This is a genomic window from Streptomyces bungoensis, assembly GCF_001514215.1.
GTDB classification, from domain to species: domain Bacteria; phylum Actinomycetota; class Actinomycetes; order Streptomycetales; family Streptomycetaceae; genus Streptomyces; species Streptomyces bungoensis.
The window spans coordinates 247,755-302,474 of sequence record NZ_KQ948852.1 but is presented as its reverse complement, the minus strand read 5'-3'; the positions used below and the strand labels follow the sequence as shown (position 1 = coordinate 302,474).

Sequence of the window (54,720 nt, the reverse complement as noted above, 5' to 3'; positions counted from 1 at the left end):
AGCCGGCGTGAGCTTGAGGATCGTTGTCACCGTGAAGTACGTGCCCGACGCCACTGGCGACCGGCACTTCGCCGATGACCTGACCGTCGACCGCGACGACGTGGACGGTCTGCTCTCCGAGCTGGACGAGTACGCGGTCGAGCAGGCCCTGCAGATCGCCGAGAACGCGGACGACGCCGAGGTCACCGTGCTGACCATCGGCCCCGAGGACGCCAAGGACGCGCTGCGCAAGGCCCTGTCGATGGGTGCCGACAAGGCCATCCACGTCGAGGACGACGACCTGCACGGCACCGACGCCATCGGCACCTCCCTGGTGCTGGCCAAGGCGATCGAGAAGGCCGGCTACGACCTGGTCGTCTCGGGCATGGCCTCCACCGACGGAACCATGGGCGTCGTTCCGGCGCTGGTCGCCGAGCGCCTGGGCGTCCCGCAGGTCACCCTGCTGTCCGAGGTCTCCGTCGAGGACGGCACGGTGAAGGGCCGCCGCGACGGCGACGCCGCCAGCGAGCAGCTCGAGGCGCAGCTCCCGGCCGTCGTCTCCGTCACCGACCAGTCGGGCGAGGCGCGTTACCCGTCCTTCAAGGGCATCATGGCGGCCAAGAAGAAGCCGGTGGAGTCCTGGGACCTGTCCGACCTGGACATCGAGGCCGAGGAGGTCGGCCTGGACGGCGCCTGGACCAAGGTCGAGGCCGCGAACCAGCGCCCGGCCCGCACGGCCGGCACGATCGTCAAGGACGAGGGCGAGGGCGGCAAGCAGCTCGCTGAGTTCCTCGCGGGCCAGAAGTTCATCTGAGGCCCGACACCCTTACCGCCCCTTAAGCCTTCGCATTCCGCAGGAGAGCAATCCCATGGCTGAAGTTCTCGTCTACGTCGACCACGTGGACGGTGCCGTCCGCAAGCCCACGCTGGAGCTGCTGACCCTGGCCCGCCGCATCGGCGAGCCGGTCGCCGTCGCGCTCGGCAACGGCGCCGCCGACACCGCCGCCACCCTCGCCGAGCACGGCGCGGTGAAGGTCCTCACCCACGAGGCGTCCGAGTACGCCGAGTACCTGGTCGTGCCGAAGGTCGACGCCCTGCAGGCCGCCGTCGAGGCCGTCTCCCCGGCCGCCGTGCTGGTCCCGTCCTCCGCCGAGGGCAAGGAGATCGCCGCCCGCCTGGCGCTGCGCATCGGCTCCGGCATCATCACCGACGCCGTCGACCTCGAGGCCGGCGACGAGGGCCCGGTGGCCACCCAGTCGGTGTTCGCCGCGTCCTTCACCACCAAGTCCCGCGTCAGCAAGGGCACCCCGGTCATCACGGTCAAGCCGAACTCGGCCGCCGTCGAGGCCGCCCCGGCCGCGGGCAGCGTCGAGGCCCTGGACGTGTCCTTCTCCGCCCAGGCCACCGGCACGAAGATCACCGGCCGTACGCCGCGCGAGTCCACCGGCCGCCCGGAGCTGACCGAGGCCGCGATCGTGGTCTCCGGCGGCCGTGGCGTCAACGGCGCGGAGAACTTCTCGATCATCGAGGCGCTCGCCGACTCCCTCGGCGCGGCCGTCGGTGCCTCGCGTGCCGCCGTCGACGCCGGCTGGTACCCGCACACCAACCAGGTCGGCCAGACCGGCAAGTCGGTCTCGCCGCAGCTGTACATCGCCAACGGCATCTCCGGCGCGATCCAGCACCGCGCCGGCATGCAGACCTCGAAGACCATCGTGGCCGTCAACAAGGACGCCGAGGCCCCGATCTTCGACCTGGTCGACTACGGCGTGGTCGGCGACCTCTTCGACGTCGTCCCGCAGCTGACCGAGGAGATCAAGACCCGCAAGGGCTGAGCCTCACCCGGCGCCGTACGAGGCCCCGGCGACCGCAGCGGTCGCCGGGGCCTCGGTGCATCCTGAAGACGGCCCGGCGGTGTCCGCCCGGGGGCGGACGGGTGTTGACCACGGGGAATCACGCCGGATAACTTCATTCTACGGATTGTTGATTCCGTAGAGCGGAAAATGGAGGGTGTGGGATGGGTCAGCAGGAGAAGGTGGCCACGAGCCTCGCGGGTGCGGTCGGCGAGGAGATCAGCGCCTCCCTCGCACCGGTCGACGCGGAGCTGGAGCGCCGCTACCCGGGTGACCCCGGCACCCGCCAGCCCGTCCACACCGTGTACGTCCCCGGTGACGCCTTCGACGCGGACACCGTCCGGTCCTGGGGCGACCGGGCCCTGGCCGCCCTCGACGCCCACGCCCCCGACGCGGCCTCCTTCGCCGCCGTCCTCGGCCTCGGCCCGGAGCTGGCCGAGCCGGTGTACTCCCGCGTCCGCGCCAAGCTGGAGCGCGAGCCCGTGGAGGACCTGCGCGTCGACTTCGAGGACGGGTACGGCCCCCGCCCCGACGCCGAGGAGGACGAGACGGCCGCCCGCGCCGCCCGGCTGATCGCCGAGGCGTACCGCGACGGCACCGCGGCACCGTACATGGGCATCCGCATGAAGTGCATGGAGGCCGCCGTCCGCGACCGGGGCATCCGCACCCTCGACGTCTTCCTCACCGGCCTGATGGAGGCCGGCGGCCTGCCCGAGGGGCTGGTGCTGACCCTGCCGAAGGTGACGTACGCCGAGCAGGTGAGCGCCTTCGCCCGGCTCCTGGAGGCCTTCGAGAAGGCGCACGGCCTGGAGGCGGGCCGGCTCGGCTTCGAGATCCAGATCGAGACCAGCCAGGCCATCCTGGCCACCGACGGCACCGCCACCGTCGCCCGCATGATCCAGGCCGCCGGGGGCCGCGCCACCGGGCTGCACTACGGCACCTTCGACTACAGCGCCTGCCTCGGCGTCTCCGCCGCCCACCAGGCCAGCGACCACCCGGCGGCCGACCACGCCAAGGCGGTCATGCAGGTCGCGGCGGCGGGCACCGGCGTCCGCGTCTCGGACGGCTCCACCAACGTCCTGCCCGTCGGCCCGGCCGAGAAGGTCCACGACGCCTGGCGCCTGCACTACGGCCTCACCCGCCGTGCGCTCGCCCGCGCCTACTACCAGGGCTGGGACATGCACCCCGGCCACCTCCCGACCCGGTACGCCGCCGTGTTCGCCTTCTACCGGGAGGGCTTCGAGCAGGCCGCGGCCCGCCTCGCTCGCTACGTGGGCCGTCTCGGCGGCGACGTGATGGACGAGCCCGCCACCGCCAAGGCCCTCAGCGGCTACCTGCTGCGCGGCCTGGACTGCGGCGCCCTCGACATCGCCGAGGTGGCCCGCCTCACCGGCCTGACCCGGGCCGACCTGCGGTCCCTCGCGGCACCGCGCCGCGGTGACCTGACGGCGTCCGCCAAGTAGCCTTCGCCGGCGGGGGGTTGACCGCCGTCAGCGGCGTACGGCTCGCGCCTGGAGCCGGCCCGGCGGCCGCGGGCCTGTCCGAGGTGCCGGCGACCGGGGCGCGGCGCCGCCGCGCGGTGGCCGGCCGTCCGCTGCCGGGTTTCGCCGGGGGCGGGGCCGGCGGGGCCGGGTCTTCGGCGGCGCGCCCCGCGCCGCGGGATCGCCGGACGGCGGGCGGTGGCCCCGGTGAGCACCGGGCGCCGGATCGGGGAAGGGCGGGACGCGGGACGCCCTCCGGCCCCCGAGGCCGCCGTACCGCCGTCTCAGGCCGCCGGCGGCAGCTCCCCGGAGCCGCGGGTGATCAGGCGGGCCGGCAGTTCGATGCGCTCCGGTGCGACGAGGGTGCCGTCCAGCTGGCGGAAGAGGCGCTCGGCGGCCGTGCGGCCGAGGGCGGCCGCGTCCTGGGCGACGACCGTGATGCCCGGCTGGAGCAGGTCGGCCAGCTCGAAGTCGTCGAAGCCGACGAGCGCGACCGGACGTGCCTGTTCGGCGAGCACGCGGATCACGGTGACCGTCACCCGGTTGTTGCCCGTGAAGACGGCGGTGACGGGGGAGGAGCCCGACAGCATCTCCTCGGCCGCCCGGCGCACCCGCTCCGGATCGGTCGCGCCGAGGGACGTCCACGCGTCCTCCACCGGTATCCCGGCGTCCTCCATGGCCGCCCGGTAACCGCGCAGCCGCTCGGCCGCGGTGTGGATGCCGGGCATGTCGCCGATGAACCCGATCCGGCGGTGGCCGTGCGCGATCAGGTGGGCGACCCCGTCGCGGGCGCCGCCGAAGTTGTCGGAGAGGACCACGTCGGCGTCGATCCGACCGGCCGGACGGTCCACGAACACCGTGGCCACGCCCGCCCTGATCTCCGGTTCCAGGTACCGGTGGTCGTCCCCGGCCGGGATCACCACCAGCCCGTCCACGCGGCGCGCGCACAGCGCCAGCGCCAGTTCCTGCTCACGGTCGGGATCCTCGGCGCTGGAACCGTTGATCAGCAGGGCGCCGTGCGCGCGGGCCACCTCCTCGACCGCGCGGCTGAGGGGGCCGTAGAACGGGTCCGCGAGATCCTCCAGGACCAGCCCGATGCTCGCCGTACGGCCCTTGCGCAGCACCCGCGCGCTGTCGTTGCGGCGGAAGCCGAGCGCGTCGATCGCCTCCTGGACCCGGCGCTCGGTGTCCGGGGTGACCCCCGGCTCGCCGTTGACCACCCGCGACACCGTCTTCAGGCCGACCCCGGCACGCGCCGCCACGTCCTTCATCGTCGGCCGGTTGCCGTACCGAGCCCCCGGGAGGCGGTCAGCGGGGCGATCTGCGCGGCGGGTGGTCTCGGGCACGATGCGGTGTCCTGTCCTGTCGTCCGTGCCGTCCACGGGGGATGCGGCGATCCATCGCTTGTATGAGGATGTGGCGTCGAGCATAGAGCCTGGACAACGTTGTCAGATGCACGAGAGACTGTCCACCGCTGTCCCCGGCACGCGCCCCCACCGCCTGACCGGTCTGCCTCTCTTTGGTTTTCGAGCTTTCGACGGGGAGAACTGACTCTGATGCGCACCGACCTCGTGGCGGCCCTGGACATCGGCGGTACCAAGATCGCCGGAGCACTGGTGGACGGTGACGGACGGATCCAGGCCCGCGCCCAGCGCCCGACGCCCGCCCAGCAGGATGGCGAAACGGTCATGCGGGCCGTCGAGGGGGTGCTCGGCGACCTCGCCGGGTCCCCCCTGTGGGGACGCGCCCGTTCGATCGGCATCGGCAGCGCGGGCCCGGTGGACGCCTCCGCGGGCACCGTCAGCCCCGTGAACGTCCCCGGCTGGCGGGACTTCCCGCTGGTCGAGCGGGTGCGCGCGGCCACCGGGGGCCTGCCGGTCGAACTGATCGGCGACGGCGTGGCGATCACCGCGGCCGAGCACTGGCAGGGCGCCGCCCGCGGCCACGACAACGCGCTGTGCATGGTGGTCTCGACGGGCGTCGGCGGCGGCCTGGTGCTGAACGGGCAGGTGCACCCCGGGCCGACGGGCAACGCCGGCCACATCGGGCACATCAGCGTCGACCTCGACGGCGACCCGTGCCCGTGCGGCTCGCGCGGCTGTGTGGAGCGCCTCGCCAGCGGGCCGAACATCGCCCGCCGCGCCCTGGAGCAGGGCTGGCGGCCGGGGCCCGACGGCGACACCTCCGCCGCGGCGGTGGCCGCCGCCGCCCGGGAGGGCGACCCGGCGGCCCTGGCCTCCTTCGAGCGGGCCGCGCGGGCCCTGGCGGCCGGCATCGCGGCCACCGCGACCCTGGTGGAGATCGACATCGCGGTGATCGGCGGGGGCGTCGGCAAGGCCGGCGACATCCTCTTCACGCCCCTGCGTGAGGCCCTCGCCGACTACGCGACCCTCTCCTTCGTCCGGCGGCTGACGGTCGCGCCCGCCCGGATGGGCACGGACGCGGGCCTCGTCGGCGCCGCGGCGGCCGCGCTGGCCCGCGAGCCGGACGCGACCGTGGCGAAGGTCTGAGCGCGGCGCGGGCCGGCAGTCCACGGAATCGTTCCGGCAGCGAAGACCGCGCGTCCGCCGTCCGGACCGGGTGGGGGCATCGGCGCCGGCGGCCCTGGCGGGCTGCGCCTCGGCCGTTCCGCCCGGCCGGCGCGTGCCTCACCGGAACTCGTGCACGACCTCGATCCGCCCGACGAGGTGCGCGTTGAACTCCGGCAGTTCCTCCGCCGGGACCCACAGCTCCAGGATCGTCTCGCCGCCGGCCTGCCGGACGGGATACCGGCGGGCGAAGTCCGCGTCGACCTCGAACCGCGTCACGAACCCGGCGCCGTCGTGCCTGACGTTCCAGTCCCGGGCGATCCTGATCGCGTAGTCCTCGTTGAGCACCGGATGGAAGATCGGCTGCTCCGGCAGCCGCGGCGGCCACGCCCGCCAGTCCAGCTCGCGCACCAGCTCCAGCTCCCCGGGGCCGGTGGGGCGCCAGAGGGTGGTGGGGCGGGACCTGGTCATCGCGCTCGCTCCTGCTCGTGTTCGACCGGCCGGAGCCCGGACCATAGCCGTCCGGTGATCCCCGCGGCCACGGGTTTCCCGGCCGTCGTGCGTGACTCCCGGGCGTCCGCGCAGTTGAGCAGCGCATGAAGAAGCGCAGCATGCTCGCCCTCGCCAGTCTGGCCACCGGGTTCGTCGTGGCCGCCGTCAGCCCGTCCCACGCCGAGGACCACGCACACCACGACCGCAACGTCTCCGGCGCGCCCGACACCGCCGGACACCACGCCGTCGAGGAGGGTCCGGCCGCCGACGGCCACGCCTCCGGCCAGGAGTAACACTGCCGGAGGCAGGTGCCGGTGTCCCTGGCCGCGGGGGCGCCGGCACTCTGCTGTGCGCCCTCAACTGGACGTGGTTTCCGTGGCAGGGTGAAGCGGGCAAGCCACAGGGGGCCAACAGAAGAGGGGGAGTCCGTGACCGTCGTCTGGATCAACGGCGCGTTCGGTGCGGGGAAGACCACCACCGCACGGGAGCTGATCGAACTGATCCCGAACAGCACGCTCTTCGACCCGGAGGTCATCGGCGCGGCGCTCCCGCACCTGCTGCCGCCCAAGCACCTCGCCGAGGTCGGCGACTTCCAGGACCTGCCCATCTGGCGTCGGCTCGTGATCGACACGGCCGCCGCGATGCTCGCCGAACTGGGCGGGACCCTCGTCGTCCCGATGACCCTGCTGCGCCAGGAGTACCGGGACGAGATATTCGGCGGCCTCGCCGCCCGACGGATAGCCGTCCGGCATCTGCTCCTCGCCCCGGCCGAAACGATCCTGCGCGAGCGGATCGCCGGGCGGGCCGTCTCCCCGGACCTGCCCGACGGCGAGCTGCGCATACGGCAGTGGTCCTACGACCACCTCGAGCCCTACCGGGCCGCCCTGGCCGCTTGGCTCACCGCCGACGCCCACCTCGTCGACACCAGCACCCTCACCCCGTACGAGAGCGCCGTCCGCATCGCCGACGCCGTCGGCAGCGGTGCCGTACCCCCGTGCGACATCGTGCAGACCCCCGAGCCCACCGCCGAGACGCTCGCCGCCGGGGTGCTCCTCTTCGACGAACAGGACCGGGTGCTGCTCGTGGACCCCACCTACAAGCCCGGCTGGGAGTTCCCCGGCGGGGTCGTCGAACGCGGTGAGGCCCCGGCCCGCGCCGGGATGCGCGAGGTCGCCGAGGAGACCGGCATCAGGCTCCGGGAGGTGCCCCGGCTGCTCGTCGTGGACTGGGAGCGGCCCGCGCCCCCCGGTTACGGCGGACTGCGCCTGCTCTTCGACGGGGGCCGGCTGGACTCCGCCGAGGCCTCCCGGGTGCTGCTGCCCGGCCCGGAGCTGCGCGGCTGGCGCTTCGCGACCGAACAGGAGGCCGCCGGCATGCTGCCCCCCGTCCGCTACGAGCGGCTGCGCTGGGCGCTGCGGGCCCGCGAGCGCGGGGCGGCGCTCTACCTGGAGGCCGGGGTGCCGGTCACCGGCCAGGCGGCCTGACGGCCGATGTGCTCTCCGCCGAGGTGACCGGGTGCCGGTCCGCCGCCTCCCGCAGGACTCCCGCGGCCCCGCCGACCACCGGCGCGCCGTGCCCGAAACAGGCCACGTCGGCGTCGAGGGCCGCCAACCGGTGCAGGGAGTCCAGCAGGCGCGGCCGGTCGAGGTTGAACACGCCCGGCATCACGGCCCCGTCGACCGGCGACGCCGCCACCGTGTCGCCGGTGAACAGCACCCCCTCGTCGGGGACGAACAGCGCGATGCTGCCGTCCGTGTGCCCGGGGACGTGGACCACCCGGGCGCCGCCGCCGAAGTCCAGCACCTCACCGTCGGACAGGGGCGTGACGTTCCGCGGCCGCGCCGGCTCCCCGGCGGGCAGGTGCTTCGCCGCCTCCGCGTGGATCGGCAGTTCCCAGTCCTCGAACCGCGGCGGCGGGCCCGGGAGTTCACCGCGGACGAACGGCGCGTCCAGCCGGTGCGCCAGCACCTGCGCGCCGCTCAGCTCGGCGAACTCGCCCGCCCCGCCCGCGTGGTCCTCGTGGAAGTGGGTCAGCACGACCCGTCGTACGTCCCCGGGTGCGCGGCCCAGCGCCCTGACCGCCTCCGCGATCGGCCGGCCCGAGCCGGCCGTCCCCGCGTCGACCAGCGTCAGCTCCTCCCCGTCCCGCCAGAGATAGGCCTGCCCGACGGGGAAGCGCAGCAGGTGCAGGCGGGGGAGCAGCTCGATGACGTCCATGCGCCGACCGTAGGCGGCGCCCCCGCCCGGCGGCGAGGGCGCTCTGCCGAGGGCAGAAGGCCTTGGGGCCTGCCCGCCGGTCCCGCCCGCCGCGCGACGTCCGACAGCCCTAGCCGGCGGCGTAGTTGCGCAGGAAGAGCGCCTCGGCGACCGACAGCCGCTCCAGCTCCTCCGGCGACACGCTCTCGTTGACGGCGTGGATCTGGGCCTCCGGCTCGCTCAGGCCGATCAGCAGGATCTCCGCCTTCGGGTAGAGGCCGGCGAGGGTGTTGCACAGCGGGATGGAGCCGCCCTGGCCGGCGTAGCTCATGGCCTCGCCCGGGTAGGCGACCGCCATCGCGTCGGCCATCGCCCGGTAGGCGGGGCTGGAGGTGTCGGCGCGGAAGGCCTGGCCCTGGCCGATCTGCTCGGTCGTCACCCGGGCCCCCCACGGGGTGTGGGCCTCCACGTGGGCCTGGAGCAGCTTGGTCGCCTCGGCAGCGTCCACGCCCGGCGGCACCCGCAGGCTGATCAGCGCGCGGGCGCTCGACTGCACCGACGGGGTGGCACCGACGACCGGCGGGCAGTCGATGCCGAGCACGGTGACGGCCGGCCGGGCCCAGATTCGGTCGGCGACCGAGCCGGAACCGATCAGCCCGACCCCGTCCAGCACCTTGGCGTCCTTGCGGAACTGCTCCTCGGTGTACTCCAGTCCGTCCCACCCGGCCGTGGCGTCGAGCCCGTCGACGGTGGTCGAGCCGTCCTCGGCGCGCAGCGAGTCCAGCACCCGGATCAGCGCGGCCAGCGCGTCCGGGGCGGCGCCGCCGAACTGGCCGGAGTGCAGGTTGCCGGCGAGGGTGTCCATCCGGACGCGGACCATGGTCATGCCGCGCAGCGTGGTGGTCACCGTCGGCAGGCCCACCCGGAAGTTGCCCGCGTCGCCGATCACGATCGCGTCGGCCGTCAGCAGCTCGGGGTGCTCCTCGGCGTACCGCTCGAGGCCGCCCGTGCCCTGCTCCTCCGAGCCCTCGACGATCACCTTGACCGTCACCGGGACGCCGCCGTTCGCCTTGAGCGCGCGCAGCGCGAGCAGGTGCATCACCACGCCGCCCTTGCAGTCGGCGGCCCCGCGGCCGTACCAGCGCCCGTCCCGCTCGGTCAGCTCGAACGGCGGAGTGGTCCAGCCGGCCTCGTCCAGGGGCGGCTGCACGTCGTAGTGCGCGTACAGCAGAACCGTTTTGGCACCGTCCGGGCCCGGCAGGCAGCCGTACACCGACTGGGTGCCGTCCGGCGTGTCGAGCAACGCCACGTCCACGAAGCCCTCGGCACGCAGCGCGTCGGCGATCCAGTGCGCGGCTCCCTCGCTCTCGCTCTTCGGGAACTGCGCGAAGTCCGCGACCGACTTGAAGGCGACCAGTTCGGTCAGCTCCTCCCTCGCCCGGGGCAGCAGCGAGGCGACGGTCTCGGCGACCGGATTCGACGACATGGGCACGCTCCTCGTGGGTGCGACGTTGAACTGCGTGAGTACACCGATCCTCCCACAGCGGCCTGCGGCGACGGCCGCCGTAGGATGCGGGGGACAGGTGCGGCAGCGGCTTGATCGGAGCACTGGACCAACGTGAGCGGCGAGAACTCTTCGGCGGACGGCGTGCAGCGGGTGTGGGACGTCGTCGTGGTGGGCGCGGGACCCGCGGGGGCGTCGGCCGCCTACGCGGCGGCGGTCGCGGGGCGGCGCGTCCTGCTGCTGGAGAAGGCGGAGCTGCCCCGCTACAAAACGTGCGGCGGCGGCATCATCGGCCCCTCGCGCGACGCGCTGCCGCCCGGCTTCGAACTTCCCTTCCGTGACCGCGTGCACGCGGTCACGTTCTCCCACAACGGCCGCTTCGCCCGCACCCGCCGCTCCAGGCAGATGATGTTCGGGCTGGTCAACCGGCCCGAATTCGACCAGCAACTGGTCGAGCAGGCCCAGAAGGCGGGCGCCGAGTTGCGCACGGGCGTCACGGTGCAGCGCGTCGAGCAGCACGGCTCGTCCGTGCCGGACCGGCGCACCGTCGCCGTGGTTCTGCAGGGCGGCGAGACGGTGCTGGCGCGGGCGGTCGTCGGCGCCGACGGCAGCGCCAGCCGCATAGGGGCCCACGTCGGGGTGAAGCTGGACCAGGTCGACCTGGGCCTGGAGGCGGAGATCCCGGTGCCGGAGACGGTCGCGGAGGACTGGCAGGGCCGGATCCTGATCGACTGGGGGCCGCTGCCGGGCAGCTACGGCTGGGTCTTCCCCAAGGGCGACACGCTGACGGTCGGTGTGATCTCCGCGCGCGGCGAAGGGGCCGCCACCAAGCGGTACTTGGAGGACTTCGTCGCCCGGCTCGGGCTGGCCGGCTTCGAGCCGAGCGTCTCCTCCGGGCACCTGACCCGCTGCCGCGCCGACGACTCGCCGCTCTCCCGCGGCCGGGTGCTGGTCTGCGGTGACGCGGCCGGGCTGCTGGAGCCGTGGACCCGTGAGGGCATCTCCTTCGCGCTGCGCTCGGGCCGGCTGGCCGGCGAGTGGGCGGTCCGCATCGCCGAGGCGCACGACGCGGTCGACGCCCGCCGCCAGGCCCTGAACTACGCGTTCGCGATCAAGGCGGGGCTCGGTGTGGAGATGAGCGTCGGCAAGCGCATGCTGGCCGCGTTCGAGCGCCGTCCGGGCATCTTCCACGCCGTACTCACCGGCTTCCGGCCCGCCTGGCGGGCGTTCAAGGACATCACCCAGGGCTCCACGTCCCTGGGGGAGCTGGTCCGGTCGCACCCGTTCGCCCAGCGGGCCCTGACGGCGCTGGACCGGACGCCGGCCGCCGCCACGGCGCAGGACCCCGCGGAGGATCCGGTCAGTTCGTGACGGTGACGCGGAAGACCGGGTGGTCGGGGGCGATGCGGCGCAGCTCCGCTTCGGGGGAGTCGGGGCCGACTCCGTCGAAGAACACCCCGACCTCGGCCTTCCAGCGCTCGAGGTAGGCACGCAGCAGCGGGACCTTGTCGTCGTCGGTGACCTCGGTCGCGGTGAACACGTCCACCTTCTTGCCGAGGTGCAGTTCGCCGCCGCCGGCCGCCCGCATGTTGTGGGTCCACTGGACGTGGCCGCGCGGCGCGACGAGGTACTGCTGCCCGTCGAAGGTCATGAGGTTCACCGGGGTGGTGCGCCACTGGCCGCTCTTGCGGCCGCGGACCGCGAGGACCCGGGAGCCCCAGACGCTGAGGCCGCGGCGGGTCAGCCACGCCACGGCCCGGTTGACGACGTGGACGGTGACCCAGCCGGGCTTCTTGACGTGGGCGGTCGTGGACATGCTGGGCCTCCTGGACGGAAGTGAGAGCGGTGCTCTCGCTTGCGAACAGTATGGACGCGATCGCTGCTCCAAAGCAAGAGCATTGCTCTCTCTTTGGAGCGTCGATCTCGTGCGGCGCGCCCGCTCACCTCTCGGATCACCGCTCTCCATTGGGTGCAGTGCTCCGGTTTCATGGAACACTGCACCCCATGAGCACCCCACAAGGAGCCCGCGCCCGAGCCCGCGCCGAGATCACGGCCGCCATCAAGGACGAGGCCCGCCGGCAGTTGGCGTCCGAGGGCGCCGCCAAGCTCTCGCTCCGTGCCGTCGCCCGCGCGCTCGGCATGGTGTCCTCCGCGCTCTACCGCTACTTCCCCAGCCGGGACGACCTGCTGACCGCCCTCATCGTCGACGCCTACGACTCCCTGGGTGAGGCGGCCGAGGCCGCCCACGCCCGGGCCGGCGGCATCGTCCCACCCGACCGCTGGGTCGCGGTGTGCGAGGCGGTGCGCGGCTGGGCGCTGTCGCATCCGCACGAGTACGCCCTGATCTACGGCTCCCCGGTCCCCGGCTACTCGGCCCCCCAGACCACCGTTCCGGCCGCCGCCCGGGTCGGCAACCTGCTCATCGCCATCGTCCGTGACGCCTACCAGGGGCGTGGTGTGGCCCGTACCCCCGTACCGGCCGAACTGGAGCCCGAGTCCCGCCGCATAGCGGCCGACCTCGCCCCCGATCTGCCCCCGGAGGTGACCGTCGCGCTCGTCGCCGCGTGGGCCCAGCTGTACGGGCTGGTCGGCTTCGAGGTGTTCGGCCAGTTCAACCGCCTGGTGGAGGACAGGGAGCCGTTCTTCCGGCACGCGGCGGCACGGCTCGCCGAGGGGGTGGGACTGGTCCACGCCTCCTGAGGCCATCGGGGGCGGCGGACGCGGCACCGGCTGCGCGGGCCGTCTCCGTCGTACTCCCCGGGGAGTATCCGCGCCCACCCCGACCGGCTGACGTCGTCCTGATGGACATCCGCATGCCCGCGCTGGACGGCCTCGCCGCGACCCGCCGCATCACCGGGGACGCGGAGCCGGCGGACGTGAAGGTGGTCGTGCTCACCACCTTCGAACCCGACGAGTACGTCTTCGAGGCGATCCGCTCGGGAGCCTCCGGGTTCCTGGTGAAGGACACCGAGCCGGCGGAACCGGTGCGCGCGGTCAGGGCCGTGGTCGGCGGTGACGCCCTGCTGTCCCCGGGCGTCACCGCCGCCTGATCGCCGAGTTCGCGGCCCGCTCCAAGGAGCCCGCGGCCGCCGGCGCGCTCGCCCGGCTCACCGAGCGGGAACGGGAGGTGATGGCGCTGGTCGGCATCGGTCTGTCCCACGACGAGATCGCCCGCCGCCTGGTGGTCAGCCCCCTCACGGCCAAGACCCACGTGAGCCGCACCATGGTGAAGCTGGGCGCCCGCGACCGCGCCCAACACGTCGTCCTCGCCTACGAGTCGGGACTGGTCCCGCCGGGCTGGCCGGGCTGAGCCCGCCGGAAGCGGACCAGCACACTCACCACCCGTACGACGAAGAGCACCGACGCGACGGCGACGCTCCCGCGCAGCAGCGCCGCCTCCAGCGGGTGCGGCAGGGCGAAGAGCCACACCGGCCCGGCCAGGGCCCCGAACACCACGGCCGCCGCGAAGGCGCCACTGGCCAGCGCGTACCCGATCTCCACCGTCGCGGCGTCCCGTTCGGCCGGAGAGCGCCGTCCCCCCTGTACGTCCACCCGCCCAGTCTCACAGACGCGCGCGCCCGGCGGGAGCCGATCGTCCCGCCGGGCGCGCACCGGAGGCGTTCCCCCGGGCCCTGTTCTCACAGGACCTGTTCGCGGACCGCCGGGCGCTCCGCTTCCGCCTCCTTCACGGTGGATCCGGCGACGACGAGCGACGGCCCGCCGCGGTGGCCGCGCAGCCCCGGGAGGGTGATCAGCAGGCCGGCCACGGCGATGCCGGTGACCACCAGGAAGCCCGGTCGGTAGCTGTCGAGGACGGCCTGCGCGGTGGCGTGCGCGGGCGCGGCGGCGGTGACCACGGCCGTCACGACGGCCAGGAAGATCGCGCCGCCGACCTGCACCGAGGTGTTGAGCAGCCCGGAGACCATGCCCTGCTCGTGGTCCTCGACCCCGTTGGTGGCCTGGATGTTGAGCGAGGGGAAGACCAGCGCGCAGGCCGCGCCGATCAGCAGCATCGACGGCAGGACGACGGCCGCGTACACCGGGTCGAGGTCGACGCGCAGGAACAGGGCGTAGCCGAGGACCATGAGCGCGAAGCCGGTGGCGATCAGCCGCGGGGTGCCGAACCGGTCGACGATCGCGCCGACCTTCGTCGAGGAGATCGCCACCAGGGCGCCCGCCGGCAGGAAGGCCAGCGCCGTGTGCAGTGCCGACCAGCCGAGCAGGGACTGCATGTACAGCGTGGTCAGGAACTGGAAGCCGACGTACGACCCGAAGAAGGCCAGCGCGCCGAGCTGGGCGCGGACCTGGCTGCCCGAGCGCAGCACTCCGAGCCGGATCAGCGGGCTCGGCGAGCGCCGCTCGACCAGCACGAAGGAGGTCAGCAGGACGGCCACGGCCAGGAAGGACAGCAGCGTGCGGGCCGAGGACCAGCCGGCGCCGGGCGCCTGGACGACGGTGAAGACGAGCAGCAGCATCGACGCGGTGCCGAGGACGGCGCCGGGGACGTCGTAGCCGTCGTGGTTCTCCTCGCGGGCACCGCGCGGCAGCAGCCTCGTCCCGGCCAGCAGGGCGATCAGCGCGATCGGCGCGGGCAGCAGCATGGTGAGGCGCCAGCTCGCCTCGGTCAGCAGGCCGGAGAGGACCAGCCCCATCGAGAAACCGGTGGCGGCGCAGGTGGTGTAGATGGAGAGCGCGCGGTTGCGCAGCGGGCCCTCCGGGAACGTCGTGGTGATGATCGACAGGCCGGCGGGCGCCGTGAAGGCCGCGCTCAGGCCCTTGACGAAGCGGCTGGCGATCAGCAGCGGACCCGAGTCCACCAGCCCGCCGAGCAGGGAGGCGAGCGCGAAGACGCCGAGCGCGGCCAGGAACACCCGGCGCCGGCCGAGCAGGTCGGCGGTACGGCCGCCGAGCAGGAGCAGCCCGCCGTAGCCCAGGATGTAGCCGCTGACGATCCATTGCAGCGTCGACGTGGACAGGTGCAAATCGGAGCCGATGGACGGCAGCGCTACGCCGACCATCGACACGTCGAGCGCGTCGAGGAACATCGCGGCGCACAGCACCAGGAGGGTGCCCCACAGCCGGGGGGTCCAGCGTCCCTCGGACGCAGGGGTGGTGAGCGGAGAGGTCATGGCGACGAGACTACATGCACATGCATGAGATGCAAGCGCATTTAATTACGGTGCAACAAGACGGCTCCTCTGCTACGGTGCGCTCATGGCGGCGAAGAAGGCCGAGCAGGCGCTCGTGGAGCAGTGGCGGGACATCCTGTGCCTGCACGCCCGCACCCAGTGCGAGCTGGACCGGGCCCTGCACGGACACGGCCTGTGCGCCAGCGACTTCGAGGTCCTCGACGTGCTGGCCGAGGGCTCCGCGGCGGACGGCGGCTGCGTCTACCGCGTGCAGGAGATCTCCGAGCGGGTCCACCTCAGCCAGAGCGCGCTGTCCCGGCTGATCGGCCGGCTGGAGAAGGACGGCCTGGTCGAGCGGGCCATGTGTCCCGAGGACCGGCGCGGGGTCCGCGTGGCCCTGACGGCCAAGGGCCGCGCGCTGCACGACGAGGTACGGCCCGTGCAACGCGCGGTGCTGGCCCGCATGCTGGAGGAGTGAGCACTCCGAGGGTGGCGCGGGTGGCTCAGATCCCCGACCGCTCCCGCCAGAGCGCCGCGAGCGACCGGTCGCCCGTCACGCTCGGCACCGGCCCCCTGTTCCACAGCGCGAGATACAACTCCCCTGCGGGTCCGGCCAGTTCGGCCTCCGCGTCTTCCGGGTCCCCCGATTCGCCCCGCGAGGTGACGGGCGGCTGATCGGACAGCCGTACGGTCCACACGGCGTCCGTCCCCCCGTCCACCGCCCGTATCCGCAGCACCCGCGGCTCCTCCGTGCGCACCCGGCTCCGGGGCCGGGCGTGGAAGCCGCGCAGCAACTCGTCCATACCGTCGACGGCGAAGTCCGGGGCGATCGGCGACACGGTGCCGCCCCGTGCCGCCTCGGCGTCGTGCCGGTGGACGGTCGTCTCGTGCGCCTGCCGCCGCGCCCAGAACACCAGCGGCGAGGGGCAGGGTGCCGGATGGAAGGTCCAGCACCGCGCGTCGGCCGGCGCGTCGGCCAGCGTGTCGACGAGCAGGCGGTGGCTGTCCCGGTACCAGGCCACCAGCTCGGCCCCGTCCAGGTCCGGCCCGTCGCCGACGGGCCGTGCGGCGGTGTGCTGCTCGGCCACGAACGCGGCGGCCCACCGGTGGACCGCCCCCGTGTGCCGCAGCAGGTCCCTCACCCGCCACTCCGGGCAGGCCGGCACCTCGGCGCCCGTCCCCGCCTCCTCGGCGGCCCCGGCCAGCAGCCGGCCCTCCCGGTCCAGCGTCCGCAGATACTCCGTGATCTCCATGGGGCAGAGTGTGCCCGACCCCCGGGGCCGGGAAGGTGCCGTTTTCCGCCGCCCGGGAGCCGGGCGCCGCGCGGTCACCGCATCGCCCCCCGCGTCGCCACCCCGACCAGGGAGGCGATCGCGGCCAGCACGGCCACGCTGGTGAGTGCCGCGGGCAGCGACAGCCGGTCGGCCAGGAAGCCGATCGCCGGCGGCCCGAGGAGCATGCCGCCGTAACCGAACGTCGAGGCCACGGCCACCCCGGACGGACCGGCCAGCGCGCCGGCCCGCTCGACGGCGACCGGGAAGAGGTTGGCGAGTCCGAGCCCGGTGACGGCGAAGCCGAGCAGCGCCGCCCACACGGACGGCGCGAGCGCGCCGAGGAGCATGCCCGCCGCGGCCGTGCCGCCACCGGCGATCACGGTCCGGCCCCGTCCGAGCCGCTGCAGCAGGGTCGTCCCGGTCAGGCGGCCGACGGTCATGGCGAGCGCGAAGCAGGCGTACCCGGCGGCAGCCGTGCCCGACGAGGCCGCCAGGTCCTGCTGGAGGTGCAGGGCGCCCCAGTCGGCCATGGCACCCTCCCCGTAGGCCGTGCACAGGGCGATCAGCCCGAGGACGACGACCAGCCCGCGCCCCCGGCCGTCCGGTCGCCGGTCCCCCTGGTGCGGCTGTCGCCGGCGGTCCGGCGGGGCCGGGGTCCGGTGCCGCAGCAGCGTGCGCCCGGCGACCGCCGTGACCAGCAGCCCGACGAGCGTGAGACCGAGCAGGTGCCGCACGGGGGAGAGGCTGCCCGCCACCACCCCGCCGAGGCCCGCGCCGACCATGCCGCCGAGACTGAAGGCGGCGTGGAAGCCGGGCATGACCGGCTTGCGCAGGGCGGCCACCAGATCGACGGCCGCGCTGTTGTAGGCCACGTTGACCCCGCCGTAGGCCGCTCCGAACAGCAGCAGAACGGCGCCCAGGGCCGCCGCGGAGCGGGTGAGCGGGGGCAGCGCGACACTCAGGGCCAGTACCGCTGTCCACGCGACGCTCACCGGGTGGCTCCCGTAGCGGCGGCACAGCCGGCCCGTCGCCGTCATGGTGAGTACGGCACCCGCGGAGATTCCGAGCAGCGCGAGCCCGAGCGCGCTCGCGGACGACTGCGTCTGCTCCTTGATGTCGGGGATGCGCACGACCCAGCCGGCGAAGACGAAGCCGTCCAGGGCGAAGAAGGCGGTGATGGCGACGCGCAGACGGGTGAGCTCGTTGCCCGGCACGGCGCTGTGCGTTCGGGTTTTGTTTATTTGCGGCACAATTGAGGTTAGAAGTGTTCCGCCGATCCGGACAAGGGGGCTGAGGCCGCCCGGAGGCGGAGGTTCCCGCCCATCAGGCACCTGTTCGACGTGCGCGAACCCGTGCGACCCGCCCAAGCCCCCGCGGATACAGGTCGGTTAATGCTTGCGCACGTGCTGGTTGCGAGCCGGTGAGCGCGTCATGATGAGCCCATGACGTTGGCCTCGCGCGCACTCGCGCAACTGGCGACCTGGCCGGACCTGATACAGGCCGTGCCGAGCTGCGGCCTTGGACAGGCGGTCAGTTCGGCCCACGGGGAGATCGTCCACTTCCACTCGGACCGTGATGTCGACCTGCGGCTGACCGACCGCGCCGTCCGGCGGTTCGCCAAGGACCTGAAGAGCTCGGACGCGATCCGCGTCGTGCCCGGTTCGCCGTGGGTGACCCTCCGGCTCGACGCCGGCAGCGACGTGGACCTGCTGCTGACCCTGGTCAGCGTGGCGCTGCAGGCCCAGCAGACCTGGCGCGACCCGGACGACCGGGCGGCGGCCGGATGCAACGACCAGCGCGGCGCGGGCTTCGTGAAGGCGGACCACAGCGGCACCTGAGGGCGCCGCGGCCGGCCGCCGGCCCGGCCCCGAGCGGCACCCGGGCCCGGCTCACACGGCGAGGACCCGGATCCCCGCCTCCTCGAACCGCCGTACGGTGTCCGGCTCCACCGCGGTGTCCGTGACGAGCGTGTCCACCAGCTCGGCCGAGCAGATCCGGGCGAACGCCCGCCGGCCCAGCTTGCTGGAGTCGGCCGCCACGACCACCCGCGCCGCCCGCTCGCACAGCAGGCGGTTGATCGCGGCCTCCGCCTCGTCGTGCGCCGCCGCCCCGTGCGCGACGTCGAACGCGACCACGCCTAGCACCGCGACGTCCAGCGTGATCTGACCGAGCACGCCGTCCGCCAGCGGCCCGATGAGCTCGTACGACTGCGGGCGCGCGACCCCACCGGTCACCACGATCTTGAACTGCGGGCGTACGGCGAGCTCGTTGGCGATGTTCAGCGCGTTGGTGACGACGGTCAGCGCGGGCGCGCCGGTGCTCAGGTCGCCGCGTACCGCCAGGGCGCGGGCCACCTCCGTGGTGGTCGTGCCGCCGGTCAGGCCGACCGCCTCGCCCGGCGCGACGAGATCCGCCACCGCCTTGGCGATCCGCTGCTTCTCGGAGGCGTGACGGGCCGTCTTGTAGCGCAGGGGCAGCTCGTACGAGACCCCGTGCACCACCGCCCCGCCCCGGGTGCGCACCAGCATCTGCTGCTCGGCGAGCTGGTCGAGGTCGCGGCGGATAGTCGCCGCCGACACCTCCAGCCGGGCCGCCGCCTCCTCGACCTCCAGCCGTCCGCGCTCCACGAGCAGGTCCAGCAGCGCCTTCCAGCGGGCGTCCCGGGACATCCGCGGCCTCCGTTCCTTCGTCTCCCGGCGACCCTAACCCACCCCGATCGGCCGCCGAATGCTTGATTGTGCTCGAAAGAGCGCTATATCTTGCAAGAACAAGCAACAACGGGAGGGCGCGGCATGAGCCATGTCGAGGACGAGCTGACCAGCCAGCCCGAGTGCTGGGCGCGCGCGGCCGAGGAGGCGGGACGGCACCGGGCCGTGCTGCCGGAGCCGGGGGAGCGGGTCGCGATCGTCGGCTGCGGGACGTCGTACTTCATGGCGCAGGCGGCGGCCGTCCTGCGGGAGGGGGCCGGGCAGGGGGAGACGGACGCCTTCGCCGCCTCCGAGTTCCCGCGCGGGCGCACCTACGACCGGATCGTCGCGCTCACCCGCTCCGGCACCACCACCGAAGTCCTCGACCTGCTCGGCGCGTTGAAGGGCTCGACGAGGACGACGGCGGTCACCGCCGACCCCGCCACCCCCGTGGCGGCCGCCGCCGACGACCTGGCCGTGCTCGGCTTCGCCGACGAACGCTCCGTCGTCCAGACCCGGTTCGCCACCACCGCGCTCACCCTCCTGCGCGCCCATCTCGGCCTGCACAGCGACGCCGTCGTCGCCGACGCCCGCACGGCCCTCGCCACCCCGCTGCCCGAAGGGCTCGCCGCCTGCCGCCAGTTCACCTTCCTGGGCCGCGGCTGGACCGTCGGGCTCGCACACGAGGCCGGGCTGAAGATGCGCGAGGCCGCGCTGGCCTGGACTGAGGCCTACCCCGCCATGGAGTACCGGCACGGCCCGATCAGCGTCACCACCGAGGGCACCGCGACCTGGATGCTCGGCGAGGCGCCCGCGGGACTCGCCGAACAGGTCGGCACCACGGGCGGATCGTGGATCCAGGGCACCCTCGACCCGCTCGCCGAACTGGTCCGCGTCCAGCGCCTCGCGGTCGCCGTCGCCGACCGGCACGGCCTCGACCCCGACCGGCCGCGCCACCTCACCCGCTCGGTGATCCTCACCCCCTGACCGCACCCGGAACGGAGACCCGCCGTGCCCCTCGTGACCACCGGCGAGCTGATCACACGCGCCGCCGCGACCCGCTCCGCCGTCGCCGCCTTCAACATCATCACCCTGGAACACGTCGAGGCCGTCGTCGCGGGCGCCGAGACCACCGGCACCCCCGTGGTCCTCCAGGTCAGCGAGAACGCCGTCAGGTTCCGCTACGGACGGCTCCTCCCGCTCGCCCGCGCCGCCGCGGCCGCGGCCGAACGCGCCGCCGTACCCGTCGCGTTGCACCTCGACCACGTGCAGAGCGACGACCTGCTGCGCCAGGCGCCCGACGCCGGGTTCAGCTCGGTGATGTACGACGCCGCCCGGCTGCCGTACGCCGAGAACCTCGCCGCGACCCGGGCCGCGGCCGGCTGGGCCCACGCGCACGGGCTCTGGATCGAGGCCGAGCTGGGGCAGATCGGCGGCAAGGACGGGCGGCCGCCGCTGGACGCCCACGCGCCCGGGGCGCGCACCGACCCGGCCCAGGCGCGGGACTTCGTCGCCGCCACCGGGGTCGACGCCCTCGCCGTGGCCATCGGCAGCGCGCACGCCATGACCACCCGCACCGCCACCCTCGACCACGGCCTGCTGAGGCGGCTGGCCGCCGCGTTGCCCGTCCCGCTGGTCCTGCACGGCTCCTCGGGCGTCCCGGACGAGGGCCTGGTCGCGGCGGTCGCCGGCGGCATCAGCAAGGTCAACGTCGGCACCGCCCTGAACGCGGCGATGACCGGCGCCGTCCGGGAGTTCCTCGAGGCCCATCCCGAGGCCGTCGACACCCGCACCTACCTCGGCGTCGGCCGGGAGGCGATGGCCCGCGAGGTGGCCCGCCTCATCGGCGTCCTCACCCCCGGCGGAACCCGGGCCCCGGCCCCTACCCCCGCTTGACCGCCTTCAGCACCACGAACTTCGGGTCGCTCGCCACCAGCCGGCTGTTGCCGAACAGCCGCTTCAGCAGGACGTGGTAGCCCAGGTGCCGGTTGCCGACCACCCACAGCTCGCCGCCCGGCCGCAGCGCGCGCTTCGCCCCGGTGAACATCCGCCGGGCCGTCGCGTCCGTCGTCGCCTGGTGTGAGTGGAACGGCGGGTTGCTCAGGACGAGGTCCACGCTGCCGGGCGCCACCCCGGCGAGCCCGTCCCCGACCCGGAACTCGGCGTGCCCCGGCACCCCGTTGGCCTTGTACGTGGCCTCCGCCGAGGCCACCGCCTGGAACGACTCGTCCACGAACAGCACTTCGGCCTCCGGGTCGGCCAGCGCCACCGCCGTACCGACGACCCCGTTGCCGCAGCCGAGGTCCACCACGCGCCCCGCGCCCGGTGCGGCCGGCAGGTGCCGCAGGAAGAACCGGGTACCGACGTCCAGCCGGTCGGCGCAGAAGACGCCCGCGTGATTGACGACCGTGCGCCCCGAGACCGCGCCGATGCCGTCGGGAAGCGTGTACTCGTACGGCCACGGGTTCACGGGCCGCTCCGGCGACGGGTCCGGCGTGCAGAAAATCAGCCGGGCCTTCTGCCGCGCCAGTGAGGTGCGGGTCGGACCGAGGATCCGCTCGAACAGCCGGAGCGTGGAGGTGTGGATCTCCTTCACCATCCCCGTGCCGACGACCACCGTGCCGGCGTGCACGGCCGGCGCCAGCCGCAGCAGCTGGTCCTCCAGCAGCGCCAGGCTCTTCGGCACGCGCACCAGCAGCACGTCCACCCGCGCCGGCGGCGGGTCCTGGGTGGTGAGCAGCTGGACGGCACCGGGCGCGACCCCGGCCCGCGCCAGGTTCGCCCGGGTCGCCTCCTGGCTCAGGAAGGAGTCGGTGATCTGCGTCGGCCCGTGCGGGGCCAGCGCCGTGACCAGCGCCCCCCACCGGTCGCCGACCACCACGACCGCGCCGTCGAGCGCGACCCCCTCCTCGGCCAGGTGCCGCAGCAGGTACGCGTCGGAGGCGTCCCAGGCACGCAGCCGGTCGCGGGGATCGTCGGGGAAGCGGGACAGCTCGAGCTCGCCCCACGGAGTCGTCATGCGGTCGTTCATCGTGCCCTCAGGCTAACCGAGCCGCAGCTCACCACCGGTCGGGCAGGATGGGGGCATGGATGCCGAGCTGTTCCCCAGGGGGCGGACGCGGGTCGCGCCGGGCGCCGTGCACGTCCCACGATGGCTCCCCGCCGAGCGGCAGCGCGCGCTGCTCGCCGCCTGCCGCGACTGGGCGCGGCCCCCCGCCGGGCTGCGCACGGTGCGCACCCCGGGCGGCGGCACGATGTCCGCCCGGCAGGTCTGCCTGGGCCGGCACTGGTACCCGTACGGCTACGCCCGCACGGTCGTCGACGGCGACGGCGCCCCCGTGAAGCCCTTCCCGGCCTGGCTGGACGAGCTGGCCCGCGCCGCGGTGGCCGACGCGCTCGGCCCGGCGGCGGTCCCCGCCGAGCCGTACGACATCGCGCTGATCAACTTCTACGACGGGGACGCCCGCATGGGCATGCACCGCGACAGCGACGAACGCTCGGACGCGCCGGTGGTGTCGCTGAGCCTGGGCGACCGCTGCGTCTTCCGCTTCGGCAACACCGAGACCCGGGCGAAGCCGTACACGGACGTGGAGCTGTGCAGCGGTGACCTGTTCGTCTTCGGCGGCCCCTCCCGGCTCGCCCACCACGGCGTGCCGCGGGTGCGGCCCGGGACCGCCCCGCCGGAGCTGGGGCTCGCCGGGCGGCTGAACATCACCCTGCGGGTCGGCGGACTGGACGCGCCCGGCGGCTGAGCCGGTCACGGGCCCGGGCCACGACGGTTGCGGATCATGGGAGACTCCCCCTCATGAGCGGCAAGGAGGACCCCCGGAAGGCGGGGGAAGAGACCACCTCGAGAGCGCGCCTGGACCGGGGCCGCGGCGCCCTCGGGCCCGCGCTGGAGCTCGTGCACACCGGGCGGGCGCCGACCCGGGCGGTGCTCACCGCCGAACTCGGGGTCACCCGGGCGACGGCCGGGGCGGTCGCCGCCGAGCTGGAGGCGCTGGGCCTGATCCGGGTGGACGCCAGGCCGGGCGCGGCGTCCGGTTCCCAGGGACGCCCCTCGCACCGGCTGCGGCTCGCCGAGGACGGCCCGGTGGCGCTCGCCGCTCAGGTGCACGCCGACGGGTTCCGGGCCGCTCTGGTCGGCCTCGGCGGGCGGATCGTGGCGACCGCGCCGGGCTGCGAGAGCGTCGACGCCGACCCGGCGAAGGTGCTGGGCACGGTCGTCGAGGCGGGCGCGGAACTGCTCCGCGCGACCGGGCGGCGCTGCGTGGGCGCGGGCCTCGCCGTGCCCTCCGCCGTCGCCGAACCCGACGGCCTGGCCCTCAACCCGCTCCACCTGGCCTGGCCGGTCGGGGCCCCCGTCCGCCGGATCTTCGCCGAGTGCGTCCGCGCCGCCGGGATCACCGGCCCCGCCTTCGCGGGCAACGACGTGAACCTCGCCGCCCTCGCCGAGCACCGGCACGGCGCCGGCCGGGGCGCTCGCGACCTGCTGTGCGTGGCCACCGGGCACCGGGGCGTCGGCGGCGCCCTGGTCATCGACGGCCGTCTGCACACCGGCAGTTCGGGGCTGGCCCTGGAGGTCGGCCACCTCACCGTCAACCCCGTGGGCCGGCCCTGCCACTGCGGCAGCCGCGGCTGCCTGGACGTCGAGGCGGACCCGCTGGCCCTGCTCGTCGAGGCCGGCCGCGAACCGGGCCCCGAGGTGTCCCTGCTCCAGCAGGCCGACGACCTGCTGCGCACCCGGTACGCCGACCCGGCCGTGCGCACCGCCGCCGAAGCGCTCATCGACCGCCTGGGTCTCGGTCTCGCCGGCCTGGTCAACCTCCTCAACCCCGACCGCATCATCCTCGGCGGACTGCACCGCACCCTCCTGGACGCCGACCCCGGCCGGCTGCGCGCGGTGGTCGCCGATCGCAGCCTGTGGGGCCAGAGCGGCGGCGTCCCCATCCTGCCCTGCACCCTCGACCACAACAGCCTGGTCGGCGCCGCGGAGCTGGCCTGGCAGCCGGTGCTGGACGACCCGCTGACGGCCCTGCGGTGACGAGCCCGCGAGAAACCGGGGAAAAAATCTTGGACGGTGATGTCGAGAACCCCGGACCGGCTCCGTCCCCGGGACGAACGCGACCACACCGGATCGCACAGCACTGAGGAGAGACCCATGGCGAAGTACCTGCTGCTGAAGCACTACCGCGGCGCTCCGGCCGCGGTCAACGACGTGCCCATGGACCGGTGGACGCCGCAGGAGATCTCGGCGCACATCCAGTACATGAACGACTTCGCGGCCCGGCTGGAGAAGAGCGGCGAGTTCGTCGACGGCCAGGCGCTCGCCCCCGACGGGATGTGGGTCCGCTACGACGGCGAGGGCCGCCCGCCGGTCACCGACGGCCCGTTCGCCGAGACCAAGGACCTCATCGCCGGCTGGATGGTGATCGACGTCGACAGCCAGGAGCGCGCCGTCGAACTGGCCGGGGAACTGTCCGCCGCCCCCGGCGCCGGTGGGAAGCCGATCCACGAGTGGCTCGAGGTGCGCCCGTTCCTGGCCGCGCATCCCACCGTCACGGAGTGACCCGTCCATGAACGAGGCCCTGCTGCGCAGCCTCACACCGAGCGTGATCACCGTCCTCGTCCGCCGCGGAGCCGACTTCGCGGCGGCCGAGGACGCCGTGCAGGACGCGCTCGTCGAGGCGGTCCGGGTCTGGCCCGCCGACCCGCCGCGCGACCCCAAGGGCTGGCTGGTCACGGTGGCCTGGCGCCGGTTCCTCGACGCGACCCGGTCCGACGCGGCCCGCCGCCGGCGTGAGGACCTCGTCGACCAGGAGCCGGAGCCCGGTGCCACGCCCGCGGTGGACGACACCCTCCAGCTCTACTTCCTGTGCGCGCACCCGTCACTGACGCCGTCGTCCGCGGTCGCGCTCACCCTGCGCGCCGTCGGCGGACTCACCACCCGGCAGATCGCCCAGGCCTACCTGGTGCCCGAGGCGACCATGGCGCAGCGCATCAGCCGGGCCAAGCGGACCGTCTCCGGCGTGCGGTTCGACCGGCCCGGCGACGTCGCCACCGTGCTGCGCGTCCTCTACCTGGTCTTCAACGAGGGCTACTCCGGTGACGTCGACCTCGCCGCCGAGGCCATCCGGATCACCCGGCAGCTCGCGGCCCGGATCGACCACCCCGAGGTGGCGGGCCTGCTCGCCCTCATGCTCCTGCACCACGCCCGGCGCGCCGCCCGGACCGCGCCCGACGGCAGCCTCGTCCCGCTCGCCGAGCAGGACCGCGCCCGGTGGGACACCGGGCTGATCGCCGAAGGCGTCGGCATCCTGCAGGCGGCCCTCGCCCGCGACCGGCTGGGCGAGTTCCAGGCCCAGGCCGCCGTCGCCGCCCTCCACGCCGACGCGCCCGCCGCCGAGGAGACCGACTGGGTGCAGATCGTCGAGTGGTACGACGAACTCGTGCGCCTGACCGACAGCCCCGTCGTCCGGCTCAACCGCGCCGTGGCCGTCGGCGAGGCCGACGGCCCCCGCGCCGGCCTGGCCGCCCTCGCGGCGCTGGACCCCGCCCTGCCCCGGCACACCGCGGTGGCGGCCCACCTCCACGAGCGCGACGGCGACCTGACGACGGCGGCCCGGCTGTACGCAGAGGCGGCCCACAGGGCACCCGACCTCGCCGAACGCGATCACCTGACCCGCCAGGCCGCCCGGCTCAACGCCCGCCGGAGCCGCTGACGGGCCACGTCCGGCAGGAACCCGGGAAGGCTGCTCCGGGAGCCCGCCGGCGTACTCCCGGGGAGGTACCCGCAGGGCCGCCCGCCGCACGACGACCCCGGCCCCTCGGGCAGGCGGTCTCGTGGCATCACCGCAGACCCGATCCCCCGACGGAGAGGGACCGAGACGCAGACGCCGGCGAACCACTACGGCGGACCCGGACCGTGGATCCTCCTCTTCCCGCTGATCCGGGCGGCCGTCGTGGTCGGCGCCGTCACCCTGCCGCACGGCGGGGCGGGGCGCGGCGGCCCCTGGCGGGCCCTGGACGGCGGCCGCCCGGCGGGCGACCCGCCGCTCGCGGTCCTCGGCCGCCGCTTCGCCTCCGGCGAGATCGACGAGGACGAGTACGGGCGCCGGCTCTCCGTCCTGGAGGAGCAGTTCGGCCGCAAGGCCGGTGCGGCCTGAGCACCGCGCCGACGCCACCGGGCACCGCCGCCCACGTGCGAAGGACGGCACGGCAGGCACACGGCACAGGCGGGACGTCACCACGACGTCCCGCTCCTGTGCGGTGAGGTGGCGTCCACCGCGCTTCAGCCGTGCACCACCTGCCGTGCCCCGGCCGCAGCCGGGGCACGGCCCCCAACGGCTGCCGCGGCGACGGCCGATGCGTGGACCACCGCCGGCGCGGGGGCGGCCACCGGAGCGGGTGCCGGCTGGACCCCGGTGAGCCGGGGCGCGGGCTGCCGCTCGGCGCTCCGGCGGGGCGTCCGGGCCTGGGAGCGGTGGTTCGTCCCCGGCGCCGGCAGCGTGAACCACACGACCTTGCCGTCGTCGCCGTCCGGGCGGGCGCCCCAGCTCTCGCTCATCGCGGCCACCATCGCCAGCCCCCGCCCGCAGGTGGCCAGCGGGGTGGCGTGGGCCGGCTGCGCCGCGTCGGCGACCACCGGAAGGCGCGGATCGTGGTCGCGCACCGAGACCGTGAGCCGGTCGAGCAGCAACTCCAGCTCCACGGTGCACGACTTGTCGGGCCGGGCGTGCCGGTGGACATTGCTGAGCAGCTCGGTCACCCCGAGCGCGGCGCGGTCTATCAACGGGTCGAGATGCCAGTAGCGCAACTGCGCAGATACGATTCTGCGGACCTGGCCGATCCGCGACGGCAGGGCCTGGAGCTCCACCGTGCAGTGCCTGCTCGGATGACTGATCACTGCTGCGACTCCCCGATGTAGAGGTCCCGAGGACCGGAAGAACACGGAGAACAACGGATCCAGCAGGGTGCTTGCGTCCAAACCTGCGCCTGCTGTCGTGGCCGGCGGGCTGGTTCGCAGCGTTATCGCCGGTAAACCCAGAGTGACGTGTGACCAGCGTGACGCAGCGGCAGCGCGTGCGCAACTCGCCGCGACGACGGCCGGTCAGCCGCCGCGCCCGGCGGCCCGGCGCACGGCCTCGATGAACCGCCGCGCCGCGGGCGGCCCCGGCCGGCCCGGAGCGGGGTCGTGCTCGCCCAGGGTCAGCAGGTACCGGTTGCCGTTCAGGTCCGCCAGTGCCCGGTCCTCCGGGGCGAACCAGGGTTTGGAGGCGCGGACCGCCTGCACCGGCGCGCTGTCGATCTCACTGCCGTAGCTGGTGAGCAACTCCAGCCTGCCGTCGCTGATCCGGACCTGCCCGGCCCGGGTGAGGGAACGCAGCCGCCTGCCGATCCGCACGCCCGTGGCCGTGAACTCCGGCTCCGCCATTCTTCGCCGCCCCTTTGCGCGTCGCCGCCGGAGCCCGGCCCGCCCGGGACCGGATCCGGCCCGTGTCCGGCCGTACCGCCCGTGGCCGCACGACCGCCTGGTGGTCGTTTCCTCGGTGGTCGCGGTGATCCAGTGCGTGCGCCCCTGCGGACCACCGTCCCGTCGGTGCAGTCTGCCCCCATGCGGCCGCGAGCACCAGTGCGCACGGGCGCATGCCGAGGGCACCCGGAGCACGCGTGCCGGCGCGCGCCCCCGCACTTCTCGCACGCACGTGCCCCAGTCGCTCCTTGGAGTGGCTCAAAGATGCGTTTATGCAGGTGGGAAGCGATGTCGCAGGTGCCTATGATCGAGGTGCCGGGCGCGCCCGCCGCCGTCGGCGCCCAGCGTAAGGAGCACCGCCGTGAGCACCACCCCACAGACCCGGCCCGGCGCCACCCTCGACGTCGACCGCAGTGACGCCGCCTACCGCGACTGGCTGAAAGAAGCCGTCCGCAAGGTCCAGGCCGACGCCAACCGCTCGGCGGACACCCACCTGCTGCGCTTCCCGCTGCCCGAGCGGTGGGGCATCGACCTGTACCTGAAGGACGAGTCGACGCACCCGACGGGGAGCCTCAAGCACCGCCTGGCCCGCTCCCTGTTCCTCTACGGCCTCTGCAACGGCTGGATCCGGCCGGGCGCCCCGGTGATCGAGGCCTCCAGCGGCTCGACGGCCGTCTCGGAGGCGTACTTCGCCAAGCTGATCGGCGTGCCCTTCATCGCCGTCATGCCCCGCACGACCAGCGCCGAGAAGATCCGCCTGATCGAGTTCCACGGCGGACGGTGCCACTTCGTGGACGACTCCCGGAAGATGTACGAGGAGTCCGCCCGCCTGGCGGTGGAGACCGGCGGGCACTACATGGACCAGTTCACCTACGCCGAACGGGCCACGGACTGGCGCGGCAACAACAACATCGCCGAGTCGATCTTCCGCCAGCTGGAGCTGGAGCGCTTCCCCGAGCCCGCCTGGATCGTCGCCACCGCGGGCACCGGCGGCACCTCGGCCACCCTCGCGCGCTACATCCACTACATGCAGTACGACACCCGCGTCTGTGTCGCAGACCCCGAGAACTCCTGCTTCTTCGACGGCTGGACCACCGGCGACCCGGACGTCACCTGCGACTGCGGCTCCCGTATCGAGGGCATCGGCCGGCCGCGCATGGAACCGAGCTTCGTGCCCGGGGCGATCGACCGGATGATGAAGGTCCCGGACGCGGCGAGCGTGGCCGCCGTGCGCGCTCTGGAGCGGGCCATCGGCCGCAGGGCGGGCGGCTCGACCGGCACCGGTCTGTGGAGCGCGCTGAAGATCGTCTCCGAGATGGTGGCCGCGGGCCGCACGGGCAGCGTGGTCACCCTGCTGTGCGACCCGGGGGACCGCTACCTCGACAAGTACTACTCGGACAGCTGGCTCGAGGAGCAGGGCCTGGACATCGCGCCCTGCGCGGCGGCGATCGAGTCCCTGCTGGCGACGGGGGTGTGGCAGGACTGAGCCCGGCCGCCCGGCCGGCCGCTCAGCCGCCGGTCCGGGGCCGCGACCGCCTGCCGGAGAGCCCGGCCGGCAGCGCGGCGGCGCCTTGGCTGACGTCGCGTCAGACGTCGTCCTCGTCGTCCGTCTCGCCCGCCACCAGCAGCCGGCGCAGGTGCTCGGAGATCTCCGCGCGCGCCTGTGCGGGCAGGCCCGCGTCCGTGACCAGGGTGTCCACCTGCTCCAGCGCGGCGAACGAACTCAGGCCCACCGTGCCCCACTTGGTGTGGTCGGCCACCACCACGACGCGGCGCGCCGACTGCACCAGACGCCGGTTGGTCTCGGCCTCCGCGAGGTTCGGCGTCGACAGGCCCGCCTCGGCCGATATGCCGTGCACGCCGAGGAAGAGCAGGTCGAAGTGGAGGGCGGCGATCGCCTGGTCGGCCACCGGACCCACCAGTGAGTCGGACGGGGTGCGCACACCGCCGGTCAGCACCACCGTCGCCGCGCCCTGCCGCTGCCCCGAGGTGCGCTGCGCCGCGTGGAAGACGTCGGCGACCCGCACCGAGTTCGTCACCACGGTCAGGTCCGGCACCTCCAGCAGGTGCTGCGCGAGCGCGTACGTCGTCGTGCCACCGGACAGGGCGATCGCCGTGCCCGGCTTCACCAGCCGGGCCGCGGCCCGGGCGATGTCCTCCTTGGCGGTCAGCTCCAGGCCCGACTTCGCCTCGAACCCCGGCTCGTGCGTGCTCGCCTCCACGACGGGGACCGCCCCGCCGTGCACCTTCTCCAGCACGCCCTGACGGGCCAGCGCGTCGAGATCGCGGCGCACGGTCATGTCCGACACGCCGAGCTTGCGCGTCAGTTCGTTGACCCGGACCCCACCCCGGCGCCGGACCTCGTCGAGGATCAGGGCGCGGCGCTGCTCCGCGAGGAGGTTCTGATTCTCGCTCACGTACGCTCCGGTCCTTTCGCCGCGAATCCGTCCTCCGCCAGGCCCGCCCCGTCCGCTCCGACCTGGAGGTTCCAGCCGTCCGCCGGGCGCGGGCGCCCCATCTTTTCACGGCGGGGGACCGGTTGCGCCACCACCCGTCACGAGCACACCTGCCCGTCGGGCACCGGCGGGCATCCTCTCCGCCGCCGGTCATCCCTCGAATCGGGGAGATTCCATGACGAGAGGTGTACACCGCCCGGGGAACGGAGATCCAGCACGCGCACGGACACAGGCCTTCACCGGCACGTGACGGGGGGTGCGGGAGCGGTGGAACGGGCACAGCGGCGCGGCACCGGACGGGAGACGCGAGGAAGCACCGACCGGAGCACGGCGCCGGAGACCGAGCTGGAACTGCCGGTCCACGGGGTCGGCGGTACCACCCCGGAGAAGATGCTCGGCGACCCGCGGACGGTCCGCGTCACCGGCGACGACACCGCCGCCGTCTTCCGCGGCGCCGGTCGTACGGGCGACACCGCCACCGAGGACACGGGCGGCGGGAACGCCGGTCGCGACGGGCCGGTGCGGGAGGCCTACGTCTGGTGCAACCTCACCAGCGGCGACGGCACCCGCGCGCTGTGGCTGCTGCTCCTGCCCTTCATGGTGGTCAACCTCGCCCACTGGATGCGCCCCGTCGCCCCCGGCCGCGGCCGCACCGTCCGGCTCTACGGTCTCCTGGTGCGGCTGACCGCCCTCACTCTCACGGTGCTGCTGGTCGCCGCCGCCTGCGAGGTCGCCCTCGACCTGGTGGCCTGGCAGTGCGCCGGCGTCGCCGCCTGCGCCCACCGCCACTCCTGGCTGGGCTTCCTCGCCCCGGCCGCGTCCGGGCACGACTGGTGGACCCGGCCCGGCCGCCGGCTCGCCCTCGCCGCGCTGGTCCCGACCGCACTCACCGTGCTGCTCTGGTACCTCTCGCACCGCACCTGGCGGGCCTACGAGTCGCACCGGCCGATGGCCCGCGACCCCGAGCCGGAGACCGACGGCAGCGCGCTGGCCCGGCCCGGCTTCTGGTACGGGCGCCGCCTGGTCGCCCGGCTGCGCGCCGCCCACACCGCGGCGGGCCTGCTCACCGCCGCCGCCGCCGTCGCCACCCCCGCCGCCCGCTTGGACCACCGCCCCGGCGGCCCCGCCGTCCTCGACGCCGTCGGCCGGCTCCTCGCCGCCGCGCTGCTCGGCTGGGCGGCCGCCGCGGTGGGCGTGGTCTGCCGCCGGGGGCGCACCGAGAACCGTCTCGACCAGACGGTCGACCGCCACCTGGTGCGCCGCCTGCCGCTCGGCGCCCTCGGCCTGCTGCTGCTCACCCTGCTCTACGCCGGCTGGTCGCGGCCGGGCTGGCGGTCGGCCGGGCCGCTGCCCGGCGACGCGGCCTTCGGCGCCCTCATGGCGGCCCAGGGCCTGCTCGTCGTCGCCCTCGCCGTCGTCGCGCACGACCTGTACCGCCGGCACCCGGACCGGCGTACGGCGATGCGGGGACTCGGCGGGCCGGCCGTCGCGCTGCTCGCCTGCGCGCTCGGCGGAGTGATGTCATGCGATCCTCAGGGCAGCTCCGGCAGGTCCTCCGCGTACAGCAGGGTCAGGTCGTCGGTGCTGGGTTCCTCGACCTGGGCGACCCGGCCGGCGTGCCGCTCCACCATCGCCTCGAAGGTCTGCCGGGCCGTCCGGCCGTTGCCGAACGCGGGGCCCTTCGGGAGCACCGTGAAGTACTTCAGCAGCGCCTCCGGCGCGCCCGGACCCAGCCGGTACTCGTGCTCGTCGGCCTGCTGCTCCACGATTCTGAGCAACTCCTCGGGACCGTAGTCGCCGAAGGTGATCGTCCGTGAGAAGCGGGAGGCGACACCGGGGTTGACGGACAGGAAGCGCTCCATCTCCGCCGTGTAGCCGGCGACGATGACCACCACCGCGTCCCGGTGGTCCTCCATCAGCTTCACCAGCGTGTCGATGGCCTCCTTGCCGAAGTCCCGTCCGCCGTCCTCCGGGGAGAGCGCGTACGCCTCGTCGATGAACAGCACACCGCCGCGCGCCCGTTCGAAGGCCTCCTGGGTGCGGATCGCGGTGGAGCCGATGTGCTCGCCGACGAGGTCGACCCGGGACACCTCCACGAGATGGCCCTTCTCCAGCACCCCGAGTGAGGCGAGGATCTCGCCGTACAGCCGGGCCACCGTCGTCTTGCCCGTGCCCGGGGAACCGGTGAAGACCAGGTGCCGTTTGACCGAGGCCGCCTTCAGGCCCGCCTGCTGCCGGCGGCGGCCCACCTCGATCATGTCCGTCAGCGCCCGCACCTCGCGCTTGACGCTCTCCAGGCCCACCAGCGCGTCCAGTTCACCGAGCACCGCCTGCGACGGCCGGGCCGGCTCCGCCGGCGCGGCCGCGGCGACCAGCGGCTCCTGCTCGGTGGTGCGCTGCCCGGGAATCGATCCGAGCAGTCCGGCCGAGGGGGACACCGTCTGGACGACCGTCTCGCGCGCCGCCGGCGGCTGAAGGCTGCCGCTCTCGTCGCTGGAGCAGTCCTCCACCACCGGGCCCGTCCCCGCTCCCGCGTCCGGCCCGGCGTCCGCGAACTCGTAACCGCCGCGCGCGCAGCGCTCCGTACGGCACTTCCTCAAGGTCGTGCGGCAGCCGTCGATCACGTGGAAGCCGTAGCCGCCGCTGTTGCTGACCCGGCAGTTCAGGAAGCTGCCCCGGCCGCCCGCCGACACGTAGAACCCGGCCTCGGCGGGGGAGTCGACCGTGCAGCGCTCGATGGTCGGGTCGGCGCCCTTGGTGACGATCACACCGGTCTGGGTGCCGTCCACGGTGCAGTTGTTCAGCGTGCCGCCGCTGCCGTGGTCGCGGAACCAGGCACCGGTGGCGGCCTCCCGGATCCGGCAGTCGTCCAGTTGCGCGGTCGCCCCGTCGCTCACCGACACCGCCGTGTTGCGCACCTGGGTCAGGTCGCTGTCCACCACGTCCGCGCGGGAGCCGCGGTCCAGGACGAACAGCGCGTCCGGCACGTCGTGCACCCGGCAGGAGTCGAGCACCGCGGTGGCGCCGTCGCTCACCCACACCGCCGGATAGTCGCCGGTGCTGTCGAAGATCTCGCACTGGTTGGCGTCCACCCGGGTGCCCGGGTCCCACACCGACAGGCCGTTGCGGCCGAACCGGCGGACCGTCGTCCGGGTCAGCGTGAGCACCGAGCGGGAGCGCAGGTCGACCGCGTTCTCGGGGATGTCGTGGATCCGGCAGTCGGCGAGCGTGAGCACCGCGTCCGTGTCGAGCGTGACACCGTCGGCGGTGGTGCGGTGCACATCGCAGTCGGTGAGGTGCGCCGTGGCCCGCTGGGTGACCTGCACCCCCGAGCCGCGGACCTCGTACACCTCGCAACCGAGCGCTTCCAGCGCGGAGTTCTCCCCGGTCACGGACAGTCCGGTGCCGGAGGCGTGGTGCACCCGGCAGCGCTCCAGGCGCGGATGGGCACCGCCGCTGACCGCGACTGCGGCCTGCCCGGCCGCGACGACCTCGCACTCCTCGAACACCCCACCGCCGCCGTCGAGTACGGCGATGCCGATGCCGGCCGGGTTGTCGACCGTGCAGCGCCGCACGGTCGGGCGGGCACCGCCGCGCACCTCGATGCCGGTGGCGGACCGCGTGACGATCCGCACGTCCCGCACCTCGGGCGTGCCCTCCTCCACCAGCAGCGCCGGTGCGGCCGCGTCCTGGCCCTCCACGTGCAGGTCGTGCACCACCGCGGAGGCCCGCACCGTCAGCGGCACCCCGTCCACCGGCGCGATCCGCACCGACCCCGGCGAACCCTCGGGGCCGCGCAGCGTCACCGCCCGCTGGAGCACGAGGTTCTCCCGGTAGGTGCCCGGGGCGATGGTGAGGACGTCACCGTCGGCGGCTGCCTCCAGGGCGGCGGCGAGCGAAGCGTACTCACCCGTGCGGCGCCGCCACCGCGAGGTGCCGGTGTGCGTCACCTGGACCGTGCCCTGTGCCATGGCGTTGTTGTGCCCCCACCTCGTTGCCCGCGGGTCGATGCCGAACTCGGCTCGGCCGCTCCACCGTAGCGTGCGCGCGGGGGGACGGTTGACCAGAGCCGGAAGGCCGTCAACTGCCCGTGCCCGCCTTGCCCCAGTCCGGGCCCGCCCGGTCCCAGGCCTGGTCCCACCGCGCGTATCTGCGGCGGACCATGCGCCAGACGATCAGCCTCCGGCCGCTGTCGACCAGGCCCGCCGACAGCAGGGCCGCGCCGACTCCGGCGAGCACGGCGTGCGTCGTCGCGGTGGGGGAGTCCAGTGGGCGGGTCGATATGCGGCCGTGCGTGTCCGTCCACAGCCCGAAGTGGTCGCCGTGGTGCGGGGACTTGAGGTCCACCAGGGTGGCGCCGTGCCGCCGGGTGCCGTCGGGCGCCGTCCAGTCGGCGAGGACGCGGCTGTGGACGTCGCGCGCGGAGCTGGTGTCCGGGTCGTTCTCCATCGGGGCGCCGCCGAGCCTGCGCAGCACGGTCGCCGTCACGAGATGGCGGGAGTGCTGCTGCTCCCGCACGGCCCGCTGCAGGGAGTCCTCCGCAGCGGCGCCGGTCAGGGCGCCGACCACGGGCGCGGCCGCGGCGATCAGCACCAGCGTCGCCAGGGCCACCCAGGCCTCGGCCAGATCGGTCGCGCGGCGCAGCGGATTGCCCCGCCAGCGCCACAGGCCGCTGATCGCTCGCACCTGTCCCACCCCCCTTTTTTCCGCTCCGCAAGAGCCCCCGGCGGAGTCGCTCGCCCCCCGGCCCTGGTCAACGGAGAGTGGAATCACTCCCGGCCGGAACGCCACACCTTTTCCCACGTCGTCATCCCAACGACCGGGACCGTCCGCCCGGTTCCCCGCCCGGCCGATCCCGCCGAGTGGAAGGACGGAGGGCGCTTCACGGTACCGGTCCCGGCCGCCTCGGTCAGGGGATGCCCCGGCCCGTCACAGCCCGCGGGGGCAGCCTCGCGGCCGCCCCCGTCGTCGCCTCCGACCCCTGTCAGAGGGACCCGGGCCTGCCGCTGTCCTCCGGCCTGATGCGTCCGCGCCAGCCTCTGGACTCGCCTCCGTGCTGCTCGATGTACTGCTTGAAGCGCTTCATGTCGCCCTTGACCCGCCGGTCGAGCACACCCAGCATGTCCGCGGTCTTCTCCGCGGCTCCACTGGGCTCCACCTCCATGACGAGTTCCACCTTGGTGCGCGTGTCGTCCAGGCGCTCGAAGCGGACGCTGCCCTTCTGGTCCGTGTCGCCGCTGGTGGTGCGCCACGTGATGCGCTCGTCGGGATACTGGTCGACGATCTCGGTGTCGAACTCCCGCCGCACACCGGCGATCTTGGTGATCCAGTGGTTGTGGCTCTCGTCCAGCTGCCTGACCTCCTCGACGCCCTCCATGAACTCCGGGAAGCTCTCGAACTGCGTCCACTGGTCGTAGGCGGCGTGGACCGGCACGTCGACTTCCACTGCTTCCTTGACCGTGCTCATGGGCTTGCCTCCGTTGCGTCGGTCTCGTGCCGGAGCCGAGTACCCGAGCACCGTCGGGCTATCACCCACCGCGCTCGCGTGTCACCGCAGCACGCGCACCGGGTCCCCGACCCGTATCGTCCCGGTCGTCACGGGCACCAGGTTCTGCCCGAAGAGCAGCCTCCCGTCCGCCTTCCGGTGCTGTGCCAGGGTCCGCAGCGGTTCACGGCCGCGTTCGCCGGTGTCCTGGTCGGTGGTCGTCACCACACAGCGCACGCAGGGCTTGGTGATCCGCAGGACGACCTCGCCGATGCGGATCCGCGACCAGTGGTCCTCGGCCCAGGCCTCGGTGCCGGCGACGACCACGCTCGGCCGGAAGCGGTTCATCGGCAGCGGGCCCTCGGCCGCGTGGTCGCCCCGTGCCATCAGCGAGTTCAGGGCGTCCAGGGAGGCCGTGGTGGTGAGCAGCAGGGGGTAGCCGTCGGCGAAACTCACCGTCTCGCCGGGCAGCGCGTACGCGGGGTCGACGGGGCGGCGGGCGGCCGGATCGTCCATGTGGACCAGGCGCACGGCGGCGCCCAGGTAGGAGGAGCACCAGTCGTGAGCGGTGCCGGACGCCGGGACCGCGTCGACCTTCGTGCCGAAGATGTCCACCGGCACCGTCGTCACCGGCTCGGGGACGGCGACCGTGAGCGGCTCGTGTCCGGGCGCGGACAGACGAACGCCGCCGCCGGGCATCGGCTCGGCGGCGGCGAGCGCGAGACGTGGCCGCTCGCGCTGTGTGACGACCTTTCCCCCGTCGTCGATCAGCGTCCAGCGCCGGTCCCCGGACAGCCCCCAGGGCTCCACCGCGGCCTCCCGTGGCGTGACGCCACGGAACGCCTTGACCGGATGGACGTGGATCGACCGCAGTTCCGCGTTCCCCATGGGGCCATCGTGTCAGGTGGCACCGGCAGCCGGGGAGGGCGGTCAGTAACCGCGGTACTGCTGGCTGTTGTACGGATCCTGGTACGGCGCCGCCGGAGCGGGCCGCGGGGCGGCGGGACGCATGGCCTCGTAGCCCGCGCCGGCGGTCATCGGCCGGGGCTGCTGCGGGGCCTGCGGGCCGGGGTAGCCGCGCGGGGCGCTCGCCTGCTGCGGGATGTAGGCCGTGGGTGCCTGCTGCAGCGGGTAGGGCTGCGGGGCCTGCGGGTAGCCGTAGCCGGGTACCTGCGCGGACGGGGCCGCGGGGAGGGCGGGCAGCGCCGACGGCAGGGCGGGGAGGTTGCTGCCGGAGTCGTAGGCGGCGGGGACCCGGATCGGGGCGATCTGCGGGGTGCCCCGCTCGGCCACGAGCGAGTCGTAGATCGGGGTGTCCGGGAAGGAGGCGGAGTAGTAGCCGCCGCCATAAGTGGAGCGGGGGGAGGTCATGGCACATAAGTTAAGCCCACGATGTGCTGGTTGGGGAGACCGATAAGAGGGTTGTTTTCCGTGTCGGGCGTGACGCGGGATCCCCAATACGAGCGAACTCGGCAAAAATGGACGCCGTACAACGTTTGGATCGTGTAAATGCCGAGTTCCTGCCGGGTTACCGGCGGTTGACCGGCGATGTTCCTGTGTGACACCGACACCTGATGGGGGCGGGACATGTCAATGCCGAAGGGATCGAACGTGCCGGTGCCGGCCACGGCCCTGCGGGTCGAACTGGGCTGGCGCTCCGGCCCCGGCGTGCCCGACGCGGACGCCTCGGCCCTGCTCCTCGCCGCCGGAAAAGTCCGCTCCGACGGGGACTTCGTCTTCTACAACCAGCCCGCGCACTCCTCGGGCGCGGTCCGCCACGAGGGCAAGCGGACCGCCGCCGGGAGCGTCACCGACACCCTGTCCGTGGACCTCGCGCGCGTGGAGAGCGGGATCGAGCGGATCGTCCTCGCGGCCTCCGCGGACGGCGGCACCTTCGGGCAGGTCCCCGGCCTGTACGTCGAGGTGACCGATGCGGCGAGCGGTCAGGTGGTCGCCCGCTTCGACAGCCCCGGCGCCACCGTGGAGACGGCCTTCCTGCTCGGCGAGTTCTACCGCCGCCAGGGAGTGTGGAAGTTCCGCGCCGTCGGCCAGGGCTACGGCAGCGGACTCGAGGGCCTGGCCACGGACTTCGGCATCACCGTCGACGAACCGCAGCGCCCCGCACCACCCGTCACCGCGCGCCCCGTGTCCGCCGCACCGCCCGTGACCATGCCGCCGCCGGCCGCGCCCACGGTGAACTCGCCGCCGCCGGCCACCGCTCCGGCTCTCCCGCCCGCGCCGCCGGCGGCCCCTCCCGCCGCACCCGTCCGCCTCTCCAAGGTCACCCTCACCAAGGCGGCCCCCTCCGTCTCGCTCGCCAAGCAGGGCGGCACCTCCGGATCGCTGCGGGTCAACCTCAACTGGCAGGTGCGCAAGCAGTTCCCGGGCTGGGGCGGCCGCCGGGGCGCCGGCCAGGGCGACCTCGACCTCGACCTGTGCGCCCTGTACGAACTCACCGACGGCCGCAAGGGCGTCGTACAGGCACTCGGCAACGCCTTCGGCTCCCTGCGCCGTCCGCCCTACATCCACCTCGACGGCGACGACCGCACGGGCGCGGTGGCGAGCGGCGAGAACCTCACCGTCAACCTCGACCACAAGCGGGACTTCCGGCGCATCCTGGTCTTCGTCACCATCTACGAGGGCGCCGCCTCCTTCGCCGACCTGCACGCCACGGTCACCCTCCAGCCCCAGCACGGCGCCCCGATCGACTTCTCCCTGGACGAGTGCACGGTCCCCTCCACGGTCTGCGCCCTGGCCCTCATCACCCACACCGGCGGCGACCTCGTCGTCCAGCGGGAGGCGCGCTACCTGGTGCCGGAGCGCGGAGTGAGCCCGCAGCGGACCGTGGACCGCGCCTACGGGTGGGGCATGAACTGGACGCCGGGACGCAAGTGACCGGCGTCAGCCCTCGTCGGGCAGGGCGCCCGGACGCGCGTACGTACGCCCCTTCCAGGCCGCCCCGCGCCCCCGGTAGTGCTGCACGGCGGAGTCGACCGTCATGAGGAGGTAGAGGAACGCGGTGAACGGCAGCAGGGGAGCGAGCCACAGCGGCTGCCGGTAGTGGCGCAGCATCGGCACGTAGGTCCCGGCCATCACCGCCCACGCCGCCGCGCCGACGGCCGCCGTCGCCGCGTCACCCGCGACCGCACCCGCCACCACGGCGGCCGGCGGCACCAGGTACACCAGCGCCAGCCCCACGACGGTGCCCGACAGCAGCAGCGGGTTGTGCCGCAGCTGGGCGTAGGCACTGCGCGAGACCATCCGCCACAGGTCGTGCAGCCGCGGATAGGGGCGCACGCTGTGCACCCGGTCCGCCAGGCCCAGCCAGACGTGACCGCCGGCGCCCTTCACCGCGCGCGCGAGGGCGACGTCGTCGATGACGGCGTGCCGGATGGCGTCCGGGATCCGCGCCCGGCCGGCCATGTCGGCGCTCAGCAGGACGCAGCCGCCCGCCGCTGCCGCCGTCCGCGAGCCCTTCCGGCCGATCCGGCGGAACGGATAGAGCTGGGCGAAGAAGTAGACGAACGCCGGGACCACGAGCCGCTCCCACAGGCTCGCCACCCTCAGCCGCGCCATCTGCGACACCACGTCGAAGCCCCCGCCGCGTGCCGCCGCCACCAGCGCGCGCAGGCTGTCCGGCTCGTGCGCGATGTCCGCGTCCGTCAGCAGCAGGTACTCGGGGTCGCGCGCGCGTGCGAGGCCGATGCCGTGCCGCACCGCCCACAACTTGCCGGTCCAGCCCGCGGGCGGCTCGCCGGGGGAGTCCACCGTCAGCGGCAGCCCCCCGTGCCGCCGGGCCAGCTCGCGGGCCAGCTCACCGGTGCCGTCCGTGCTCCCGTCGTCCACCAGGACGATCTCCGCGCGCCCCGGGTAGTCCTGCGCGAGCAGCGACGGCAGGCTCGCCGGCAGCACGGCGGCCTCGTCACGGGCCGGGACCACGACCCAGACCGGCGGCCACTCGGCGGGCTCACGGAGCGGGGGCAGCCGGACGTCCGTGCGCCAGAAGAAGCCCTGGCACAGCAGCAGCCAGCACCAGGCGGCGAGGGATACGACGGCTGTCCACACGAGCGCGCTCACGGCCGCAGTCTGCCCCACGGGAGCGGCCCGCAACGGCCCATCGTCTATCGTGGCCGGGTGAAGATCGCGCTCATGGACTCCGGAATCGGCCTCCTTCCCGCCGCTGCCGCGGTACGCCGGCTGCGGCCCGACGCGGATCTCGTGCTCTCCTGGGACCCGGACGGGATGCCCTGGGGGCCGCGCACCCCGGAGGACATCACGCAGCGGGCCGTCGCCGTGGCGGAGGCCGCCGCAGCGCACCGGCCCGACGTCCTGATCGTCGCCTGCAACACCGCGTCCGTGCACTCCCTGCCGCAGCTCAGGGCGCGCCTGGAACCCGAGCTGCCGGTCATCGGCACGGTCCCGGCGATCAAGCCGGCCGCGGCGGGCGGCGGACCCGTCGCGATCTGGGCCACGCCCGCCACCACCGGCAGCGCCTACCAGCGCGGGCTGATCGAGCGGTTCGCCGACGGCGTGACCGTCACCGAGGTGCCCTGCCCGGGCCTGGCGGACGCCGTCCACCACGCGGACGAGGCGGCCGTCACCGCCGCCGTCGCGGCCGCGGCCGCGCGTACCCCCGCCGACGTGACGACCGTCGTCCTGGGCTGCACCAACTACGAACTGGTCGCCGACCGGATCCGCGCCGCCGTGCAGCGGCCCGGCCGGCCGCCGCTCATCCTGCACGGTTCGGCGGGAGCGGTCGCCGCCCAGGCGCTGCGCCGGATCGGCGCCGAGCCCGCCCCCGAGGCCGGGGGCGAGACCCGTCTCACCGTGCTGCTGAGCGGACGCGAGGCGGAACTGCCCGACACCGCCCTGTCCTACCCGGAGGGCCGTCTGCTGACGGCCGTCAGCACCGCCCGCTGACCTGCGCCCGCACGGGTTCTCCCGCGGCGGTCACGCTCCGCGCGCGGGTACCCGCGCGGCGAAACCTGGGTAACCTCGTACGCATGAGGGACCACCGTCACGCCGAGGACGCCTCCCACTCCGACGTCTGGACCGGGCGCGCCACCAACCGGGTGCAGTGGCTGCTCGCCCTGGCGGGCGCGGCCTGCATGGCGCTCGGCATCAAGCTCGCCGTGGACTCGGCGTGGACCTCCGGTGGCGCCCCGCTGCTGATGTCCGTGGTGGGCTGCATCGCGGCCGGCCTGCTGGTCCTCTTCGGCACGCTCGCCTTCGTGCACGTCGACCTCAAGCTCGACAGGGAGTGCCTGGAGGTCCGCTGCGGCCACATCGGCCTGCCCCGCCGCCGGATCCCGCTCACCGACGTCGCCGGCGCCGACTTCACCGCGCACGTCACCCCGCGCCACTGGGGCGGCTGGGGCTACCGCTGGCGCCCCGAGAAGGGCACCGCGGTCGTCGTCCGCCGGGGCGAGGGCATCGTGCTGAGCCTGTGGGACGGCCACACCTTCACCATCACCGTGGACAACGCGGAGTCGGCGGTCCGCGCGATCAGGTCCCGGCTGCGGAGCGTCAGGCCGGGTCCGGCGCACTGAGGCCGGCCCGCCGCCGCTGTCCGCGGTGGCGCGATGACCGCCGTCGCCGCCTCCGGCCCGCTGTGCCACGGCGTGGCCGTCGAGCAGCCGGGAGGACCGACCGCCAGGGCCCGCGGATTCCCGCCGAACCCGCGGCCCCGCATGACGGCACACTCCACCTCGTGTCGTCCGCAGCGGCCGCGCTCGTCACTGCGGCGGCGACCCGCCGGTCGAGCCGGCGGTGAGCACCGGGGCAGAGGCCGCCGACACTCCCTACACCTCCGTACCGTCGCCCGCCCAGGGCCGTGCCGTCGCCCAGCCCGCCAGCAGGCCGGCGCCCGCCGTCACCGGGGTGAAGCTCAGCGCGTTGCCCGCCGAGGCGATCGCGGCCAGCGCGGTCAGGGCCGCTCCCGCGGTCAGTACCAGCGGGGTGGCGCGCGGACCGCGCCACAGGGCGTGCAGCGCCCAGCCGTACGCGGCGGCCAGCAGGAGCACGCCGACGACGCCCTCTTCGGCCGCCTGCTGCAGTGGCGCCGAGTGTGCGGTGCCGTCGGGCGGCACCGCTTTTGCCGCCGTTCCGCTCAGCTCGCCGAACCGGCCGGGACCGGCACCGAGTCCGCCGTCCCGGCCGGACAGCCGCAGGGCCTCCCGCCACAGCTCGACCCGGTGCGGGCCCAACCGGCCCGCGAGCGCCTCACCCAGGCCGTGGGGCAGGGCGTCCGCGGCGAGCGCCCAGACCGTCCCCGCGACCACGGCCGCCGCCAGGGCCAGGCCCGCGATCCCGAGGCCCCGGTGGGGCATCGCGCCGGCGGCGAGGGAGCACAGCAGCACGACGGTGCCGGCCGCGCAGCCCGTGACCGAGCCCAGGGCGGCTCCGGTCAGCGCGATCCCGGCGGCGAGCAGCCGCAGAGCGAGCCGGGCCGCCGGCCCGCGCGCGGCCCAGGCGGCGCAGCACGCCGCGCCCGTGGCCAGCGCCAGCAGCGCGGCGGTGGCACCGGCGTGCCCGGCCGGACCGGCCGCCAGGGGACCGGGGGACAGGCCGGGCGAGAACACGGCCAGCCCGACCGCGCCGACGGCCCCCGCGCACGGCGCGGCGACGGGGAACAGCGCCCCGGAGACGCGGCCCGCGGCCCAGCCGGCGGCCACGGCGAGCACCGCCAGCAGCACGCCCTCCGGCCGCCCGTCATGGGCCGCCGCCGTGATCAGCGACCAGGCGGCGCACCCGCCGAGCAGGATCATGCCCGCCCCGTCAGAAACGTTTCGCCGCTCGCCGCCCCTGCCCGTTCCCGCCGCGCCGCCCGCACCATGGGCGCCGTCCGTACCGGCCACGGATCCTGTCCCGATCGTCCCCATCCACCGCCCCCGCACCCCGGTCCCCCGACCTTGTGACAGGCCCCGCCGCGCGCACCGGCACCGGCCGCACCGCCGAGGCTGGGGCACACCGTAACGGCTGATGCCCGTTTTGGGTACGAGTTGCGCGCAAACGTGGTGGTTGCGGCGGCCCGGTGGCCTGTCCGGACCGTTCCGGTCCGCGCTGTCAGCGGCGAGGCCGGCCGCCGTACACTCCCCGGGTGACCGTCACCGCAACTTCCGTGGACCAGTCCGGCCAGCTCCAGCCCGCGCCGACGGCGCGTGGCAACCGGCTGCTGCGCCTGGTCCCGGCCGCCGCCTCCGCGCTCTGCGGCCTGCTGCTCTACGTCAGCTTCCCGCCGCGCACCCTGTGGTGGCTGGCCCTGCCCGCCTTCGCCGGCTTCGCCTGGGTGCTGCGCGGCCGCGGCTGGAAGGCGGCCCTCGGCCTCGGCTATCTCTTCGGGCTCGGCTTCCTGCTCCCGCTGCTGGTGTGGACCGGTGTGGAGGTGGGGCCGGGCCCCTGGCTCGCGCTGGTCGCCATCGAGGCCGTCTTCGTCGCCCTGGTCGGCGTCGGCACAGCCGCCGTCTCCAGACTGCCGGCCTGGCCGCTGTGGGCGGCCGCCGTCTGGATCGCCGGAGAAGCCGTACGCGCGCGCGTGCCCTTCCGCGGCTTCCCCTGGGGCAAGATCGCCTTCGGCCAGGCGGACGGCGTCTTCCTGCCGCTCGCCGCGGTGGGCGGCACCCCGGTGCTCGGCTTCGCGGTGGTGCTGTGCGGCTTCGGCCTGTACGAGGCGGGACGGCTGATCGCCGAGCGGCGCCGCGGGCGCACCGTCCGGCGCGCGGCCGCGGCCGCCGCACTGCTGAGCGTCGCCGTCCCCGTGGCCGGAGCGGTCGCCGCCCGGCCCCTGGTCAGCGACAAGGCCGAGGCCGGCACCCGTACCGTCGCGGTCATCCAGGGCAACGTGCCCCGCTCGGGGCTGGAGTTCAGCGCCCAGCGGCGGGCCGTGCTCGACCACCACGTCCGCGAGACCCTCAAGCTCGCCGCCGACATCAAGGCGGGCAAGGCGCCCAGGCCGGACTACGTGCTGTGGCCCGAGAACTCCTCCGACATCGACCCCTTCACCAACCCCGACGCCGCCGCCGTCATCAACGGCGCCGCCAAGGCGGTCGGGGTGCCCATCTCGGTCGGCGGGGTCGTCGAGAAGGGCGGCAGGCTGCTCAACGAGCAGATCCTGTGGGACCCGGCCAAGGGCCCCACGCAGACCTACGACAAGCGGCAGGTCCAGCCGTTCGGCGAGTACCTCCCGCTGCGCGGGCTCGTGGGCGCCGTCAACAAGAACTGGACCAGCATGGTCCGCCAGGACTTCAGCCGGGGCACCGAACCGGGCGTCTTCGACATCGACGGCGCCAAGGTCGGCCTCGCCACCTGCTACGAGGCCGCCTTCGACTGGGCCGTGCGCGACACCGTCACCCACGGCGCGCAGATGATCTCCGTACCGAGCAACAACGCCACCTTCGACCGCAGCGAGATGACCTACCAGCAGCTCGCCATGTCCCGCGTGCGCGCCGTCGAGCACAGCCGGACCGTGACCGTGCCGGTCACCAGCGGCGTCAGCGCGGTGATCATGCCGGACGGCAGGATCACCCGGAAGACCGGTATGTTCGTGCCCGCCTACCTCGTCCAGAAGATCCCGCTGCGCAGCTCCGAGACGCCCGCCACCCGGATGGGCATCCTGCCGGAGGCGGCCCTGCTCGTGGTCGCCGCGGCCGGACTCGGCTGGGCGATCGGGGCGGGAGTGCGCGGCCGGCGGGCCGGCGTCGCGTAGCCGTACGCCCGGCGTGCGCCCCTCGAACGCGTACGCGGGCCCCGGACCGGCCCGTTAGGGTCGGTCCATGGCCACTCCCGACTTCATCCGCACGCTCCGCGCCTCCGCCGGCCGGCAGCTGCTCTGGCTCCCCGGGGTCACCGCGATCGTCTTCGACGACGAGGGCCGAGTGCTCCTCGGCCGGCGCTCCGACACCCGCAGGTGGTCCGTGATCGGCGGCATCCCGGAGCCGGGCGAGCAGCCCGCGGCGTGCGCGGTGCGGGAGGTCTTCGAGGAGACGGCGGTGCACTGCGTCGCCGAGCGGGTCGTCCTCGTCCAGGCCCTGGACCCGATCACCTACGCCAACGGGGACGTCTGCCAGTACATGGACATCACCTTCCGCTGCCGGGCCGTGGGCGGCGAGGCCCGGGTCAACGACGACGAGTCGCTGGAGGTGGGCTGGTTCACGGTCGACGCCCTGCCCGACCTGAACGACTTCGGGCTGTTCCGGATCAAGCAGGCCATGTCCGAGGCACCCACATGGTTCGACCCTACGAGTGTTGGCTGAAGTGTGGGTGATCACCACATGTAGTGGTGGGTGGGATCTGCTTAGGCTCGGCCCATGACCTCGTCCACCCCCCTGCCCGGGTCCCACGCCCTCGCCCAGCCGTCCTCCCTCGACCTCGGCGGCCGCACCGCCCTCGTCACCGGTGCCGCGAGCGGCATCGGCCGCGCCTGCGCCCTGCGGCTCGCCGCCGCCGGGGCCGAGGTGAGAGCCGTCGACCGGGACGCGGCGGGCCTGGCCGAACTCGCGGAGGAGGCCCGGCGGGCCGGCGGCCTCGCGGGCGCAGTCGTCCCCCAGGTCCTGGACCTCACCGACCTGGACGCCGCCGAGCGCGCCGCCGCCGGCACCGACGTCCTGGTCAACAACGCCGGACTGCAGCTGGTACGGCCCCTCGAGGAGTTCCCGCCCGACGTCTTCCACACCGTGCTGACCGTGATGCTGGAGGCGCCGTTCCGGCTGATCCGCGGCGCCCTCCCGCACATGTACGCACAGGGCTGGGGCCGCATCGTCAACGTGTCCTCCGTCCACGGGCTGCGCGCCTCGGCCTACAAGGCTGCCTACGTGGCCGCCAAACACGGCCTCGAAGGCCTCTCCAAGACGGCCGCACTGGAGGGCGCCGCCCACGGAGTGACCTCCAACTGCGTGAACCCCGCCTATGTGCGCACCCCACTGGTCGAGAAGCAGATCGCCGACCAGGCCCAGGCCCACGGCATCCCCGAGGAGCGCGTCCTGTCCGAGATCCTGCTCAAGGACAGCGCCCTGAAGCGGCTCATCGAACCGGAGGAGGTCGCGGAGGCCGTGGCCTACCTGTGCAGCCCCCAGGCGTCCTTCGTGACCGGCACCTCGCTGGTGCTCGACGGCGGATGGACGGCGCACTGACCGGGCCCGGCGGCCCACCGGGCGGGCCCGCGCCGGGCCCCGGAGTTGTCCACAGGCCTGCCGGGCCGGGCGGCCGATACGGAATCCTGTGACCATGTCTCGCGATCACCTCCAGCCGGCCGAGCGCCCCGCCGGCGGGGGCGCCCCCGGCGCGCCCGACGCCGGTGCGGGGGCCCCGTTCCTCGAACTGCTGGCCCGCGACGCCTCCGCCGAGGCGTACGAGCAGCCGGTGCTGCGGGCCCGCGCCGAGGGGCAGCCCGCCGAGCGGATCGCCGCTCTGGAGAACGCCAAGCTCCTCGCCCTGCGCGTGCGTGCGGAACTGGAAGGGCGCCGGCGGCGCGAGGCGGAACTGTCGGCACTCTTCGAGACCGCCCACGACCTGGCGGGCCTGAGGGACGTGGACGCCGTCCTCCAGGCCATCGTCCAGCGCGCCCGCTCACTGCTCGGCACGGACATCGCCTACCTCAGCCTCAACGACCCCGAACGCGGCGACACCCACATGCGGGTAACCGAGGGCTCCGTCTCGGCCCGCTTCCAGCAGCTGCGCCTCGGCATGGGGGAGGGGCTCGGCGGACTGGTCGCCCAGACCGCGCGGCCGTACGTCACCGACGACTACTTCAAGGACGCCCGCTTCCAGCACACCCACGCCATCGACGCCGGAGTCCGCGACGAGGGCCTGGTCGCCATCCTCGGCGTACCGCTGATGCTCGGCCCGCACGTGATCGGCGTCCTCTTCGCCGCGGACCGGCGCGCCCGCGTCTTCGAACGCGAGCAGATCGCCCTGCTCGGCTCCTTCGCCGCCCTCGCCGCCACGGCGATCGACACCGCCAACCTGCTGGCCGAGACCCGCTCGGCGCTGGCCGGGCTGGAGCGGGCCAACGAGATCATCCGGGACCGCAGCGCCGTCATCGAGCGCGCCTCCGAGGTGCACGACCGGCTCGCCGAACTCGTGCTGCGCGGCGGAGGGGTGCACGACGTGGCCGCGGCCGTCTCCGAGGTGCTGGACGGCACGGTCGAGTTCACCGAGGCCGGTGCGGCCCCGGCCGAGGCGCTGGAGGCGTCCCGCGCCGAAGGGCACGCCGTACGGCACGGGGACGACTGGATCGCAGCGGTGGCCGCGGGCGGTGAACTCCTCGGCGCGCTGGTGCTGCGCGGTCACCCCCGCTTCGACCCGGTCGACCAGCGCACCCTGGAGCGCGCGGCGATGGTCACCTCGCTGCTCCTGCTGGCCCGCCGCTCGGCGGCCGAGGCCGAACAGCGGGTGCGCGGCGAACTGCTGGACGACCTGCTGGACGCGCGGGACCGGGACCCGCGCCTGCTGCGCGAGCGCGCCGCCCGCCTGCACGCCGACCTGGACGCCACCCACGTCGTCCTCGCCGCCCGCCTGCACGGCCCGGCGGCCGACGCCGACGAGGAGGCCGCCGCCCGCCGGCGCCTGTGGTCCGCCGCCTCCCACCTGGCCGCCACCCGGCAGGGCCTGGCCGCGGCCCGCGACGGCGGCACCGTGCTGCTGCTGCCGCTCACCGCCGGCGACACGGCCACGGACGTGGCTCGCCGCACCGCCCGCCACCTCGGCACGGCCGTCCACCAGCCCGTCACCGTCGGCGCCTCCGCGCCCGTCACCGATCTAGCCGCCTGCCCCGACGGAGTGGCCGCCGGCTACCGCGAGGGCCGCCGCTGCCTGGAGGCACTGCACCTGCTGGGTCGTGACGGGGACGGCGCGGCGGCCGAGGACTTCGGCTTCCTCGGCCTGCTCCTCGCCGGGGAACGGGACGTCGGCGGATTCGTCGAGCGCACCATCGGCCCCGTCGTGACCTACGACCGGCGCCGCGGCACGGAGCTGCTGCAGACGCTGGACGCCTACTTCGACTCGGGGATGAGCCCCGCCCGCACCAAGGACGCGCTCCACGTGCACGTGAACACGGTCGCCCAGCGGCTGGAACGGGTGGGCCGCCTCCTCGGCGAGGACTGGCAGACCCCGGCCCGCGCCCTGGAGATCCAGCTCGCCCTGCGCCTGCATCGGCTGGCGGCCCCGGAGCGGTGCTGACCGGCGCCGCACGGGCGCCGGCCAGGTGCCGTCTTGGCGTGCCGCGGATCAGGCGGTCCGGGCCTCGGCGGCCGGGCTCGCCGCGTCCCGCGCGCCGTCCCCGGCCGTCACGTCCGCCAGGTCCCGGTGCCGTGTCTCCCGGGCGACCGCCACGGCGATCAGCGTCAGGACGGCGGCCGCGATCACGTACAGGGCGATCGGCGTGGAGTCGCCGTACGCGTCGAGCAGCGCGGTGGCGATGAGCGGCGCGGGCGCGCCGGCCGCCACCGACGCGAACTGGGCGCCGATGGACGCGCCCGAGTACCGCATCCGGGTGGCGAACATCTCCGCGAAGAAGGCCGCCTGGGGCGCGTACATGGCGCCGTGCAGCACGAGCCCGACGGTCACGGCCGTCACCAGGTACCCGAACGAGGCCTTGTCGACGAGCGAGAAGAAGGGGAACATCCACAGCCCGATCCCGGCGGCCCCGAACAGGTACACCGGCCGCCGCCCGATCCGGTCGGACAGCGCGCCCCAGGCCGGGATCACCGCGAAGTGCACGGCGGAGCCGATGAGGACGGCGTTGAGCGCGGTCTGCTTCGACACCCCGGCCGACGCGACGGCGTAGACGAGGATGAAGGCCGTGATGACGTAGTAACTGATGTTCTCGGCCATGCGGGCGCCCATCGCGACGAGCACGTCCCGCCAGTGGTGCCGCAGCACGGCGACGATCGGCAGCTTCTCCGGTTCGTCGGCCTGCCGGGCCTCCGCCCGCTCCAGCGCCTCCTTGAAGACGGGCGATTCGTCGACGGAGAGACGAATCCACAGTCCGATGACCACCAGGACGCCGGAGAGCAGGAACGGGATGCGCCAGCCCCAGGAGCCGAAGGCGTCGTCCGAGAGCAGCGCGGTGAGCAGCGACAGCACACCGGTCGCCAGCAACTGCCCGGCCGGCGCCCCCGTCTGCGGCCACGCGGCCCAGAACCCCCGGCGCCGGGCGTCCCCGTGCTCGGACACCAGCAGGACGGCACCGCCCCACTCGCCACCGAGCGCGAACCCCTGGATCAGGCGCAGCGTGGTCAGCAGCACCGGCGCCGCGGCCCCGACGCTCGCGTGCGTGGGCAGCAGGCCGATGGCGAAGGTCGCCCCGCCCATCATCAGCAGACTCAGCACCAGCAGCTTCTTGCGCCCCAGCCGGTCACCGTAGTGCCCGAACACCAGCGCACCGAGCGGTCGCGCCGCGAACCCGACGGCGTAGGTCAGGAACGACAGCAGCGTCCCGACGAGGGGGTCGGAGTCCGGGAAGAACAGCTTGTTGAACACCAGGGCGGCGGCGGAGCCGTACAGGAAGAAGTCGTACCACTCGATGGTGGTGCCGATGAGGCTGGCGGCGACGATGCGGGGGAGGCTGGCGGGGGTCGGTGGAGCCGATGCTGCGGAGGCCATGTGCGCCACTTCCTCGTGTGCGGTGGGGACGGGTACGTGTCGGCACACGGTAGGAAGACGCAGGTCAGGCGCACATGTGGCGGGGCACCATAGTTCGAGGCGTGCCTATGCGTGCGGCCACTATGCCAGCTCGCGGAAGGGCGGTTCAGGGGCTCGGAGTCGGTCGGAACGAGTGCCGACCGGGACGCCGCGTCATACGGAAAGCCCCCACGGCGAGCGCGGCGGCCGTAGCGTGACGATCTCCCGGTAGGTGCTGACGACATGGGTTCCGTCCGGCTGTCGTGCCACCGGTGTCTTGCCCAGTGCCTCGTAGAAGGGATACGGGTTGGCGCGGTTCGCGTAGCGGAGGGCCTGCTGCCAGGGGGTTTCCTCGACCACGAGGCTCCCCTCCTTCTTCTCGTCGATGCTGTCCGCCCGCACGCTCGACCCGGCGGGCGCGTTCACTCGACCCGGCGGGCGCGTTCAGTGGCGCCGGGGCCGGAACTCAGCCGTCCGCTCGCTCGGGTCGTGGCCGGTCAGGACGACGTCGGGGATCGCCGTCGGGACGCCGGGTTGCGGGAACTCGGCCGGCCTCGGCGTCATGTCGGGCGGCTGGTCCCAGCCCGGCGGCGGAGGCGGGAACGGACCGGAGTTCTCGATCAACTTCCCGTAGTACTCCAGCCACTTACCGTGATCGAAGGCGACAGCCGCGACAATGCGGCCCCGCCGGCCGTAGGCGGCGGCGAACCGGCGCTCGGTGACGGATCCCTGGGTGAAGGCGATCTCGTCACCGAAGGGCGGCGCACCGACGGACTTGAGGCCACCACCACATCGGCGTCGACGGTGGTTCCGTCCGACAGATGGACACGCCGCACGTGTCCGCCGGAGTCACCCTCCAATGACGACACGCCGAGACCGCAGCGCAGGTCCACACCGTGATCGCGCTGCATCCGCGCGGCGATCTCCCCGATCACCCCGCCGAGCGCCGACCAGCGGTGCCGAACCCCGCTCGACGACGGTCACCGGGAGGCCGAGTTCGCGGCAGACAGAGGCCACTTCCGAGCCGATGAACCCGGCGCCGATGACCAGGACCCGCGACGGCGGCTCGGCCAGCGCGTTCTGCAACTGAGCGGCATCGTCACGCGAGCGGATCGTGTGGACCCCCTGCAGGGCGGCCTCGGTAGGGTTCGGCCACTGCCGTGCGCGGGTGCCCGTGGCGATCAGCAACCGGTCGTACGGGACTTGCTCACCGTCGGCCAGACGCACCCGCTTGGTGATCCGGTCCAGCCCGGTGGCCGCCACCCCGAGCCGCCAGTGCGCATCCACGTCCCGCATGCGGGGGAGCTTGAGGTGGTCGGCCGGCACCCAGCCTTTGAGGGATTTCCATACGCCGTATGGAAGCATGCTGCCAGGAATACCATACGACGTATGGAAATGTCGAGGCGGCGAAGGCGGGAGTCATCGGCCTGCAGGCGGGCACCGTCCTCGCCCTCTGCGCGGCCGGGCTCACTGAGCGACGCAGGGACGGCGTCGACGAGGGGCCGCGACGGCCGACCGATGCGCTCGCCGCGTCGCGCGGCCCGGGCCGCGCATGCACGAGGCCGATCGTGCGCTCCTCGCCGGTCCGGGGGCGAAGCCGCGCGCGACGATGCGCGCCCCGTCGGGGCTTCGCCGACGCGGCACACCTCAGCCGCGCCTTCCAGCGCGGCTACGGGTCATCTCCGACACGTGGGCGCACAGCCCGCACGCCGCCCGCCGTCAGGGACCGGACAAGCGAGGGGGATGAGGACGGCTTGCGACATCGGCCCGTCGGGACGACACCTGCCGCAACTTCAGCGGTGCTCGCCGGCCGGTCGATCCAGCCGCCCTGCGCGCCCGGGTGTACCGGTGCGGTCCTCCAGCCCGGCCTGCCGGAGGCGCTGCTGGGAACGCGTGGTCAGGTGTGGTGCTCCGAGGCTTTCGCGACCTTCTTGAGTGCCGATGCGGTGACAGGGTCACCGACCTTGGCGGGTTGCTCGTGCGTGTGGTGTTCGGGATGGTCGTGGTGCAGAGGGAACGGCGCCAGCCGGTCGCCGGGACCGTAGTGCTGCGTGTCGGTGCCTGCCGAGGGAGCGGGGCCGCGGTCGGCCACAGCGGCCCGCGCCCCGGTTACCGCCGCGTCGCCCTGCGGGCTTCGGACCCCGTCGTTCTGGGCCGTCTCGTCGCGTGCGTCTTGTCGGGGACGGGGCTGGGTCAGCCAGGCGACGGCCGCGCCGGTGAGAGCCAGGGGCCATTCCACCACCCCGGCGAGACCGAGAACCCCGGCTCCGGCGTAGACCGCCATCCGGCGGCCGCGCGGAGAGACGGTTCCGATCCAGTCCAGTGCGCTGTCGGTGGCCTTGCCCATCTGCTCGGCTCCGGGCAAGCGGCTGAGAGCGGAGCCGAGGGTCTGCAACGGCTGACGAAGATCCGGTGAACCCGCCTTGACCTGGCTCATATCGAGCTCCCTCCGCGCGTCTGGCAGGGTTGCCAGTCTCCGGAGTTCCCCGATGTCACGCCGCATATGCTGGGTGCTTCTGTTCGGCTCACGCGGCGCCGCGCTTGATCAGTCTCCGCACCGAGATCCAGGCCGACGTCGAGGGTGGGCTCGTGGTGCAGCCCATCCTCAAGCGCCGCTCGCCACACGCGTGCCGACCGGCGGCCGTACCGACCGCGGTGGCCACCACCTGGTCGCTGGTCCTCGGTTCGGGATCGCGGAGCCCGGCGCGTGTCCGGCCAGGGTGAGGCCGAGGCGGGTGGGGCAGTGGCACCTCGGGCACGGGACGCCTGTGTCCGGCGATCTCCCGTACCCGGCTAGCGGCACGGGGGGCGGCCTCGCCGGTGCCGAGAGGGGCGCCGACCGGACCGGTGCCTGACACCGGCCAGGTCAGTCGCTGTGATGGCCAGGGGCTGTTCGTCCGACAGCGGAGGCCAGCCGCCGGACGGCGGCCCAGCCCCGAGTGACGGCGCCGCCAGTCCGATGGCGGGGCACCCGTACGCGGAGCGCGCCCGCACTGATCCGGCACCGCACGGGAGTGGGAAGGGTGACGGCCTCGCCGTCCAGCCCGACGGGTACGGCCGGTACCTCGGCGTGGACGATTACGTCGTCCGGCGTGGCGAGATGGGTCAGGCCGTGCGGCCGGCCGCTGCGCGATCCGGCTGCCGTCTCGGCGGGCGTCTCCGCCCTGGCGGCCAGGAGTCCCAGGAGCCCCGAGTCGAGCCGGGCACGCCTGCCGAGCCCGGCCGGGTCATCGACCTGGTAGGGGTTGTTGCTCACCAGCACCGCATCCGGCCGGTCCACGGTGAGCAGCCCCGCGCGTACCAGCAGCTCCGGTCCCTCGTGGCGGGCCAGGAACTCCGGAAGGATCCGCACCATCGTGCCGATCTTGTCCTCCCGGTAGGCCGGATCCTGTACCAGAGCGGCGTACGCGCCGAACGACACGTTGTTGACGAAGGCCCGCTCGCCGGCGTACCCGAGATCCACGCGCAGCTCGACGCAGTCGGTGAGGGCCTCCAGCGCGGCCGACGGGTCCTCACGGTCCAGGCCGAGGTCCATCGCGAAGTGGTTGCGGGTACCGGCCGGAACGACCACGAAAGGCAGGCCGCTCTCCGCGGCCACCGCGGCGACGAGTGCCTGAGTGCCATCTCCGCCGGCCACGCCGAGCAGATCCGCACCGTCCTCCACCGCGCGCCGGGCGACGGCCGCGAGGTCCTCGTGCCGGGCAGGATCGACCAGGAACACCTGGGACCCCAACGCACGGGCTCCTTCCGCGATCCGGAACCGGGTCGCCTTCCCTCCACCCGAGCGCGGATTCACTATCAGATACGGTCGCCGCGCAGCGGCCACCGGTCGGGGCGCGTTCTCGCTCATGACGAGAGCCGACGGGTCGCATGCATCAGCCCGACACTTCCTCCGGCTACCACCGCTCCTACCGCTCCTACCGCTCCTACCGCACCAGCTTGCGGCCCGGCCCGGACTCGCGCACCCGGGGCCCTGAGCCGTCGGATCGCCGCTGCTGACGCCTCCCCTGAACGACGAGCGTCTCCGGTGCGCGACCACGGGGCTGCAATCGGGCCGCGGCGTGGCGGATCGGGTCGGGTCGGATCGTGGAGAATCCGGGGGTGCGCTGATCCCCGCGGGCCGGATCACGGGTGCGGGGCCACGCCCTCGTCGACGGGCAGCGCGACGGGCTCCTCCACCGGCTGTGCGACCGCCTGGGCGGAGGCCGCCTCGGTGCCGTGTGCTCCACGCGCCCCACCCGCGGCCGGCGCCGGACCCACGCGGCGCAGAGCGAGATGAAGCACCGGCATCAGCACGCAGGTGACCGCGGCGGACTGCCACAGAAGCGCGTCGAGCCGGCCCGCCGCCAGATACGCGCCCGCGGCCACCGCCGCCACCGCGCACACACCGCGGTCCACGATGCTCTCCACCGACAGCAGCGTGGCACGCGGCGCCCCCTTCGGGATGGCGTCGTTGATGAGCCGGCGCTGCACCGGATAGCCGAACCCGGTGATCGCGGCGAACGCGCACAGCAGCCCGGCCACGGCCCAGGGGCCGCCGACCGTGGTGGCGGCCAGTGCGGCGGCGAGGGCGGCGCTCAGCAGGGACACCCAGGCCGCGGGCGACAGCCGCCGGCTCAGCCACTGGGGCCGCGCGGAGGCCACTGCCTCGGCGACCGTCATCGCCGCGAGGACACCGCCGTGACTGCTTTCGGCGATGCCGTGCTCCAGCAGAACCGGCTGGAACAGATTGACCTGGCAGATCCGCGACAACGTGAAGACCGCCACGCCCTGCACCATGAGCAGCGCCAGCCACGGTGACGACCGAAGGACGCGCAGGGCGGCGCCCGTGTCCCGCAGCAGAGTTCCCCGCTGACGCCCACCGGTGCCGGACCCCGAGCCCGGGTCGGCGGTGGCGATCCGGGGCAGGGCCAGGGCGCAGCCGAGAGAGCCCGCGGCGCACACCGCGCTGAGCACGTACGGCGACTGATGGGCCAGGGACATCAGCGGTCCGACGAGCGGCCAGCAGACGACCTTGGCGGCGAGCCCGAGGGCACGCGCCGTGCCCTCCGCCCTGAGGTAGTGGGCGTCCGCTCCCTCCGCGCGCAGGCCCTCGTACAGGCAGGCGCTCGCCGCGCCCGAGGTCAGGGAGCGCCCCGCGGCGATCGCGAGGAAGTGCGCGAGGAAGCCCGGGTACGAGGGCGCCAGCACCGGCACCAGGTTCGCCACCGTCATGACCACCGCGCCCGCGCGCAGGCAGTTGCGGGCGCCGACGCGGTCGGCGACGACTCCCGTGGGTATCTCGAACAGGCAGAAGGCGACGTAGTAGATGCTCTGGATGCCGAAGATCTGGCCGTCCGACAGGCCCGCGGCGCGCTGGTAGGCGTAGAACACCGGCATCCACCACAACAGGTTGAACAGCAGCTGGAACCCGTTGTTGAGGCGGACGATGCGGCGGGCGGCCGGGGTCAGGGCCGGGTCCGCGGAGCGGCGCCACACGGCGGTCACGGAGCGCATCACCGGGCGTACGGGCGGACCTGGACCAGGTGGAACGCCCCCTCCTCGGTCATGAGCCACTCGACGTCCAGGG

Annotated in this window: 54 protein-coding genes and 2 pseudogenes (1 of these 56 cut by a window edge); 27 read left to right on the top strand and 29 right to left on the bottom strand. The window is 74.1% G+C overall.

The genetic code is table 11. From position 1 onward, the window contains the following. Positions 1 to 7 precede the first annotated feature (7 nt). From AQJ66_RS05645 to AQJ66_RS05635, 3 genes are all read left to right on the top strand, one after another. Complete coding sequence (locus tag AQJ66_RS05645; RefSeq protein WP_061917456.1) at positions 8 to 793, top strand: electron transfer flavoprotein subunit beta/FixA family protein; 786 nt, start codon at positions 8 to 10, stop codon at positions 791 to 793. Positions 794 to 848: 55 nt separating this feature from the next. Beyond that, on the top strand, positions 849 to 1,811 hold the full coding sequence (locus AQJ66_RS05640; RefSeq protein ID WP_061917453.1) for an electron transfer flavoprotein subunit alpha/FixB family protein: 963 nt from the start codon (positions 849 to 851) through the stop codon (positions 1,809 to 1,811). A gap of 182 nt (positions 1,812 to 1,993) precedes the next feature. After that, positions 1,994 to 3,292: a DUF6986 family protein gene (locus AQJ66_RS05635; RefSeq protein WP_061917449.1), complete on the top strand. Its 1,299-nt coding sequence runs from the start codon at positions 1,994 to 1,996 to the stop codon at positions 3,290 to 3,292. A 302-nt stretch (positions 3,293 to 3,594) separates the two neighbouring features. On the opposite strand, the gene AQJ66_RS05630 is transcribed toward AQJ66_RS05635, so the two are convergent. Further along, the gene (locus tag AQJ66_RS05630; RefSeq protein ID WP_061918299.1) at positions 3,595 to 4,656 is read right to left on the bottom strand and encodes a LacI family DNA-binding transcriptional regulator; all 1,062 of its coding nucleotides are present in this window, start codon (positions 4,654 to 4,656) and stop codon (positions 3,595 to 3,597) included. A gap of 210 nt (positions 4,657 to 4,866) precedes the next feature. Between AQJ66_RS05630 and AQJ66_RS05625 the strand changes: the two genes are divergently transcribed. After that, entirely contained in the window at positions 4,867 to 5,820 is a 954-nt protein-coding gene (locus tag AQJ66_RS05625; RefSeq protein WP_061917446.1) for an ROK family protein, read from the top strand. A 138-nt stretch (positions 5,821 to 5,958) separates the two neighbouring features. On the opposite strand, the gene AQJ66_RS05620 is transcribed toward AQJ66_RS05625, so the two are convergent. Next, entirely contained in the window at positions 5,959 to 6,309 is a 351-nt protein-coding gene (locus tag AQJ66_RS05620; RefSeq protein WP_061917444.1) for a hypothetical protein, read from the bottom strand. Positions 6,310 to 6,434: 125 nt separating this feature from the next. On the opposite strand from AQJ66_RS05620, the gene AQJ66_RS05615 reads away from it, so the two are divergent. Next, positions 6,435 to 6,623, top strand: a complete 189-nt coding sequence (locus tag AQJ66_RS05615; protein ID WP_061917441.1) for a hypothetical protein — start codon at positions 6,435 to 6,437, stop codon at positions 6,621 to 6,623. Between the two features lie 135 nt (positions 6,624 to 6,758). After that, positions 6,759 to 7,814 carry an NUDIX hydrolase gene (locus tag AQJ66_RS05610; RefSeq protein ID WP_061917438.1) on the top strand — a complete coding sequence of 352 codons (1,056 nt, stop codon included), beginning with the start codon at positions 6,759 to 6,761 and terminating at the stop codon, positions 7,812 to 7,814. Here AQJ66_RS05610 and AQJ66_RS05605 read toward each other — a convergent pair. Continuing rightward, positions 7,795 to 8,547, bottom strand: a complete 753-nt coding sequence (locus AQJ66_RS05605; RefSeq protein WP_061917436.1) for an MBL fold metallo-hydrolase — start codon at positions 8,545 to 8,547, stop codon at positions 7,795 to 7,797. The genes AQJ66_RS05610 and AQJ66_RS05605 overlap by 20 nt on opposite strands. A gap of 109 nt (positions 8,548 to 8,656) precedes the next feature. After that, positions 8,657 to 10,012, bottom strand: coding sequence for a dipeptidase (locus tag AQJ66_RS05600; RefSeq protein ID WP_061917432.1), 1,356 nt, complete (start codon positions 10,010 to 10,012; stop codon positions 8,657 to 8,659). A gap of 132 nt (positions 10,013 to 10,144) precedes the next feature. Between AQJ66_RS05600 and AQJ66_RS05595 the strand changes: the two genes are divergently transcribed. Then, positions 10,145 to 11,401 carry a geranylgeranyl reductase family protein gene (locus AQJ66_RS05595; RefSeq protein ID WP_061917429.1) on the top strand — a complete coding sequence of 419 codons (1,257 nt, stop codon included), beginning with the start codon at positions 10,145 to 10,147 and terminating at the stop codon, positions 11,399 to 11,401. Here AQJ66_RS05595 and AQJ66_RS05590 read toward each other — a convergent pair. After that, positions 11,391 to 11,846, bottom strand: a complete 456-nt coding sequence (locus AQJ66_RS05590) for a nitroreductase family deazaflavin-dependent oxidoreductase (RefSeq protein ID WP_061917426.1) — start codon at positions 11,844 to 11,846, stop codon at positions 11,391 to 11,393. The genes AQJ66_RS05595 and AQJ66_RS05590 overlap by 11 nt on opposite strands. Before the next feature lie 188 nt (positions 11,847 to 12,034). Here AQJ66_RS05590 and AQJ66_RS05585 point away from each other — a divergent pair, with 188 nt between their 5' ends. Together AQJ66_RS05585 and AQJ66_RS05580 are read left to right on the top strand one after the other, a co-directional pair. Further along, positions 12,035 to 12,730 carry a TetR/AcrR family transcriptional regulator gene (locus tag AQJ66_RS05585; RefSeq protein WP_061917423.1) on the top strand — a complete coding sequence of 232 codons (696 nt, stop codon included), beginning with the start codon at positions 12,035 to 12,037 and terminating at the stop codon, positions 12,728 to 12,730. A gap of 11 nt (positions 12,731 to 12,741) precedes the next feature. Then, positions 12,742 to 13,340 (top strand): annotated as a pseudogene (locus AQJ66_RS05580) (response regulator); the annotation flags it as partial. Here the strand turns inward: AQJ66_RS05580 and AQJ66_RS05575 are convergent. Both AQJ66_RS05575 and AQJ66_RS05570 read right to left on the bottom strand, forming a co-directional pair. Beyond that, positions 13,301 to 13,582, bottom strand: coding sequence for a DUF6332 family protein (locus AQJ66_RS05575; protein WP_061917421.1), 282 nt, complete (start codon positions 13,580 to 13,582; stop codon positions 13,301 to 13,303). The pseudogene AQJ66_RS05580 and the gene AQJ66_RS05575 overlap by 40 nt on opposite strands. Positions 13,583 to 13,668: 86 nt before the next feature. Beyond that, positions 13,669 to 15,159 (bottom strand): MFS transporter, encoded by a 1,491-nt coding sequence (locus AQJ66_RS05570; protein ID WP_061917418.1) that lies wholly within the window; start codon positions 15,157 to 15,159, stop codon positions 13,669 to 13,671. An 85-nt stretch (positions 15,160 to 15,244) separates the two neighbouring features. Here AQJ66_RS05570 and AQJ66_RS05565 point away from each other — a divergent pair, with 85 nt between their 5' ends. Then, complete coding sequence (locus AQJ66_RS05565; RefSeq protein ID WP_061917415.1) at positions 15,245 to 15,637, top strand: MarR family winged helix-turn-helix transcriptional regulator; 393 nt, start codon at positions 15,245 to 15,247, stop codon at positions 15,635 to 15,637. Between the two features lie 25 nt (positions 15,638 to 15,662). Here the strand turns inward: AQJ66_RS05565 and AQJ66_RS05560 are convergent, their stop codons facing one another. Both AQJ66_RS05560 and AQJ66_RS05555 read right to left on the bottom strand, forming a co-directional pair. Beyond that, positions 15,663 to 16,412 carry a maleylpyruvate isomerase family mycothiol-dependent enzyme gene (locus AQJ66_RS05560; RefSeq protein ID WP_061917411.1) on the bottom strand — a complete coding sequence of 250 codons (750 nt, stop codon included), beginning with the start codon at positions 16,410 to 16,412 and terminating at the stop codon, positions 15,663 to 15,665. Between the two features lie 74 nt (positions 16,413 to 16,486). Further along, the gene (locus AQJ66_RS05555) at positions 16,487 to 17,647 is read right to left on the bottom strand and encodes an MFS transporter (protein ID WP_061917409.1); all 1,161 of its coding nucleotides are present in this window, start codon (positions 17,645 to 17,647) and stop codon (positions 16,487 to 16,489) included. A 228-nt stretch (positions 17,648 to 17,875) separates the two neighbouring features. Here AQJ66_RS05555 and AQJ66_RS05550 point away from each other — a divergent pair, with 228 nt between their 5' ends. Next, a complete protein-coding gene (locus tag AQJ66_RS05550) occupies positions 17,876 to 18,271 on the top strand; it encodes a luciferase domain-containing protein (protein ID WP_159052532.1) in 396 nt (131 codons plus the stop codon). Positions 18,272 to 18,322: 51 nt separating this feature from the next. Here the strand turns inward: AQJ66_RS05550 and AQJ66_RS05545 are convergent, their stop codons facing one another. Further along, entirely contained in the window at positions 18,323 to 19,102 is a 780-nt protein-coding gene (locus AQJ66_RS05545) for a DeoR/GlpR family DNA-binding transcription regulator (protein ID WP_061917406.1), read from the bottom strand. Positions 19,103 to 19,225: 123 nt separating this feature from the next. Here AQJ66_RS05545 and AQJ66_RS05540 point away from each other — a divergent pair, with 123 nt between their 5' ends. Both AQJ66_RS05540 and AQJ66_RS05535 read left to right on the top strand, forming a co-directional pair. Next, positions 19,226 to 20,107: an SIS domain-containing protein gene (locus AQJ66_RS05540; RefSeq protein ID WP_061917403.1), complete on the top strand. Its 882-nt coding sequence runs from the start codon at positions 19,226 to 19,228 to the stop codon at positions 20,105 to 20,107. 24 nt (positions 20,108 to 20,131) lie between these two features. Beyond that, a complete protein-coding gene (locus AQJ66_RS05535) occupies positions 20,132 to 21,016 on the top strand; it encodes a class II fructose-bisphosphate aldolase (RefSeq protein ID WP_061917400.1) in 885 nt (294 codons plus the stop codon). Here the strand turns inward: AQJ66_RS05535 and AQJ66_RS05530 are convergent. After that, positions 21,003 to 22,139, bottom strand: coding sequence for a methyltransferase (locus AQJ66_RS05530; RefSeq protein ID WP_061918295.1), 1,137 nt, complete (start codon positions 22,137 to 22,139; stop codon positions 21,003 to 21,005). The two genes, AQJ66_RS05535 and AQJ66_RS05530, sit on opposite strands and share 14 nt — an antisense overlap. A gap of 67 nt (positions 22,140 to 22,206) precedes the next feature. Between AQJ66_RS05530 and AQJ66_RS05525 the strand changes: the two genes are divergently transcribed. The 5 genes from AQJ66_RS05525 to AQJ66_RS05505 all read left to right on the top strand — a co-directional run bounded on the left by AQJ66_RS05525 (position 22,207) and on the right by AQJ66_RS05505 (position 26,286). After that, the gene (locus AQJ66_RS05525) at positions 22,207 to 22,872 is read left to right on the top strand and encodes an alpha-ketoglutarate-dependent dioxygenase AlkB family protein (protein ID WP_061917397.1); all 666 of its coding nucleotides are present in this window, start codon (positions 22,207 to 22,209) and stop codon (positions 22,870 to 22,872) included. 53 nt (positions 22,873 to 22,925) lie between these two features. After that, positions 22,926 to 24,164, top strand: a complete 1,239-nt coding sequence (locus AQJ66_RS05520) for an ROK family protein (protein WP_061917394.1) — start codon at positions 22,926 to 22,928, stop codon at positions 24,162 to 24,164. Between the two features lie 117 nt (positions 24,165 to 24,281). Continuing rightward, the gene (locus AQJ66_RS05515) at positions 24,282 to 24,689 is read left to right on the top strand and encodes a YciI family protein (RefSeq protein ID WP_061917390.1); all 408 of its coding nucleotides are present in this window, start codon (positions 24,282 to 24,284) and stop codon (positions 24,687 to 24,689) included. A gap of 7 nt (positions 24,690 to 24,696) precedes the next feature. Further along, a complete protein-coding gene (locus AQJ66_RS05510; protein WP_061917387.1) occupies positions 24,697 to 25,842 on the top strand; it encodes an RNA polymerase sigma factor in 1,146 nt (381 codons plus the stop codon). Positions 25,843 to 25,983: 141 nt separating this feature from the next. Then, positions 25,984 to 26,286: an SHOCT domain-containing protein gene (locus tag AQJ66_RS05505; RefSeq protein ID WP_061917384.1), complete on the top strand. Its 303-nt coding sequence runs from the start codon at positions 25,984 to 25,986 to the stop codon at positions 26,284 to 26,286. A 125-nt stretch (positions 26,287 to 26,411) separates the two neighbouring features. Here the strand turns inward: AQJ66_RS05505 and AQJ66_RS05500 are convergent, their stop codons facing one another. Both AQJ66_RS05500 and AQJ66_RS05495 read right to left on the bottom strand, forming a co-directional pair. Beyond that, positions 26,412 to 27,026 (bottom strand): ATP-binding protein, encoded by a 615-nt coding sequence (locus tag AQJ66_RS05500; RefSeq protein WP_061917381.1) that lies wholly within the window; start codon positions 27,024 to 27,026, stop codon positions 26,412 to 26,414. Between the two features lie 204 nt (positions 27,027 to 27,230). Beyond that, positions 27,231 to 27,554: a hypothetical protein gene (locus AQJ66_RS05495; RefSeq protein ID WP_061917378.1), complete on the bottom strand. Its 324-nt coding sequence runs from the start codon at positions 27,552 to 27,554 to the stop codon at positions 27,231 to 27,233. Positions 27,555 to 27,954: 400 nt separating this feature from the next. On the opposite strand from AQJ66_RS05495, the gene cds1 reads away from it, so the two are divergent. Beyond that, complete coding sequence (cds1, locus tag AQJ66_RS05490) at positions 27,955 to 29,079, top strand: L-cysteine desulfhydrase Cds1 (protein WP_061917375.1); 1,125 nt, start codon at positions 27,955 to 27,957, stop codon at positions 29,077 to 29,079. 100 nt (positions 29,080 to 29,179) lie between these two features. Here the strand turns inward: cds1 and AQJ66_RS05485 are convergent, their stop codons facing one another. Beyond that, the gene (locus AQJ66_RS05485) at positions 29,180 to 30,010 is read right to left on the bottom strand and encodes a DeoR/GlpR family DNA-binding transcription regulator (protein WP_061917372.1); all 831 of its coding nucleotides are present in this window, start codon (positions 30,008 to 30,010) and stop codon (positions 29,180 to 29,182) included. Between the two features lie 306 nt (positions 30,011 to 30,316). Between AQJ66_RS05485 and AQJ66_RS36970 the strand changes: the two are divergent. After that, positions 30,317 to 31,573: pseudogene (locus AQJ66_RS36970) on the top strand (hypothetical protein); the annotation flags it as partial. An 8-nt stretch (positions 31,574 to 31,581) separates the two neighbouring features. Here AQJ66_RS36970 and AQJ66_RS05470 read toward each other — a convergent pair. The 5 genes from AQJ66_RS05470 to AQJ66_RS05450 all read right to left on the bottom strand — a co-directional run bounded on the left by AQJ66_RS05470 (position 31,582) and on the right by AQJ66_RS05450 (position 36,905). Next, positions 31,582 to 34,020: a right-handed parallel beta-helix repeat-containing protein gene (locus AQJ66_RS05470; protein ID WP_061917363.1), complete on the bottom strand. Its 2,439-nt coding sequence runs from the start codon at positions 34,018 to 34,020 to the stop codon at positions 31,582 to 31,584. Between the two features lie 109 nt (positions 34,021 to 34,129). Beyond that, entirely contained in the window at positions 34,130 to 34,735 is a 606-nt protein-coding gene (locus AQJ66_RS05465) for an Rv1733c family protein (protein WP_061918293.1), read from the bottom strand. 298 nt (positions 34,736 to 35,033) lie between these two features. Beyond that, positions 35,034 to 35,516 (bottom strand): SRPBCC family protein, encoded by a 483-nt coding sequence (locus AQJ66_RS05460; RefSeq protein WP_061917360.1) that lies wholly within the window; start codon positions 35,514 to 35,516, stop codon positions 35,034 to 35,036. 81 nt (positions 35,517 to 35,597) lie between these two features. Continuing rightward, a complete protein-coding gene (locus AQJ66_RS05455) occupies positions 35,598 to 36,422 on the bottom strand; it encodes an MOSC domain-containing protein (protein ID WP_061917357.1) in 825 nt (274 codons plus the stop codon). Positions 36,423 to 36,464: 42 nt separating this feature from the next. Continuing rightward, the gene (locus AQJ66_RS05450; protein WP_061917355.1) at positions 36,465 to 36,905 is read right to left on the bottom strand and encodes a DUF6643 family protein; all 441 of its coding nucleotides are present in this window, start codon (positions 36,903 to 36,905) and stop codon (positions 36,465 to 36,467) included. 222 nt (positions 36,906 to 37,127) lie between these two features. Between AQJ66_RS05450 and AQJ66_RS05445 the strand changes: the two genes are divergently transcribed. Further along, positions 37,128 to 38,429: a TerD family protein gene (locus AQJ66_RS05445; protein WP_061917352.1), complete on the top strand. Its 1,302-nt coding sequence runs from the start codon at positions 37,128 to 37,130 to the stop codon at positions 38,427 to 38,429. A 6-nt stretch (positions 38,430 to 38,435) separates the two neighbouring features. Here the strand turns inward: AQJ66_RS05445 and AQJ66_RS05440 are convergent, their stop codons facing one another. Beyond that, complete coding sequence (locus tag AQJ66_RS05440) at positions 38,436 to 39,611, bottom strand: glycosyltransferase (protein ID WP_061918291.1); 1,176 nt, start codon at positions 39,609 to 39,611, stop codon at positions 38,436 to 38,438. 57 nt (positions 39,612 to 39,668) lie between these two features. Here AQJ66_RS05440 and AQJ66_RS05435 point away from each other — a divergent pair, with 57 nt between their 5' ends. After that, positions 39,669 to 40,454, top strand: coding sequence for a glutamate racemase (locus tag AQJ66_RS05435; RefSeq protein WP_061917349.1), 786 nt, complete (start codon positions 39,669 to 39,671; stop codon positions 40,452 to 40,454). An 83-nt stretch (positions 40,455 to 40,537) separates the two neighbouring features. Continuing rightward, positions 40,538 to 41,083: a hypothetical protein gene (locus AQJ66_RS05430; protein ID WP_061917346.1), complete on the top strand. Its 546-nt coding sequence runs from the start codon at positions 40,538 to 40,540 to the stop codon at positions 41,081 to 41,083. 252 nt (positions 41,084 to 41,335) lie between these two features. Here the strand turns inward: AQJ66_RS05430 and AQJ66_RS05425 are convergent, their stop codons facing one another. Continuing rightward, positions 41,336 to 42,301 carry a hypothetical protein gene (locus AQJ66_RS05425; protein ID WP_061917343.1) on the bottom strand — a complete coding sequence of 322 codons (966 nt, stop codon included), beginning with the start codon at positions 42,299 to 42,301 and terminating at the stop codon, positions 41,336 to 41,338. A gap of 332 nt (positions 42,302 to 42,633) precedes the next feature. Here AQJ66_RS05425 and lnt point away from each other — a divergent pair, with 332 nt between their 5' ends. From lnt to AQJ66_RS05405, 4 genes are all read left to right on the top strand, one after another. After that, positions 42,634 to 44,238, top strand: coding sequence for an apolipoprotein N-acyltransferase (lnt, locus tag AQJ66_RS05420; protein ID WP_061917340.1), 1,605 nt, complete (start codon positions 42,634 to 42,636; stop codon positions 44,236 to 44,238). 67 nt (positions 44,239 to 44,305) lie between these two features. Next, positions 44,306 to 44,785, top strand: coding sequence for an NUDIX hydrolase (locus AQJ66_RS05415; RefSeq protein ID WP_061917337.1), 480 nt, complete (start codon positions 44,306 to 44,308; stop codon positions 44,783 to 44,785). Positions 44,786 to 44,839: 54 nt separating this feature from the next. Next, on the top strand, positions 44,840 to 45,661 hold the full coding sequence (locus AQJ66_RS05410) for a 3-hydroxybutyrate dehydrogenase (RefSeq protein ID WP_061917334.1): 822 nt from the start codon (positions 44,840 to 44,842) through the stop codon (positions 45,659 to 45,661). Between the two features lie 94 nt (positions 45,662 to 45,755). After that, positions 45,756 to 47,708 carry a helix-turn-helix domain-containing protein gene (locus AQJ66_RS05405; protein ID WP_061917332.1) on the top strand — a complete coding sequence of 651 codons (1,953 nt, stop codon included), beginning with the start codon at positions 45,756 to 45,758 and terminating at the stop codon, positions 47,706 to 47,708. 48 nt (positions 47,709 to 47,756) lie between these two features. On the opposite strand, the gene AQJ66_RS05400 is transcribed toward AQJ66_RS05405, so the two are convergent. From AQJ66_RS05400 to AQJ66_RS05365, 8 genes are all read right to left on the bottom strand, one after another. Further along, on the bottom strand, positions 47,757 to 49,133 hold the full coding sequence (locus tag AQJ66_RS05400) for an MFS transporter (protein WP_061917329.1): 1,377 nt from the start codon (positions 49,131 to 49,133) through the stop codon (positions 47,757 to 47,759). Positions 49,134 to 49,325: 192 nt separating this feature from the next. Further along, positions 49,326 to 49,577 (bottom strand): hypothetical protein, encoded by a 252-nt coding sequence (locus AQJ66_RS39655; protein WP_061917326.1) that lies wholly within the window; start codon positions 49,575 to 49,577, stop codon positions 49,326 to 49,328. Positions 49,578 to 49,595: 18 nt separating this feature from the next. Then, complete coding sequence (locus AQJ66_RS39960) at positions 49,596 to 49,775, bottom strand: hypothetical protein (protein WP_061917323.1); 180 nt, start codon at positions 49,773 to 49,775, stop codon at positions 49,596 to 49,598. 225 nt (positions 49,776 to 50,000) lie between these two features. Next, the gene (locus AQJ66_RS39955; protein ID WP_244162753.1) at positions 50,001 to 50,516 is read right to left on the bottom strand and encodes an FAD-dependent oxidoreductase; all 516 of its coding nucleotides are present in this window, start codon (positions 50,514 to 50,516) and stop codon (positions 50,001 to 50,003) included. Positions 50,517 to 51,048: 532 nt separating this feature from the next. Next, a complete protein-coding gene (locus tag AQJ66_RS39310; protein WP_061917317.1) occupies positions 51,049 to 51,588 on the bottom strand; it encodes a hypothetical protein in 540 nt (179 codons plus the stop codon). Positions 51,589 to 52,017: 429 nt separating this feature from the next. Next, on the bottom strand, positions 52,018 to 53,001 hold the full coding sequence (locus AQJ66_RS05375; RefSeq protein WP_079060081.1) for a diacylglycerol kinase family protein: 984 nt from the start codon (positions 52,999 to 53,001) through the stop codon (positions 52,018 to 52,020). Between the two features lie 275 nt (positions 53,002 to 53,276). Beyond that, positions 53,277 to 54,647: an MFS transporter gene (locus AQJ66_RS05370; protein ID WP_061917312.1), complete on the bottom strand. Its 1,371-nt coding sequence runs from the start codon at positions 54,645 to 54,647 to the stop codon at positions 53,277 to 53,279. Further along, positions 54,647 to 54,720, bottom strand: the final stretch of a protein-coding gene (locus AQJ66_RS05365) for a PEP/pyruvate-binding domain-containing protein (RefSeq protein WP_061917309.1). 1,939 nt of this gene lie beyond the right edge of the window; only the last 74 of its 2,013 coding nucleotides appear in the window; its start codon lies beyond the right edge, outside the window; it ends in the stop codon at positions 54,647 to 54,649. The genes AQJ66_RS05370 and AQJ66_RS05365 overlap by 1 nt, the downstream gene beginning before the upstream one ends.

Bases quoted from the DNA above. Each gene is read 5' to 3' on its own strand.
- AQJ66_RS05425 (WP_061917343.1), bottom strand. From the start codon at position 42,301: ATGATCCTGCTCGGCGGGTGCGCCGCCTGGTCGCTGATCACGGCGGCG.
- AQJ66_RS05625 (WP_061917446.1), top strand. From the start codon at position 4,867: ATGCGCACCGACCTCGTGGCGGCCCTGGACATCGGCGGTACCAAGATC.
- AQJ66_RS05370 (WP_061917312.1), bottom strand. From the start codon at position 54,647: ATGCGCTCCGTGACCGCCGTGTGGCGCCGCTCCGCGGACCCGGCCCTG.
- AQJ66_RS05590 (WP_061917426.1), bottom strand. From the start codon at position 11,846: ATGTCCACGACCGCCCACGTCAAGAAGCCCGGCTGGGTCACCGTCCAC.
- AQJ66_RS05520 (WP_061917394.1), top strand. From the start codon at position 22,926: ATGAGCGGCAAGGAGGACCCCCGGAAGGCGGGGGAAGAGACCACCTCG.
- AQJ66_RS05515 (WP_061917390.1), top strand. From the start codon at position 24,282: ATGGCGAAGTACCTGCTGCTGAAGCACTACCGCGGCGCTCCGGCCGCG.
- AQJ66_RS05405 (WP_061917332.1), top strand. From the start codon at position 45,756: ATGTCTCGCGATCACCTCCAGCCGGCCGAGCGCCCCGCCGGCGGGGGC.
- AQJ66_RS05455 (WP_061917357.1), bottom strand. From the start codon at position 36,422: ATGGGGAACGCGGAACTGCGGTCGATCCACGTCCATCCGGTCAAGGCG.
- AQJ66_RS05560 (WP_061917411.1), bottom strand. From the start codon at position 16,412: ATGGAGATCACGGAGTATCTGCGGACGCTGGACCGGGAGGGCCGGCTG.
- AQJ66_RS05570 (WP_061917418.1), bottom strand. From the start codon at position 15,159: ATGACCTCTCCGCTCACCACCCCTGCGTCCGAGGGACGCTGGACCCCC.
- AQJ66_RS05495 (WP_061917378.1), bottom strand. From the start codon at position 27,554: ATGGCGGAGCCGGAGTTCACGGCCACGGGCGTGCGGATCGGCAGGCGG.
- AQJ66_RS05415 (WP_061917337.1), top strand. From the start codon at position 44,306: ATGGCCACTCCCGACTTCATCCGCACGCTCCGCGCCTCCGCCGGCCGG.
- AQJ66_RS05585 (WP_061917423.1), top strand. From the start codon at position 12,035: ATGAGCACCCCACAAGGAGCCCGCGCCCGAGCCCGCGCCGAGATCACG.
- AQJ66_RS05450 (WP_061917355.1), bottom strand. From the start codon at position 36,905: ATGACCTCCCCCCGCTCCACTTATGGCGGCGGCTACTACTCCGCCTCC.
- AQJ66_RS05545 (WP_061917406.1), bottom strand. From the start codon at position 19,102: ATGTCCCGGGACGCCCGCTGGAAGGCGCTGCTGGACCTGCTCGTGGAG.
- AQJ66_RS05375 (WP_079060081.1), bottom strand. From the start codon at position 53,001: ATGAGCGAGAACGCGCCCCGACCGGTGGCCGCTGCGCGGCGACCGTAT.
- AQJ66_RS05470 (WP_061917363.1), bottom strand. From the start codon at position 34,020: ATGGCACAGGGCACGGTCCAGGTGACGCACACCGGCACCTCGCGGTGG.
- AQJ66_RS05430 (WP_061917346.1), top strand. From the start codon at position 40,538: ATGAGGGACCACCGTCACGCCGAGGACGCCTCCCACTCCGACGTCTGG.
- AQJ66_RS05510 (WP_061917387.1), top strand. From the start codon at position 24,697: ATGAACGAGGCCCTGCTGCGCAGCCTCACACCGAGCGTGATCACCGTC.
- AQJ66_RS05400 (WP_061917329.1), bottom strand. From the start codon at position 49,133: ATGGCCTCCGCAGCATCGGCTCCACCGACCCCCGCCAGCCTCCCCCGC.
- AQJ66_RS05540 (WP_061917403.1), top strand. From the start codon at position 19,226: ATGAGCCATGTCGAGGACGAGCTGACCAGCCAGCCCGAGTGCTGGGCG.
- AQJ66_RS39310 (WP_061917317.1), bottom strand. From the start codon at position 51,588: ATGAGCCAGGTCAAGGCGGGTTCACCGGATCTTCGTCAGCCGTTGCAG.
- AQJ66_RS05620 (WP_061917444.1), bottom strand. From the start codon at position 6,309: ATGACCAGGTCCCGCCCCACCACCCTCTGGCGCCCCACCGGCCCCGGG.
- AQJ66_RS05550 (WP_159052532.1), top strand. From the start codon at position 17,876: ATGACGTTGGCCTCGCGCGCACTCGCGCAACTGGCGACCTGGCCGGAC.
- AQJ66_RS05600 (WP_061917432.1), bottom strand. From the start codon at position 10,012: ATGTCGTCGAATCCGGTCGCCGAGACCGTCGCCTCGCTGCTGCCCCGG.
- AQJ66_RS05525 (WP_061917397.1), top strand. From the start codon at position 22,207: ATGGATGCCGAGCTGTTCCCCAGGGGGCGGACGCGGGTCGCGCCGGGC.
- AQJ66_RS05445 (WP_061917352.1), top strand. From the start codon at position 37,128: ATGCCGAAGGGATCGAACGTGCCGGTGCCGGCCACGGCCCTGCGGGTC.
- AQJ66_RS39955 (WP_244162753.1), bottom strand. From the start codon at position 50,516: ATGCTTCCATACGGCGTATGGAAATCCCTCAAAGGCTGGGTGCCGGCC.
- AQJ66_RS05530 (WP_061918295.1), bottom strand. From the start codon at position 22,139: ATGACGACTCCGTGGGGCGAGCTCGAGCTGTCCCGCTTCCCCGACGAT.
- AQJ66_RS05410 (WP_061917334.1), top strand. From the start codon at position 44,840: ATGACCTCGTCCACCCCCCTGCCCGGGTCCCACGCCCTCGCCCAGCCG.
- AQJ66_RS05640 (WP_061917453.1), top strand. From the start codon at position 849: ATGGCTGAAGTTCTCGTCTACGTCGACCACGTGGACGGTGCCGTCCGC.
- AQJ66_RS05460 (WP_061917360.1), bottom strand. From the start codon at position 35,516: ATGAGCACGGTCAAGGAAGCAGTGGAAGTCGACGTGCCGGTCCACGCC.
- AQJ66_RS05615 (WP_061917441.1), top strand. From the start codon at position 6,435: ATGAAGAAGCGCAGCATGCTCGCCCTCGCCAGTCTGGCCACCGGGTTC.
- AQJ66_RS05605 (WP_061917436.1), bottom strand. From the start codon at position 8,547: ATGGACGTCATCGAGCTGCTCCCCCGCCTGCACCTGCTGCGCTTCCCC.
- AQJ66_RS05565 (WP_061917415.1), top strand. From the start codon at position 15,245: ATGGCGGCGAAGAAGGCCGAGCAGGCGCTCGTGGAGCAGTGGCGGGAC.
- AQJ66_RS05635 (WP_061917449.1), top strand. From the start codon at position 1,994: ATGGGTCAGCAGGAGAAGGTGGCCACGAGCCTCGCGGGTGCGGTCGGC.